Annotated in this window: 34 protein-coding genes and 2 pseudogenes (1 of these 36 running past the window's edge); 21 read left to right on the forward strand and 15 right to left on the reverse strand. The window is 46.7% G+C overall.

The genetic code is table 11. The features are described 5' to 3' along the window. The first annotated feature begins 124 nt into the window (after positions 1–124). On the forward strand, positions 125–1,252 hold the full coding sequence (locus tag H6F56_RS22040; RefSeq protein ID WP_309236612.1) for a CHAT domain-containing protein: 1,128 nt from the start codon (positions 125–127) through the stop codon (positions 1,250–1,252). Positions 1,253–1,403: 151 nt separating this feature from the next. Continuing rightward, the gene (locus H6F56_RS22045) at positions 1,404–6,008 is read left to right on the forward strand and encodes a Calx-beta domain-containing protein (protein WP_190672873.1); all 4,605 of its coding nucleotides are present in this window, start codon (positions 1,404–1,406) and stop codon (positions 6,006–6,008) included. 238 nt (positions 6,009–6,246) lie between these two features. On the opposite strand, the gene H6F56_RS22050 is transcribed toward H6F56_RS22045, so the two are convergent. Next, complete coding sequence (locus H6F56_RS22050) at positions 6,247–6,807, reverse strand: Fur family transcriptional regulator (RefSeq protein ID WP_190672876.1); 561 nt, start codon at positions 6,805–6,807, stop codon at positions 6,247–6,249. A gap of 1,043 nt (positions 6,808–7,850) precedes the next feature. On the opposite strand from H6F56_RS22050, the gene H6F56_RS22055 reads away from it, so the two are divergent. Continuing rightward, complete coding sequence (locus H6F56_RS22055) at positions 7,851–10,331, forward strand: WD40 repeat domain-containing protein (protein WP_190672879.1); 2,481 nt, start codon at positions 7,851–7,853, stop codon at positions 10,329–10,331. A gap of 23 nt (positions 10,332–10,354) precedes the next feature. On the opposite strand, the gene H6F56_RS22060 is transcribed toward H6F56_RS22055, so the two are convergent. The 3 genes from H6F56_RS22060 to H6F56_RS22070 all read right to left on the reverse strand — a co-directional run bounded on the left by H6F56_RS22060 (position 10,355) and on the right by H6F56_RS22070 (position 15,617). Beyond that, entirely contained in the window at positions 10,355–11,758 is a 1,404-nt protein-coding gene (locus H6F56_RS22060; protein WP_190673258.1) for a response regulator, read from the reverse strand. Positions 11,759–11,923: 165 nt separating this feature from the next. Next, positions 11,924–14,695 carry a response regulator gene (locus H6F56_RS22065; protein ID WP_190672883.1) on the reverse strand — a complete coding sequence of 924 codons (2,772 nt, stop codon included), beginning with the start codon at positions 14,693–14,695 and terminating at the stop codon, positions 11,924–11,926. Positions 14,696–14,708: 13 nt separating this feature from the next. Then, on the reverse strand, positions 14,709–15,617 hold the full coding sequence (locus H6F56_RS22070) for a phosphate/phosphite/phosphonate ABC transporter substrate-binding protein (RefSeq protein WP_190672886.1): 909 nt from the start codon (positions 15,615–15,617) through the stop codon (positions 14,709–14,711). A 1,850-nt stretch (positions 15,618–17,467) separates the two neighbouring features. On the opposite strand from H6F56_RS22070, the gene H6F56_RS22075 reads away from it, so the two are divergent. From H6F56_RS22075 to H6F56_RS22115, 9 genes are all read left to right on the forward strand, one after another. After that, positions 17,468–18,556, forward strand: coding sequence for an HMA2 domain-containing protein (locus H6F56_RS22075; RefSeq protein ID WP_190672889.1), 1,089 nt, complete (start codon positions 17,468–17,470; stop codon positions 18,554–18,556). Positions 18,557–18,753: 197 nt separating this feature from the next. Beyond that, positions 18,754–21,045 (forward strand): heavy metal translocating P-type ATPase, encoded by a 2,292-nt coding sequence (locus H6F56_RS22080; protein WP_242032123.1) that lies wholly within the window; start codon positions 18,754–18,756, stop codon positions 21,043–21,045. Positions 21,046–21,179: 134 nt separating this feature from the next. Beyond that, positions 21,180–21,473 (forward strand): DUF5132 domain-containing protein, encoded by a 294-nt coding sequence (locus tag H6F56_RS22085; protein ID WP_190672893.1) that lies wholly within the window; start codon positions 21,180–21,182, stop codon positions 21,471–21,473. A gap of 103 nt (positions 21,474–21,576) precedes the next feature. Continuing rightward, positions 21,577–21,900: a DUF5132 domain-containing protein gene (locus tag H6F56_RS22090; RefSeq protein ID WP_190672897.1), complete on the forward strand. Its 324-nt coding sequence runs from the start codon at positions 21,577–21,579 to the stop codon at positions 21,898–21,900. A gap of 169 nt (positions 21,901–22,069) precedes the next feature. Further along, on the forward strand, positions 22,070–22,621 hold the full coding sequence (locus H6F56_RS22095; RefSeq protein WP_190672899.1) for an HMA2 domain-containing protein: 552 nt from the start codon (positions 22,070–22,072) through the stop codon (positions 22,619–22,621). A 288-nt stretch (positions 22,622–22,909) separates the two neighbouring features. Then, positions 22,910–23,482: a hypothetical protein gene (locus H6F56_RS22100; RefSeq protein WP_190672904.1), complete on the forward strand. Its 573-nt coding sequence runs from the start codon at positions 22,910–22,912 to the stop codon at positions 23,480–23,482. 80 nt (positions 23,483–23,562) lie between these two features. Next, complete coding sequence (locus tag H6F56_RS22105; RefSeq protein WP_190672907.1) at positions 23,563–25,242, forward strand: HMA2 domain-containing protein; 1,680 nt, start codon at positions 23,563–23,565, stop codon at positions 25,240–25,242. A 44-nt stretch (positions 25,243–25,286) separates the two neighbouring features. Then, complete coding sequence (locus H6F56_RS22110; RefSeq protein WP_190672911.1) at positions 25,287–25,586, forward strand: DUF5132 domain-containing protein; 300 nt, start codon at positions 25,287–25,289, stop codon at positions 25,584–25,586. A 548-nt stretch (positions 25,587–26,134) separates the two neighbouring features. Further along, positions 26,135–26,863, forward strand: a complete 729-nt coding sequence (locus H6F56_RS22115; protein ID WP_190672914.1) for a hypothetical protein — start codon at positions 26,135–26,137, stop codon at positions 26,861–26,863. Positions 26,864–27,480: 617 nt separating this feature from the next. Here H6F56_RS22115 and H6F56_RS22120 read toward each other — a convergent pair. From H6F56_RS22120 to H6F56_RS22135, 4 genes are all read right to left on the reverse strand, one after another. Then, positions 27,481–28,248: an opioid growth factor receptor-related protein gene (locus H6F56_RS22120; RefSeq protein WP_190672917.1), complete on the reverse strand. Its 768-nt coding sequence runs from the start codon at positions 28,246–28,248 to the stop codon at positions 27,481–27,483. Between the two features lie 48 nt (positions 28,249–28,296). Next, positions 28,297–29,022 (reverse strand): queuosine precursor transporter, encoded by a 726-nt coding sequence (locus H6F56_RS22125; RefSeq protein ID WP_190672921.1) that lies wholly within the window; start codon positions 29,020–29,022, stop codon positions 28,297–28,299. A 24-nt stretch (positions 29,023–29,046) separates the two neighbouring features. Continuing rightward, entirely contained in the window at positions 29,047–33,171 is a 4,125-nt protein-coding gene (locus tag H6F56_RS22130; RefSeq protein WP_190672924.1) for a PAS domain S-box protein, read from the reverse strand. Between the two features lie 351 nt (positions 33,172–33,522). Further along, positions 33,523–34,539, reverse strand: a complete 1,017-nt coding sequence (locus H6F56_RS22135; RefSeq protein WP_190672927.1) for a sulfate/molybdate ABC transporter ATP-binding protein — start codon at positions 34,537–34,539, stop codon at positions 33,523–33,525. Between the two features lie 424 nt (positions 34,540–34,963). Here H6F56_RS22135 and chlP point away from each other — a divergent pair, with 424 nt between their 5' ends. Together chlP and H6F56_RS22145 are read left to right on the forward strand one after the other, a co-directional pair. After that, the gene (chlP, locus tag H6F56_RS22140) at positions 34,964–36,184 is read left to right on the forward strand and encodes a geranylgeranyl reductase (protein WP_190672930.1); all 1,221 of its coding nucleotides are present in this window, start codon (positions 34,964–34,966) and stop codon (positions 36,182–36,184) included. A 274-nt stretch (positions 36,185–36,458) separates the two neighbouring features. Further along, a complete protein-coding gene (locus H6F56_RS22145; protein ID WP_190673263.1) occupies positions 36,459–37,178 on the forward strand; it encodes a choice-of-anchor K domain-containing protein in 720 nt (239 codons plus the stop codon). A gap of 156 nt (positions 37,179–37,334) precedes the next feature. Here H6F56_RS22145 and H6F56_RS22150 read toward each other — a convergent pair whose 3' ends face one another. The 5 genes from H6F56_RS22150 to H6F56_RS22170 form a co-directional block, all read right to left on the reverse strand. Next, entirely contained in the window at positions 37,335–38,108 is a 774-nt protein-coding gene (locus H6F56_RS22150; RefSeq protein WP_242032130.1) for a response regulator transcription factor, read from the reverse strand. 273 nt (positions 38,109–38,381) lie between these two features. Further along, a complete protein-coding gene (gene trpA / locus H6F56_RS22155) occupies positions 38,382–39,182 on the reverse strand; it encodes a tryptophan synthase subunit alpha (RefSeq protein ID WP_190672933.1) in 801 nt (266 codons plus the stop codon). Between the two features lie 124 nt (positions 39,183–39,306). After that, complete coding sequence (locus H6F56_RS22160; RefSeq protein ID WP_190672939.1) at positions 39,307–39,615, reverse strand: DUF3007 family protein; 309 nt, start codon at positions 39,613–39,615, stop codon at positions 39,307–39,309. Positions 39,616–39,848: 233 nt separating this feature from the next. Next, on the reverse strand, positions 39,849–40,061 hold the full coding sequence (ndhL, locus tag H6F56_RS22165; protein WP_305076143.1) for an NAD(P)H-quinone oxidoreductase subunit L: 213 nt from the start codon (positions 40,059–40,061) through the stop codon (positions 39,849–39,851). An 840-nt stretch (positions 40,062–40,901) separates the two neighbouring features. Beyond that, the gene (locus H6F56_RS22170; protein WP_190672942.1) at positions 40,902–42,242 is read right to left on the reverse strand and encodes a pentapeptide repeat-containing protein; all 1,341 of its coding nucleotides are present in this window, start codon (positions 42,240–42,242) and stop codon (positions 40,902–40,904) included. Between the two features lie 811 nt (positions 42,243–43,053). Between H6F56_RS22170 and H6F56_RS27120 the strand changes: the two genes are divergently transcribed. Continuing rightward, complete coding sequence (locus H6F56_RS27120; protein ID WP_190672945.1) at positions 43,054–45,207, forward strand: PQQ-dependent sugar dehydrogenase; 2,154 nt, start codon at positions 43,054–43,056, stop codon at positions 45,205–45,207. A 132-nt stretch (positions 45,208–45,339) separates the two neighbouring features. After that, positions 45,340–46,401, forward strand: coding sequence for a TIGR03032 family protein (locus H6F56_RS22180; protein ID WP_190672948.1), 1,062 nt, complete (start codon positions 45,340–45,342; stop codon positions 46,399–46,401). Here the strand turns inward: H6F56_RS22180 and H6F56_RS22185 are convergent. Beyond that, positions 46,398–46,940, reverse strand: a complete 543-nt coding sequence (locus H6F56_RS22185) for a DUF4347 domain-containing protein (protein WP_190672951.1) — start codon at positions 46,938–46,940, stop codon at positions 46,398–46,400. The two genes, H6F56_RS22180 and H6F56_RS22185, sit on opposite strands and share 4 nt — an antisense overlap. Positions 46,941–47,172: 232 nt before the next feature. Next, positions 47,173–47,487 (reverse strand): annotated as a pseudogene (locus H6F56_RS22190) (late competence development ComFB family protein); the annotation flags it as partial. Positions 47,488–47,914: 427 nt separating this feature from the next. Here H6F56_RS22190 and H6F56_RS22195 point away from each other — a divergent pair. From H6F56_RS22195 to H6F56_RS22210, 5 genes and pseudogenes are all read left to right on the forward strand, one after another. Then, positions 47,915–49,186 (forward strand): NB-ARC domain-containing protein, encoded by a 1,272-nt coding sequence (locus H6F56_RS22195; protein ID WP_190672958.1) that lies wholly within the window; start codon positions 47,915–47,917, stop codon positions 49,184–49,186. 158 nt (positions 49,187–49,344) lie between these two features. Beyond that, positions 49,345–49,422 (forward strand): annotated as a pseudogene (locus H6F56_RS27230) (4-Cys prefix domain-containing protein); the annotation flags it as partial. Between the two features lie 12 nt (positions 49,423–49,434). Continuing rightward, positions 49,435–50,922, forward strand: coding sequence for a serine/threonine-protein kinase (locus tag H6F56_RS22200; RefSeq protein WP_199313181.1), 1,488 nt, complete (start codon positions 49,435–49,437; stop codon positions 50,920–50,922). After that, entirely contained in the window at positions 50,919–51,836 is a 918-nt protein-coding gene (locus H6F56_RS22205; protein ID WP_190672965.1) for a tetratricopeptide repeat protein, read from the forward strand. Before H6F56_RS22200 ends, H6F56_RS22205 begins: the two co-directional genes overlap by 4 nt. Then, positions 51,836–57,671, forward strand: the 5' portion of a protein-coding gene (locus H6F56_RS22210) for a CHAT domain-containing protein (protein ID WP_190672968.1). It continues 4,859 nt past the right edge of the window; the window shows 5,836 of its 10,695 coding nt (coding positions 1–5,836); its start codon is at positions 51,836–51,838; the stop codon falls past the right edge of the window. The genes H6F56_RS22205 and H6F56_RS22210 overlap by 1 nt, the downstream gene beginning before the upstream one ends.

The following is a 57,671-nucleotide window of genomic DNA, read 5'->3' on the forward strand; positions in this document are numbered from 1 at the left end:
CTTTCTCTCTACTGTTTTATTAACTTTTGAATGAAGCTTTTGGCTACACAAAATCGTTTCGCCAATTCCCGTTGCGATATTTCTTCATTCTCATACACTTGGATTATTTTTTCCCGCAAGTCCAGTGAGTAGGCTTTCATCTTTACACCCTCAACAGCTCCCCATTACTGTACCTCTGTTATTCGAGAAACGCTATATTTACACCTTTTCCCGCCCGGAACAGCTCGACTTGATTTTAGTGCCGCCGCAAGGTTTACCCATTCACAAAAGTGTGTCGGCTGCCAAAGGGGATATATTATTGCAGAAACTTAAAACTTTTCGAGAAGAAATCACTAATCCCCTGCTACGACGAAACCAGAACTATAAGCAATCGGCTATTCAACTTTATCAGTGGATTGTTGCTCCCTTAGAACACGATTTGCAAGCGCTGGAAATTGACACGCTTGTGTTTGCAATGGATGCGGGTTTACGCTCGTTGCCGTTGGCGGCTTTATATGATGGAGAGCAATTTTTGGTAGAGAAATATAATCTGGGATTGATTCCTTCGGTGAATTTAACCCATATGAATTATAGCAGCTTGAAAGAAGCACAAGTTTTGGCAATGGGAATCAGTGAATTTAAAGAATTCTCTGAACTGCCGGCAGTGCCGGTGGAAATCAAAACTGTGACTTCTCTGCGACAGGGCGAGATATTACTCAATCCCGACTTTACTTTTAACAATCTAAAATCACGCCGACAGGCAAAACTTTACCAGATATTGCATTTTGCAACTCACGCTGATTTTCAACCGGGTGAAGCAAAAAATTCCTACATTCAATTATGGGATAGCCAATTATCTTTTGATCAGTTGCGAGAATTGAAATGGAATGATCCGCTTGTTGAACTGTTAGTTTTAAGCGCCTGCCGCACAGCGCTGGGAGATGAACAGGTAGAGCTAGGATTTGCAGGTCTCGCTGTCCGAACCGGGGTTAAATCTGCGATAGCAAGTCTATGGTATGTCAGCGATGAAGGCACATTGGGGTTGATGAGTGAATTTTACAAACACCTCAATGAGTTTCCAACTAAAGCTGAAGCATTGCGGCGAGCGCAAATTGCCATGCTCAAAGGTGAGGTGCGGAGAGAACAGAACCGATTGTTGCTTAATTCTGGAGAAGAAATTGCCTTGCCTCCCCAACCAGGAAACTTTAAAGAGCCTATGTTTTCCCATCCGTTTTACTGGGCGGGATTCACTCTCGTAGGGAATCCCTGGTAAGAGAAAACACTGAATCTGTTAGTTAAAAATTTTCGGAGAAGGGGCGTACCCCTACTGACAGCAGAGCACGGTAGTTGTAAGATTGGCAAGATTAAGCGCCACTTCCAGGCGATTTGCCAAACTATTCCATCAGCACAGCATCAGCAAAGCCATGTCTAAAGCATTCTTCAACCTCTCTGACTTGCTCTCTGAGTTGAATGTGGATGGCAGTAAAGGCTTTGTGCTGAAGGGGAATGTGGGAGACAAAGCCGGCATTTCAGTCAGCAATGCCGGCGATATCAACGGTGATGGCATTGATGACGTGATTGTAGGAGCTTATCACGCTGACCCCAACGGCAACTTCGATGTCGGCAGCAGTTATGTGGTGTTTGGCAGCACAAACGGATTTGCAGCAACGCTGAACCTGTCAGACTTAGACGGCAGCAACGGCTTTGCGCTATACGGAGCTGCTGTAGAGGACTTTTCGGGCTACTCGGTCAGCAATGCCGGCGATATCAACGGCGATGGCATTGATGACTTAATTGTGGGAGCCAATAGAGCTGACCCTAATGGCAACTTCTATGCCGGCAGTAGTTATGTGGTATTTGGCAGCAGGAACGGATTTGCAGCGTCGCTGAACCTGTCAGACTTAGACGGCAGCAACGGCTTTGCCCTGCACGGAGCTGCTCAATCGGACCATTCGGGCATCTCGGTCAGCAATGCGGGGGATATCAACGGCGATGGCATTGCTGACTTGATTGTGGGTGCTAATCAAGCCGACATCAACGGTAACTACGATGTCGGCAGCAGTTATGTGGTGTTTGGCAGCAGAAACGGATTTGCAGCAACGCTGAACCTGTCAGACTTAGACGGCAGCAACGGCTTTGCGATATACGGCTCTGCTGCAGGGGACTATTCAGGCGAAAGTGTCAGCGCTGCGGGGGATATCAACGGCGACGGCATTGATGACTTAGTTGTGGGAGCCAAGAGAGCTGACTATAACGGCAACTTTGATGTCGGCAGCAGCTATGTGGTGTTTGGCAGCAGCAACGGATTTGCTGCAACGCTGAACCTGTCAGACTTAGACGGCAGCAACGGCTTTGCCCTGCACGGAGCTGATAACTATGACTTATTGGGCGAGAGTGTCAGTGCTGCGGGGGATATCAACGGCGATAGCATTGATGACTTAATTGTGGGGGCAACCGCCAACTCGAACCGCTCTGGCGGCAATTATGTAGTGTTTGGTAGCAGAAACAGATTTGCCCCGTCGCTGAACCTGTCAGACTTAGATGGTAGCAACGGCTTTGCATTATTCTCCGGAATTGGTGAATTTAATTATCCGGGCGAAAGTGTCAGCGCTGCGGGGGATATCAACGGCGATGGCATTGATGACGTAATTGTGGGTACAGGTGGAGCCAACCCCAACGGCCACTATGCTGCCGGCAGTAGTTATGTAGTGTTTGGCAGCAGAAACGGATTTGCCCCGTTGCTGAACCTGTCCGACTTAGATGGCAGCAACGGTTTTGCCCTTCACGGTGTGAAAGCCGGTGACGCTTCCGGTGGCAGTGTCAGTGCTGCGGGGGATATCAACGGCGATAGCATTGATGACTTGATTGTGGGTGCTACGGGTGCCGGCGACGGTACAGACAATAGCGCCGGCGGCAGTTATGTTATATTCGGCAACCAACGACCTACTCTCGACCTCAACGGGGTGGATGCCGGCATCGACTACACTACCAACTTCACTGCCGGTACTGCGGTTGCGATCGCTAACCTTGCCACCCTCACTGACAACAACCCTTCTCTGGTAGGGGCAAGTGTCACCCTTACTAACCCCCTCGACGGCATCGCCGAAACCCTTTCTGCCAATACTGCCGGTACTGGGATCACCGCAACCTATGACAGCGCCACCGGCATTCTCACCTTAGCCGGTAACGACACAATCGCTAATTACCAACAAGTTTTACGCTCCATAACCTACAACAACACCGCCGCTTTACGCAACACAACCCCGCGAACCATTCAATGTGTCGTCGATGACGGACAAGCGCACAGCAACACTAATATTGTCGCCACGACTACCCTCGCCGTCACCCCGGCTGCGGATCTTGCCCTCACGCAAACTGTGGATAAAGCCACCCCAGTTTCCGGTGAACTGATTACTTATATGTTGACGGTTTCTAATGCCGGCCCTAACACGCTCAACAGTCTCAGCCTGACTGATATTATCCCAGCCGGCCTACTCAACCCTAGCTATATCTCTAGTGCCGGTGTGTATGACTCTACAACCGGCGTTTGGACAGGATTGAATTTAGCTGCCGGAGAAAACCTGACTCTCAATGTTGTCGGGAGGGTAGATCCCAACACCGGCACTCTCACGAATACGGCTTCTGTTGCGCCTCCTGCCGGCTACGTCGATGGGAATGCCGGTAACAACACCGCCACGACTACCCTTAACGTCATTCCCACGCTCTCTATCAGCGACGTAACGCTCACCGAAGGAAATACCGACACTGTTAATGCCACCTTTACTGTCAACCTCTCCGCCGCCAGCAACCAAATTGTTACCGCCAACTGGACTACCGCCAACGGCACTGCCATTGCAGGAGAAGATTACACCGCCGCTTCTGGCAATGTAACTTTTGCACGCGGAGAAACGGAAAAAACGCTCACGGTTGCCGTCACCGACGACTTTGTCGTGGAAGCGAGTGAAACGTTTTTTGTTAACCTTTCCAACCCTAGCAACACTGCCATTGCCGATATTCAAGGCATTGCGACGATCACAGATAATGATGCTGCCGGCATCACGGTTTCTGCGATATCGGGCAATACATCTGAAGCCGGTGATGGTGCAACGTTTAGCGTTGTTCTCAATAGCCAACCCACTGCCGGTGTTACCTTCACTCTCACCAGTTTCGACGCCAGGGAAACCACTGTCTCCCCCACCACTCTCACTTTCACCTCTGAAAACTGGAACCTCCCCCAAATAGTAACAATAGCGGGAGTTGATGATGCTATTGCTGATGGAAATACCGTCTCTACAATTGTCACCGAGCCGGCAACCAGTGCTGATCCGAAATATAATGCGTTCAATCCTGAAGATATCTCTATCACCAACCTCGACAATGACAGCGCTCGTGTTTTAATTACAGAATCTGGAAGCAGCACCAATCTCACAGAAGGGGGAAGCTCTGATAGTTACACGGTCGTTTTAACGACTCAACCGACTACTATTGTTACCCTAAATTTATTTGCAGATTCTCAACTGAATATTTCTACAAATTCCCTAACGTTTACTCCTGAAAATTGGCAGGTTCCCCAAAGCATCAACCTTGAAGCGATAGACTATTTGGTGGAAGAAGGCAACCACACCGGCACCATCACTCACACTATCACCAGTGACGATCTCAACTACAGCAATTTAACGCTTCCTGATCTGGTTGCCACTATCACTGATAAGGACAGGCCGGCGATTTCTATTTTGCCAACCGGCAGCAGTCCGGATGTGACTGAAGGCGGCAATCTTAATAGTTATTCTGTAGTTTTAACAACTCCACCTAAAGCCGATGTTACGATTAATGTCGTTACAGATAATCAAACGACAGCGACGCCATCCTTAACCTTTACTCCTGACAATTGGAATGTGCCGCAAACCGTGAATGTTGCGGCAGTAGATGACGAACAACAAATAAAAGGAAGCCACACCAGTATCCTTCGCCACAATGTCAGTAGTAGCGATGTTGATTACAATGGCCTCACCATTTCAGATGTTACTGTAACTGTGACGGATAACGATTTTACCTCGCCTGCCGGCACTGCCGGGATTCGTATCATCCCGCCAGCAGGTAGTGTGGAGGTGCTTGAAGGGTTCGGCGAGGATGTCTATAAAGTCGTCTTAGAAAGCCGTCCTACTGCCGAGGTGACGCTGACTATTACTGCCGGCTCTCAAGTTAAACCTAACGTTCAAACCCTCACTTTTAACCCAGAAAATTGGAATATCGGGCAAACAGTGACGGTGGCTGCAGTTGAGGATGCTGTCGTAGAAAACTTTCACAACAGCATTCTTAAATACACTGCAAACAGTCTTGATAAAAATTATAATTTGTTGTCTCACAATCTTACTATTAATATTAGCGATAACGACAATCCTGGACTCGTTAAAAACCTCTTAGAAAGTGCAAAAGAAGCTGGGATGGAGAAGGACGATAACCTCACAGGGTCAACCAGAAAAGACGTACTATACGGACGCGCCGGCAACGATTTGCTCAAGGGCAATGAGGACGATGATATCATCTACGGCGGCAGTGGTAGTGACGGAATTGCCGGCACAGATGGAAATGATCGCCTGTTTGGTGGAGACGGTGTGGATATGATTGAGGGAGGTGCCGGTGACGATTTTGTCTATGCCGATTTAGGAAGTGATCGGGTGCGCGGTGGCAGCGGCAATGATTGGTTATCGGGGGAAGGGGGAAATGATTTTCTCAGTGGGGATGCCGGCGTGAATACGCTCACAGGTGGCCTAGGCAATGATGCGTTTGCTATCAGTTTAGAAGGTGGCGAGCCTACAATTGAGCGAGCAGATATTATCACTGATTTTATCAATGATCAAGATATAATTTTCTTAACCGGCCCTTTGACATTTCAACGGTTGCACATTTTTCAAGGCAGTGGCGATTATGCCTTTGATACTTTGGTTAAAGATATAGTGACCAATGAATATTTAGCAATTTTGCAAGGGGTAAGTGTCGGCAGTTTAAGTGCGGGTAATTTTGTTTGAGCTGAACGCTTGCCATCCTATTTAATATTTTTTCCCAACTTGCACTGCGAACATAGCCTCTCATCGCTACTTTTGCTACGTGAACGTGCATCTAATTCAGGTTGCCGGCAAACCCCTCAAAATCGGCAGATTTGTCCTCTCTCTCCATTGAAGAGGGCGCACACGCTATTGCGCCCCTACAACAGTCTCTCCCCCTCAATCCGCGCAGACAAACTTAATGGAGTGGCAGCTTAGCCGTTTAGTGGGCGACCTCTTCCGCGTGGAGTTCATGGGCGTGGAGTTCGCTTTCATCCCAGGGATGTGCTTCCATTTGAGAGCGTGGGCAGGACCAATTACTCGGCAGCAAAGAAGGCCATCCCTGGCGCAATGCTTCCGGACAAATGGTATGAATGGTTAGCTGACAGTCAATCATCTGCAAGCCGGATTTTTCTGCTTGTTTTAAGCCACTTTTTAAAATCGTGTCATTTTTGAATTCAATCGTTTTATTGCACTGAATGCACACCAAATGATGGTGGTGATGCGGATACGGCTGATTGAGTTCATAGTGTTTATGGCCTTCAGCAAGCTCCAGTTCCCGCAAAAGCCCCATCCGTGCCATCAACTTCAGCGTCCGGTAGATGGTGGACAGGCTAATTGCTTCCCCACGACGTTGCAGTAGATTGTAGAGATCCTCCGCACTCAGGTGGTTGCCCCTGGGAAGATTTTGAAAGACGTGCAAAATTGTCTCTCGCTGGGGCGTCAGACGCCAGCCCCTCGAATTGAGTTCGGATTTTAGTGAAGTTGCTGTGTAGAGAGCCATAACTATCTTCCCAAATAGGTCTCTTTATTGAAAATCATAGCGATTTTTACGTCTAATTTTCAAGAAAAGAGGCTAATTGATAATGCTTCGCATTACTTAGTTGGCTCAGCAACTTGTCATTGAGGGGGCCGGCGGGTGCTGTGTTGCTGGGTGATGGAAAGAGGCTGAAGTTTTAAGGGGACACAACTGGGGGCTGAGAAGCACTGCTGTGTGGAGATTCAGCAAAATGTCATGACGTACGCATATTGGCTTGTGTTCCATTCAGCTAGAGTTGATGCCACACAATGGAGTTCTTGGACTTGGTGAACCAGATCAGAGGGCTGCCGGCTGAGTTTAACAGGTGTTCAGCATTCAATTGAAACGGGTTGAACTCGAAACAGGGTTTTGCCCAGAGCATCTACAGAACCTAAATAACCCAAAATCATCAGTGTGGCTTCATCTGTCCATGTCACAGGAAAACACAGAGGTTGAAGCCTATTGATACTGACGCAAATATTTGTAATAATTGCTTGACTTATAGACAGTAATGCATTTCTTGTCTTTAATATAAAAATTGATCACTTAGGGAAACTAGCAATAAGTTCAGCGGATAGATTGTATTTAATTGCTAAATACTTGCAATAAATTGCCGAAAATGCCTAACTTTGTCAACAAAGCTTGCAGTGAAACCAAGCGGATAGGGGTGAAGAGGGTTTAGGTTAAAGGATGAGCCGGCTAAACGCTTCCTCAACTTTTCAGGGTGTCAACTTTTCGGTGAATGGTGCGTGAAATATTCTAAATACCCAATTGCGGCGACTTCAGAACAATTGACACAAGAAATTGTTTGCGATGAAGAGGGTACAAAATAATGTGTAACGAATTCGCAGACAACAGACTGCGGCAGCGTAATCTGGCTGACTGCGCTGTTTACACGTTTAGGATTAGTATATCTGTTTGGGCTGGCACTAAAATTACAGGGTAAGGTGCCGGCACCAACGCTTTAACCAAATCTTAAGGCAATTTAGCAACGCCACGAAAGCCGATTACTCATTATAAAGGTAGTTATGGAGCAATGGATTAAATTACTCATCGAATATGCGGTGCCTATTTTTAATACTTTAATGTATATGAGAAACGGACAACCGTTAAGCACTATCCATATTGAACTGGATGAGAAACACCGGCAAGCGCAGCTCATGCTGGAATATCTAGGAAATGATTCCCATACGGAAGACAAAAATGGGCAAATTTTTCAGAAAAATCTAGCGAAACTGGGGCTTGAATATAGTGGAGAAATTCAAGAATTTATCCAGAGTGTTAGCTGGGCAATTCAGCAAAACAGCCGGGAGTATCAGCAGTGGCGTTTCGCGCAAGAAAAAGCGTTTCAGCAGCAGCTAGCAACTTACAACCGCGAGACACAAATCCAACTGGCAAACGAAAGACGAGAGATTGCCCTCAGATTGCCTGAAGTTGAGAAAATTCTCGATAGCTGGCCTCTACGATTGCTGCCTTCGCAAATTCTCAAATCCCACACCGGCAGCGGCCCGATTCCGTTACGAATTATTGTCGCGCCTCCCAACTTAGAAAGACTAACGGCAACGTTTGAGGATCAATTGGGGCAAGGGCCGGTGATTCCCGATATTGAGCCAAATTTAGCCCAAGGACTGCGAGAATTTCTCAGCGAATATTATCCGCTACACAGCCAAATTAGACCGACAGAATTTTTAGGTGGTGCTTGGGACAGCCGGCGGTTTCAAGGTGAATCTAGCATCAAAGCAGTGTTTGGGATGCTTAAATCTGAACCAACTTTAATTCTGGAGTCAGATATTGAGGGAGATTCTTTAAATTTTCGCATGGCTTATTGGGGCTTATCGCAAGACAATTACTGTTATGAAACGATTGTTAAGCTTCCTTACCGGCATCTAATTTATGAGTCAGCAAAAACGCGTGCTTTGAAGTGGAAAGCAACGCACGATAAACTGCTGGCGATGGGAAAAACTTTTGCAGAGATCGAGCAATTGGGTGGAAATAATGCAATTAACTTAAAAATTCTAGAAGAGGAAGAACAATTAAAACAAGCGGGCATAGATGTGAGCGAACTATCGTTTGCTTATCAAATTAATAGAAAAGATTTTGAAGCGCTTAGTCAGCTATTAACCAGTTGTCACTGTTTAGTTGCCGGCTGGATGGCAGATGTTCACCATTTAGTTTATCATGACGTTTTCCCGCGATTGCCTGAACTGTTGCCCCATGTCTTTCAACAAGCCGCTAACCAACAACTGGTGAAACAGGTAATGCAATCTGCTGTTTCTAGCTATCAGGATGTCTTGAAAACGTTGGCGAACGAGCGCCCTTATTGGGTGCCAGAAATGGCGATGAAATTAGCGAAAAGTCTCACGCAATTGCCAGATAAATCTTGGGCGAAGGAGCAAGTGGAATATTCCTTAACGTCTTGGTTGGAACAGCGCCAGCTACCTCAGCCGGCAGGCGTGAAAGCCTTAGAGGCGATGAAGTCTGCTGTGGCGAAAGAAGATCGGGAGTATTTAGAGCAGCTGAAGGAATGTTTGCAGGCTTTGGGGGATGATCTGGCGGTTGCCCAAGTGGAGAGCCTGCTGAGCGGCATGGCAAGCTTAGGGGGGAAATTCAACCTGGAAAAACTTGTTCTGTCGCACAGCGTCAGCGGGGTTTCGGGCCGGCCCACCGGCGTCGCTATCAGTCCGGATGGTCAAGTGTTTAGCGGTGGGGTTGAGAAAAATGTAATTGGACTTTGGCATCTAAAAACCGGCCAGCAGACTTATCAGTTTACAAGTCATGCCGGCCAAGTGTTGGCCCTCAGCATCAGTCCAGACGGTAAAATTCTCGCCAGCAGTGATAAAACTGAGCAGAGAAGTCATATTTATATCTGGGATCTGCACTCCGGCAAATTGCTTCGCACTCTTTTCGGGCATAAAAAGTCAATTCACGCTCTCGCGCTTAGTCCGGATGGTCAAACTTTAGCCAGCGGCTCTCACAAAATCAAAATTTGGAACCTACAAACCGGGGAGCCGGTGCGAACTTTATTCGGCCATAAAGAATGGGTTTATTCTATAGCAATTAGTTCTGATGGCGAGACGCTGGTGAGTGCGAGCGCAGATAAAACGATTAAAATTTGGCACCCGAAAACTGAACAGTTGCGCCATACCCTTAGAGGTCATTCAGCGTCGGTTTATTCAGTGGTAATTGCACCAGATGGGGAGACGTTGGTGAGTGCCGGCGCAGATAAAACGATTAAGGTTTGGAATTTGCAAACCGGCAAGCTATTACGCACACTTAGCGGTCATTCGGGAGCGGTTTATTCGGTGGCGATTGCTCCTGATGGGGAGACGTTGGTGAGTGCCGGTGCGGATAAAACCATTAAAATTTGGAATTTACAAACCGGCCAAGAATGCCATACACTTAGCGGTCATTCGGGAGCGGTTTATTCGGTGGCGATTGCTCCTGATGGGGAAACACTGGTGAGTGCCGGTGCGGATAAAACCATTAAAATTTGGAGGACAATCGTTTAGTTAAAACGACTGAGTTGTAACAATTATTCTGACTGATGGATAGGAATTTCTAGCACAAATTGTGTTCCCTGTCCGGGTGATGAAATACATTTGAGCCGGCCTCCATGTTTTTCTTCGACAATTTCACGACTAATAGACAAACCCAAGCCGGTGCCTTTGCCAACAGGTTTGGTGGTAAACATTGGCTCAAATAGATGCTTTTGAGTTTCTTGATTGATGCCGGCAGCATTGTCTTTTACCCGAATATCGACATAGTTTCCTTCTAAAACTTCTGTGGAAATCCAAATCGTCGGGGTGTTCTTTGCAGTTCCTTCAATGACTGAAAGTTGGCCGTTAACTACTGCTTCTTCCAAGGCATCAATCGCATTGGCGAGAAGATTCATAAACACTTGATTGAGCTGGCCGGGGTAGCAGTTCACTGCCGGCAAGTTGCCATATTCTTTAATGACTTCAATCGCTGGGTGATTGCTGCTGGCTTTAAGCCGGTGTTGCAAAATTAACAGGGTACTGTCTAACCCTTCGTGAATATTTACCGGCACCTTAGATGAGGTATCCGTTCGGTAAAAGTTTCGTAAGGACACACTTAAACAACGGATACGCTCAGTCCCAAACTTCATTGAATTGAGGATTTGAGGAATGTCTTCTACTATATACTCTAACTCAATACTCTCTGCGTGTTCTTCAATTTTTGGCAATGAATTTGGGTAATGCTGCTGATAGAGTTGCAAGTGATTAATTAAGTCTGTACTCGCAGTTACCATGTGTGAGAGATTGCCAGAAATCGAGCTAACAGGGTTATTGATTTCATGAGCCACACCGGCTAACAACTGACCGAGTGTTGCAAGTTTCTCACTTTGAATGAGCTGGATTTGTGTTTTTTGAAGGTTTTGCAACGCATTTTTCAGTTCAAGCGTCCGTTCGTCTACCCGTTGTTCTAACTGCTGTGTCAGTTCAATTAGGGCAACTTCTGCTGCCGCACGCGCTTCTACTTCCCGAATGAGTTGTGCGTTTTGCGCGGCTAGTGTTTTGGTCATGTTTCGCAGTTTCAGGTGCAGCCTCACTCTGGCTAGCACTTCTTCCTGCTGAAGCGGCTTGGTGATGTAATCGACTGCCCCTAGAGAAAGCCCTTTGACCTTATCTACTGTATCTGAAAGAGCCGTCATAAAAATTACGGGGATGTCTTTAGTTGATGGAGAAGATTGCAGCCGGCGGCAGGTTTCAAATCCATCAATTCCCGGCATCATCACATCTAACAAGATGATATCGGGCGGATCATATTCTACTTTCCGAAGTGCGCTTTCGCCATCTCGCGCCACCCAGACTTCAAAGCCGGCTTCATCTAGAAAATCGGAAAGTACGCCTAAATTTGCTGGATTATCATCAACGATCAGTACAATTCCGGTTTCTTGGCTGGATTCATTGCTCATATCAGCTATAGAGGCAAAATTGCTAAGAATCATAGAACTATCTCTTTCATTTTTTGCCAGCTTTTGAAAGCAAAATTTTTAAGCGTGTGAGTTTATCTACTTTTTTACGTTAACCCTTACTTTAATTTAATCAGAGATTATTTGCAAGGAGAGGAAAGTTCCCAATTAGTTAGACACTTGTATCTTTTCATCTCTGTACTGACTGAGAAATTCACTTAGCTCTTGCTCCTGAAAATTTTTCGCATATAGGCGTACCTGAGCCAGAAAGGGGAGAAATTTTTCATCCGACTGTTCTAGCAAAGCGGCCTCCTTGAGAACCCCTTTCATATTACCTCGCACTGCTAGCTGAAACAAAGTTTCTATTTGCTCAGGTGAGGGGGAAATCAATTTAGTTTTTGTCAATACTTCTTTACAATTCGCATCAACCACCTGAGCGGGAACCCTTAATTCTTTATAAAACAATTCCTGTCCTAAATGGCGCTGTAACTTTTCTAACAAATCCTTTGCCTGTACCGGCTTTGCCAGAAAATCATTAGCGCCGGCTTCTAAACTTTGATGCTGGTCAGTTTTCAAGACGCTGGCAGATGAAACAATAATCACCGCATCCTTCAGATGTGAAACTCGGCGAATTTGCTGGGTTAATTCCAATCCATCCATCCCCGGCATCGCTAAATCGGTGATAATTACATCAGGCTGAAACTGAGCCGCTTTGTCTAACCCTTCTTGACCGTTACCGGCTTCTGCGATTTCAAACCCAATGGGTTCTAGCAAATTGGTAATAACCGAGCGATTTTTCCATTGATCATCTACGATGAGAATTTTTCGCTTGCTGCCGGTGATGCCGGTAATTTCTGCTTCAGGGACTGAGCAAACATTGGGTGTAAAGTTGTTGGAGGAAGTTATTTCTTGCTGTTGCGCCGGCTGTTTTTGGAAGGTCTCATAAATCCATTCAATTTGTAAATACTTTTGTAATTTCTGAAGTAACTGCTCCGCTTGAATTGGCTTGGGAATAAAATCATTGCCACCGGCTTCTAAACTTTTGTGCTGATCTTTAGCAAACACGCTTGCAGATGAAACAATCACAACCAAATCCTTAAGCTGTGGAGACACTCGCAGCCGGCGCATCATTTCAAACCCATCAAGTACCGGCATCACTAAGTCGGTAATGATCAAATCAGGCTGAAATTGCAGCGCTTTTTCTAATCCTTCCTCACCATTGCTTGCCTCTGCTACTTCAAACCCAATCGGTTCTAGCAAATTGACAATAACTGATCGATTTTCCCATTTATCATCCACTACCAGAATTTTTCGTTTTTTGCCGGCGAAGCTAATAATTTTTCCTTCTTCAGCTACTTTGGCTGTCTCTGTCCAGTTTGTAAGAGCCGGCAAATCTAAATCTATCCAAAAAACGCTTCCCTTCCCCAGCTCACTTTGGACTTGAATGCTACTGTCCATCATCTGAACAATCTTTTGGCTAATTGCTAAACCCAAGCCGGTGCCTTCTGCTTGCTTTTTGGTGTCCCCCACTTGTTCAAAAGGCAAAAATATATTTTCTAATTGCTCTGGACTCATGCCAAGGCCGGTGTCGGTAATTTGAAAACGAATTTTATAATTTGTTTTTTGTTTTTTATTATCTTCTAATAAATCAGGCGTTTTGTTTTCTGAATCGATAACTGAGGGGTAACGCTCAATAACACTAACTTGAAAATTCACTCCCCCTATATTTGTAAACTTGATAGCATTGCCCAGTAAGTTAATTAAAACTTGTCGTAACCGTTTTTCATCAGCGTGGATGGCAGTTGGCAGTGTGGTTGTAGGTTGATAAACAAAGGCAATCTCTTTTTGTTCAGCTCTGATCCGGCAAATTTCTTCCACTCCTTGTAAGAAGGACGGAAAATGGAAATCGCTGTTGTCCAGTTCCATTTTCCGCGCTTCAATTTTCGACAAGTCTAAAATGTCATTGATCAGGGTGAGTAAGTGTGAACCGCACTGATAAATAATATCTACGCCATCGCGTTGTTTGCCTGTTAAATTTTTACTGCGTTGGAGAATTTGAGCATAACCCAAAATGCCGTTGAGAGGCGTTCGCAATTCGTGGCTCATATTAGCCAAAAACTCACTTTTTGCTCGGTTTGCAGCATCCGCAGCTTCTTTTTTTAGTTCCAATGAGCCATAAGATTCCGTAAGCGTTACCGCCATTTGGTTGAAGGCATTCGCTAGCTGTTCAACCTCATCTTTTGTCTGAATATCTAAGCGATAATCTAAATTGCCGGTGCCAATTTGTGCTGCTCCTAGTTGAAGCTGTTGAATTGAACGAATAACCGGCAGTAATATCAATACTAGCTGAGCGATAAAAATTAAAAGAATAATTACAATAATAATTTGTCTTCGGGAGCGAGTTGTTTGCTTGAATTGGTCGAATTCTTCCTCTTCTAGAGCATCTTGTTCTAGAAGCTGATCAGCTAAGAAATCTAAATATAGGTTAATATCTTTTTCAAAAGAATTGATCGTTCTAAAGTCCTGCTGTGATTGAGTGAGGCCAAGCGGTTTTTCAGAAGGCGGTCTCTCGATAAGTCCGTTAGCTAAATCTAAGAGAAACTTGTGCCGGCGGCGAACCAGTTGCACTTCTGAAGCGGCCTGGGGCATTATATTTTCTAGTTTATCCAGTGCTTTTGTGAATTCAGACAAAGCTTGCTTGTATGCCCCCACGTTCGCAGCATCACGGCTCAAGAGAATCAGATCCTTGAGCGCCTTTACTTGGTCACTCAAAGATGCGTTGAGCTGAAGAATCGCATTTAAAGCTTGAGTGGTTCTTGCTCGGCTTGCTTGTGCGCTTTCTTCGGCTTGTCTAATGAAAATATCACCACCAATTAACAAAAAAGCAACCAGGCTGACTACAATTGCCGAAGAACCAATACACTTAGTTGTTATTTTCATCTTTCACTTAATTTCACTTCGTGTTAATGCGCTTTTGGAGCTTTCGGATAATGTCGTAGTCAGAATCCTCTACAGACGTGTATCCAGCACCCACAGCCCCGGTAGGATCTACAAGTCCATCTGGGGCGTCGATAAGTGCCTTTTTTAAAGTATTTTTTAATTCAGGTGAAAGCTTACTAGAAGCTACTATTGGCAAGCTAGGAATTGGGGTGGATTCCCAAATAATTTTGTACTTTTCAGGATCGAAGCTTCCTTCTTTTTGTTGTTCCGTGTATGACTGCCTATCCTCGGCAATCGCATCCACTTTCCCCTCTAGAAGCATCGCTTTTGCCTTGTCATGGCTACCCGCAAAAATGACTTCAGCAAACTCGCCTTCGGGATCAATACCATTGTCTAGGAAGTGAGCCATTGGTACAATATAGCCTGATGTTGATAATTTGTTCACAAAGGCAAATCGTTTGCCTTTCAAATCTGCAATAGTTTTAATTCCCTGAGCGCTGTTAGCAATAATTACGGCTGTGTACCAAGGTCGTCCTGTGTGTTTGTTAATAGGAGCGGCAAGTGGCTCAACATTGGGATCGCGAAGACGCGCCTCGATATATGTGCTTGCACCGAGGTAGGCGAGTTCAACTTTTCCCTCTACGAGTAAATCAACCGCTGTTTTGTAATTTGGCGCTATTTGAAATTTGAATGGCCGGTTAAGTTTTTGTGTGAGGTAGTCAGTCAAGGGCTTTAATTTCTCTTCCTGTTCTACGGAAACCTGCCAGGGAATGAGTGCCATATTGATGGTTGCCAGTTCATTCTCAGCCTGGATGGCTGTTTCCTGAACGCTGCTTTTTGAACGTTGGGTTTCGGCTAACTTGGATGTTGTGCATCCTGTGAGAAATAATAATGAGTAACTGACAAAATTACGTCGTTTCATTTATTTGTACAGCCTGTCTGTAATTGATGGTTTACACTTAATAAGGTTTTATGAAAAAGTCGTTAAAATTTATTAAGTTTTAGGTTGCATTTATAGAGTTTGAACAAGAGTTGGCCTGGTGCATCCCACATTTGCAAAAATATTAGGAGTGGGAGCATCTTGCTCCTTGAGATGACAGACAGCGGGCAAATTGACCAAAATGGGATGCACCTTGCGCTTGTAAAGTTTTGTTTCTCAAACGAACCTACGTTAGGGCTTTAGTTTAATTAGCTTGACTTGATGATCACAAAGGGCTACAGTTGATTAACTGCTAAAACTATTCAATTATAATAAATAACGCAGTCTCAATCAGCGGTAAATATACTTAGAATAATATCATTTACCCACCTCTTAATTCAAGCTTAAATAAAACTTAATACTATGACATAAGCTTAAATACTCTTTATGAAAAATAGAATTATTTAAACATCTACAACTTTTTCATCAATTCTTTTATCAGCATCGGCTTGAGAAAAAAAATTAGCAAAAAATGATTTAAAGTTATAGTAATGAGTCATTCGTAACAATTTAGCTTTAATCTAATAAGTTTTATCTGAGTAACTCTATCGAACCCTTGGCAAGTAAGATTGCCGAGAACAAAAGTTTAAACTACTCAGCGAGATTGCTTGGAAGTATCCCACTTTTGGAAAAAGATTAATTGTTTGTGGAGGTTTGTGGAGCCGGCGTCTTATCTGCTTGGTTTGCCGGCATAAGGGTGATAGCTCCTGTCGCCTATCCCACTGTCTTACAAGAAATCGATTTGCAAAATAGAGAAGCTACCGATTCCTTGTCAAGTTTTTCTATCTATAAAATATGAGAATTGATTTTAAAATTTCTCTACTTTTCAAAATGTTCACAGTGAGCCATTACTTGGGATTTTATCGTTTGTCATCTATTCCTGACAATCTTACCAAAGCGAGGCGCGACAAATGAATTAAAAGTTATTGCGACTTTTACCCCAGCATCTCTGCCGGCAAGGAGTTCAGGGCGTATAATGCGTGCCTAAGCAAGGAAAAATTTAGGCAATTGCATCGCAAGTAATCAGGGATTAGCACTGAGGTAAAACCCTATATTTTAAGTAACTCTAACAGATTTTCAGCAGATTCACTTAAAACATTTTGCTAAATTTCAGCGAAGGACCGCTCAGCTCGATCTCTCTTAATAACTCTTCAGTTTTGCCACTTGCGCTCAATAAATTCTCTATGTATAATCGAAGATCTGGTTTTAAAAGTCGCCAAAAAAGCTGTCAATCCTACCACAGCTAATCTTCAACCGAAGAGGCAGCTTTGAACGAGAGCGCGATTTAAAGGCAAGTAAAGAAAATTTTCTTAAATCCGTGTCTTAATCCAAAAATCGTGTTATGTTAACCTAGTATTAACCACAAGCTTAACCTGCTGTTTCCCTGAAATCCGTAGCCGGTGGCGTCGCACATAACAAGCGCCATGATTCGGATAGAGAGGGGGGGGTAAGCCGCCAGTCGAGGATGTCTCCTAGAACTTAGTACAGACAGACTTGCAACAACGGTAATTCCAGTATGGGGAGGCTGCTTTCATCTCTTAATCTCTAGCCTGGGGTAAGGGGGGGCAACTCTTAATGTCACACGTATCTGTGCTGGTGTCACACGCCACAAACACTTCAAAATATTTCGGTTACTTTTTGCGCCGCAGCATTGGGATAAGCGTTGTGCGTATGAAGCGTTGATGGGATAGGAGGCGCAAAAGCCCTCCCATAATGCAACGCTCGTGCTGAAAAGTTGTACAAACGCCAGAAATGGGCACGTTTGTATAGGGAACGAAATCGGAGACAATTGAATGACTGAATTAAATGTGCAATGCCCGCAAACGGGGCTACAAATTGTGCACGCAATTCCAGGGCGCTTGCGGCTTCGTGCTGTAGGTAGCGCATCGGAGTCGGCACTTGAAACGGTAGCGCAACGGCTGCGGCAACAAGAAGGAATATACAAAGTTAATATCAATCTGCAAACGGGGAGTTTACTCGCCACTTTTGACGAGAATCGGCTGCCGTTGCAACAATTGCTGGGGATGCTAAAGCAAAAAGGCGTTTCAGTGGCTCCTTCCCCATCGGAAGACTTGCCCCTGCCGGAACTCTGGGAGCCAGTCTCAGCCGCTCTTTCAGCCACACAACTGGATTCTGCGATCCCGTTAATCGTGGGGATGTTAATCACGCAACGCTTGGGAATCCAAGGTTTGCCGGCAATTCCTTTGTATCTGATCGCTGCCGGCACAACCCGTCAGGTGATTGATGAACAGGGGATCACAGGATTGATCCAGCAACCACTCATCGCTGAGTCTTCCACCCAAAATCCAACCTCAGAAATTCAACACCGGCTCGTTCATGCAGTTCCAGGACGGTTGCGCTTTCACGTTCCCCGGCTGGCGGATGATGCTGTTTACACTCGGCGGATCGAGCGCTTGATTGAATCGGCTGCCGGTGTCACCGGCGTGCGGGTGAATCAGACAACAGCATCACTGATTGTGAGCTACAAAGCCGGCTCGGTATCTCTTTTGCAAATGCAATCGCGTCTAGAAGCGCTGATTGAGCAAGCAAAGGTTGCGGGATTGCCGAAGATTCCCCAACCGGCAGAAGACAGCACCTCTGTCCCAGAGCCGGCATCGGAAATGGCGAATGCTGCTGTGCCTTATAACGGGCGAGTTCAGCACTCCCCCCAGCCGGCACCCGAACCGGCACTCGCAGTGTCAAACGGGCGAGTTCAAACATTACCGCCCCGCTCAATGGCAGTTAGTCCTGTCTCCGTGAAAATACTTAAAAAATTAGTATTAACGGATACATCAGCGACACGTAAAAAACCTAGTTTTTGGGATAGCTACAAGCCGCCGGCGCTCAAAGCCTCCCTTGCCTTCTTGGCTAATCTTTACTAAAAAAAAGATTACTCACTAGGAAATACGAGGCGCTTTCAAGTTTTAACCTTACGGAGGATTGAGGCTAGTAAGGTTAAAGCTAAATTAAAAAGCCTAAAGTATAAATTTTTACTCTTTATACGAAAGCTCTAAGATTCAGCGTCCAACCTTCACCCCCCAAACCGCACACCTTAGATGGAGTTGCATGAGATAGAGAAATGACACAAGCAATGGTAAAACTGGCACCGCAGGCAAACACAATATCCAGGGTGATATCTGCGGCTGAGAATGAGAAATCTGCTCTAGTGAACGGAAATAACCACGCAAAAATCGGCCATTCCGTAAAAACTAATGGCCATAAAAAATCTGAGCTACTTGGGGTAGCTTGCAGCGTGGTTCACGCGGTTCCGGGACGGTTGCGGTTTCGGGTGCCTCGGCTGATTAACGATCCCGAATACGCGCATCGTCTGGAAGTATTGGCTTCGTCTGCTGCCGGCGTCACCAGTGTCCGCATCAAGCCCTCAGCGGCTTCTGTTGCGATCTCATACAACCCGCAGGGGATTTCAGAAGCGAAGATGCGCTCTGCACTGGTCAACTTGATTCAGCAGGCTAGCACCGCGATTTTACCACAAGAATTATCAAAAACCTCGAAGCACGAACCAGAGAAAGCCGAGAGTAGCTCCTGGTCTGGACTGAAGCTGCCGGTGTTGGCAACCACCTTAGCGATATTGGGTGGCCCATTCGGCTTACCGATTCCCGCCGTGTTGGTGGGTAGCACGATCGCGATGACAAGTCTGCCGGTGGCGAAACGGGCTTGGGACAGCGTCCGCAACGACCGCAAACTGAATATTGACTTCCTCGATTTCTCAGCGATTGCGATCACTACGCTTCAGGGTCACTTCATGGCCCCGTCACTGATGTTGTGTCTGATTGAAGCGGGAGATGCGATTCGGGAACGCACCGCACGCTCATCTGAACGACAAACGCTGGATTTACTCGATTCCCTCGCTGATTTTGTCTGGGTTGAGCGCGATGGCGAAAAAGTGGAAGTTTCGATCCACGACGTGCAGCGCGGCGATACGGTAATCGTTTATCCCGGCGAACAAGTGCCGGTGGATGGACGGGTGCTGCGCGGCAAAGCCACGATTGACCAGCAAAAACTGACTGGCGAGTCGATGCCGGTGATTAAAGAACCGGGACAAGAAGTGTACGCGTCTACCCTGGTGCGCGAAGGACAAATTTACGTTGTCGCAGAACGAGTCGGAAGTGATACCCGTGCCGGCCAGAGCATTAAGTTAATGCAAGATGCGCCGGTGCACGATACCCGGATTGAAAACTACGCCGCCAAAATTGCAGATCGGGCAGTTTTGCCAACGATCCTGCTGGCCGGCATTGTGTTTGGCGCAACCCGCAACCTCGCACGCGCCGCCGCCGTTCTCACCCTCGACTTTGCTACCGGCATTCGCGTTTCGGTTCCCACAACCGTTCTCGCTGCACTCACCTCTGCAGCGCGGCGGGGCATCCTGATCCGCAGCGGACGCGCCTTGGAGCAATTCGCCAAAGTCGATACCTTTGTCTTCGACAAAACCGGCACCCTTACCCAAGGCGACATTGCTATCTGTGGCGTAAAAACCGTGAATGGCATGACTGCTGAGCGCGTGCTGGAACTCGCCGCCGCCGCCGAACAGCGCTTGACGCACCCCGTCGCCTCCGCTTTAGTCCGCTATGCCGAACAGCAAGGGGTTGCCCTGCTGCCGCGCGGTGAGTGGAGTTATGAAGTCGGTTTGGGTGTGCGGGCAGAAATTGACGGACAGACGGTTTTGGTGGGAAGCAAGCGCTACCTGCAGCAGGAAGGCATCTGCATGACTTGCCTGTATGAAGAACATCCAGACCTGCAAACCGGCTCACTGATTTATGTTGCCAGTGATGGCAAGTTACGCGGCGTCATTCAGTACACCGATCCCCTGCGTCCGGAAACCCTGGAAGTGATCGACGCACTCCAGAATCAAGCCGGTATGGAAATTCACTTGCTAACCGGCGATAACTGGAACCGCGCCAAGGCTGTGGCCGCTCAATTGGGCATTCCACATGAGTGCACTCATGCCGAAGCATTTCCCGAAATGAAGGCAACAGTTGTGCGCCAGTTGCACGAAGCCGGTCAGACGGTGGCGTTCATCGGCGATGGCATCAATGATTCTGCCGCCTTGGCGTATGCGGATCTGTCCATCTCCTTTGGCGATGGTTCGGATGTCGCCCGCGAAACCGCTGATGTGGTGCTGATGACGAATGATTTGCGAGGACTTGTAGAAGCGATCGCAATTGCGCGTCAAGCAATGGGGCTAATTCATCAAAACACCGGCATTGTAGCGATCCCCAACCTGGCTGGCTTACTGTTAGCCGGTACTGTGGGACTCAACCCAATGGCGGCAACAGTGGTGAACAACGGTTCCAGTGTGATTGCCGGCGTCAACGGTTTGCGCCCCCTGCTGAACTCAAAAGTCGGCAGTTGACTACGGACTAGGTACTAGGGAAGAGAGGGAGAAGGGGAGAAATGCCCATACCTTTAGGTTGGCGTAGCCTTGCCCCATGCCCCATCCCCCATTCCCAAATTAAGTTTTTCTACTTTCAATGGAGGAAATGAATCATGTTATTTGGTTTAGACGATTTGTTTGAAGATTTTGGTCTTCCTGCACTTGTTGTCGGTGTCGGTGCGGCAATTTTAGCACCTGTGTTGATTCCGGTTGGTAAGCCCTTAGCAAAATCAGCCATAAAAGGCAGTATTGCCCTTTATGAAAAAAGCAAGGGTGTATTTGCAGAAGTTGGAGAAGCTTTTGAGGATCTCGTCGCTGAATCTAAAGCAGAACTTGCTGACGCCCAAAATCAACAAGATTTGAAATCAGCCGCAATTCCAACTCAAGCCCGTCCCGTAACTGAATGAGCCTAGAAATCGGGAGAAGGAAGCAACTTTTTTCTCTAGTTCTCTAATCCTGATTTCCTAAATTTCTACTTTCAAAGTTTGCAGTAAATAGGAGAACAAAGACATGGCCATCGGAGAATTTTTTGAAGAACCGGGCGTTTTATTAGAAGAAGCTGGCGCACCTGGTTTGGCTGTTGGTTTGGGTGCTGTATTGCTTGCACCTGTTTTGATTCCTTTTGTTGCCGGTATTGGCAAACCCATCGCCAAAGCAGCGATTAAAGGCGGCATTGCTTTCTTTGAAAAAACCAAAGGTGCATTCGCCGAAGTCGGCGAATCCGTTGAGGATCTCGTCGCTGAAGCTAGAGCAGAAATGGCTGAAAAACAAGCGCAAAATATCGTAAACGGGGAAACCCATTCTGAGCCGACAACCGATTATCCCGGCAGCTAGAAAACTGGTTAGGGGAATGAGAAGAATAACACTTCCTAATTCCCCTAACCCACTTTTTCCAAGTTTAAAAGTTAGAACTTTTAAATGTTTTCACCGTTCAAGTTATGTAGGAGAAACTTGTAAAAATATGAATATAGCTGTTGGAAATCATACTAAATCTTTACCGACGATGAATAGCTCGAATTTTAAACCCCTGAATCAACTGATCCACACTCGCGTTGTGAGTCAAACACCAGGCCGACTAAGGTTGAAAATATCTGAACCACACCGGAAGCAGGGCGAAATGGCAGAAATTGTCAATGCTTTAAACGCACATCCCAATGTTTCCGAAGTGCGGATGAATCTCCAAACTGGCAGCATTGTTGTTCATCACGACAATTATCACGATACCGTTGAAAATGTCTTCGCAACTTTGCGAGATGTGGGCATGATCTTTGGCGATATCGTTCTCGGAAAATCGGTAGCCGCAAACGGAGTCACGGATGCCGTTAGTGATTTGAATCAACGAGTGTCATCTTTAACACATGGTGTGGTGGATTTGCGGTTCTTGTTGCCTGTGGGATTTGGAACACTCGCCGTGCGGCAGTTGATGGCAAAAGGGTTGCAATTTGATATTATTCCTTGGTATGTATTGGCTTGGTATTCGTTTGATAGTTTTATCAAATTGCACTACACTGCTGATCCGCACAAGAAGAATAGCTATCAGCCAACCGGACGTTAATAAGCTGTTTTTGACAACCCAGTTAGTGGGTGTCAGCTATGCCAGTTTGTGTTTGCAAAGTGGTGTAAATCACCCTTGAAAAGGCAGGGTTGATTCATTCTCCTTTCGCTCTCAGGCAGGTGATGAAGTCCCTGTCTGTCAGACTTTTCGAGTTGTCCGTTAAAATATTGAATCCTGTAGAAGTACGGTGGCGGCGTGATTCTGCGGGATTCTGTGCCGGCTGGCGATGGAAATTTTAAGGCTGTCGCCACTTAACTTGTCTTTGTAGTTTACAGGGGGTTAAATCAAATGGTAAGTGCATTTGAAATTCAAAAAAATTTGCAAAATGTTCTGGCCGAATACCCGATAACTGTTAAGACATATTTAACCAAAGATGAATTAATTATTGTGTTAAATCGGTCAAGGCGCAAGCCAATAAATTATGAAAACGTTACTCAAATTGTTGAAACTCAGTTAATCGGGTGGCAGTTAGAGGGAATTAAAAAGCTTAAAATTTTTGGGAGAAGCACTCACCAAAATTATCCCGAATGGCAGCAAGTGATTGAAATTAATGCAAATCATTTGACCAAGAAATCTAATCGAAATCAAATCCACATACCGGATACGGCAAAACTGATTCCAAAGTTTTTCAAAACATTAACATCAAAAAAAGTTACGGCACAAGCCGGCAACCGATTGTACAGAATCAAGCTAGCGCTACTGGTGCCTGGTTTTGGTACATTTCTTTACGGGATTTGGTTAATCTGCAATGCAGAAATGGCAGGATTTATACTATTTCTAATCACTGCAGTCTTGGCTACTGGCTTAGCAGTCGTTGAAGCGTTGGATGTCCTTTGCCAGGAAATGAACCGCAGAGACTAGCGAGAAAGCAAGGGTTTGCAGCAAAAAAGGAAAAACCCTTAAAAAACACAGGTGTCACCAAGTTGGAATGGAGAATGGTCATGGCTGAGCAGACAGCGCAAACCGAACAAAGCAAAATCCAAGTGGTACACGCGATTCCGGGTCGTGTGCGGCTGCGCGTCACCGGCAAGGATATTGAACCGGCATTGGATATCCTAGCGCAACAGCTACGGCAGGAAGACGGTGTTTATGAAGTGGGCACAAATGAGGCAACCGGCAGTGCAGTGATTGCCTTTGATGCCAACCGCCTACCCTTGCCACACTTGTTAGAAGGACTTCAGCATTGGGGAGTAAATGTCACTATGACAAACATCGAAAGTGGTAACGCAGTTACTGCAAGCAACACGCAACAACAGACGGCGAACCAGAAAGATCCGTTTGCGGCGTGGAAGTCACCCGCTTACTGGAAAAAGCAGGGCCGGTCATTCCTCCCCATTATTGCAGGACTAATGGTGACACGAGGGTTCGGGCTGTTAGGCTGGAGAGCGCTGTTTGCCTATATTATTACGGCCAATACCACTCGCCAGATTATTGACCAACTGGACACGGAAACGCCTGTTATGGTGCCGGCAGCCACTCCTAAAACCGCCGCTACCATTCCCACTCCAAAATCGAATGGAAAATCAGCACCGGCATCCGTAGAAACGCCCTCGGTTGCGTCTGCCTCAGCGAGCACCTATAAAATGATCCACGCAATCCCCGGACGAGTGCGGTTTGGGGTGCCTCGCATCGCCGAAGATCCCCAATATGCGCGGCGTCTGGAAAAATTAATAGAATCCACAAAGGGCGTCACCGGCATTCGTGTGAACTCCCAGGCAGCGTCTATTGCGATTACTTATGATAATCGTGCCGTTACCGATGCCGAAATGCGTTTGCATCTTGCGGAACTGATTCAATCTGCCGACGAGGCAAAAGATGTAAGCTACGTCGCTACAGCGTCGGCACCCACCCTCACAGTCGTTCCGCCTATCCCGCAACCGGAACCCTCAACACCACCCCCACCGCCGGAACCTACTCTGACAAGCGAGATGCCTGTGTCACAACCGGCACCCCCAGCAACCGTCGAAACAGATGAGCCGGCAGACTCTCCACCTGATGATTTAGAAGGATCGAGTCACGACACGCAAGAGGCAACCGATGAGCCGGCACAGGTTGAACCTGTTGTTTTAGAAGCTGATCAAGAAATAGAACTGGCAACTGATGAGCCGGTTGAACCCGTGGCTTTAGAAGCTGATCAAGAAATAGAACCGGCAACCAATGAGCCGGCACAGGTTAAACCCGTTTCTAAAGGAGGTGGCAGTAAAGCAAAAAAGGCAAGCCAGAAGCCGGCAAAATTTGAATCGGCGTTAGAAGTTGTTAGTGAAGAATTTCACGCAGTTGCTGCACCCGATGAGCCGGCACTTCCGCCACCTGCCTTAGAAACTGCAATACCAATGTCCGAGGTTGTGGATGAGCCGGCACTTCCGCCACCTGCCTTAGAAACCAATCTTAAAGAGACAAGCAATTCAATGCCGGTGCCTGAAGCATCAATTAAAGAAAAAGCAAGCTTGTTTTATTGCCTCAAGCAAACCGCTCGATCCACATTCCAGTTCTTAAACAAGGGACAACCGCTATACAATGCCTTAGCTTTAGGCTGGAGAGAGGCCGGCATGATTCGCTTAAAAGCGATCGCTTCGCTTCAGATAGACAACTCACCTGAGTTGGATCTCCGAGTTGAGTAAGCTATCCTAAATTGGATTCTGTAGATTACAGGAGGAAAGGTTTTATGGCAATAAAGATCGGCGATCTGTTTGAAGATTTTGGCCCAGCCGGCATTGCAGCAGGCATCGGTGCGGTGATTTTGCTTCCAGTCGTAGCCGGTTTTGGCAAACCACTCGCCAAAGCAGCGATCAAAGGCGGCCTTGCCGTTTATGAAAAGAGTAAAGGTGCTCTTGCCGAAGCCGGTGAAGTTTTTGAGGATTTAGTCGCAGAGGCAAAAGCTGAACTCGCTGACGAACAGACAAATGGCCACATAGCCGTCGTTGAAACCCCTCACGATAGCATCTCTACGATGCATCAAGGGTGAGCGAACAATTCCCAGCTTTCAGGGAAACAGCATCATAGAAATTATTTAAGAAGCCGGTTTTTCCAGAAGAAAGCCGACTTCTTAATTTTATTGGTTTCATATTTTATACATAAAAGACCAATTAGTAACCCTTTGGTGCAGAAATAGCAAATATCTGATCGCAAAGCCGATGACTAAACAAAGTAGCTCTATACCAAAAAGTATATTTGAGCTACCAACAACTATAGAACAATCAAAAACGCAGCTAACGAAATACAAGAAATCTCCACAGCCATAGCAACTAGAGGCCGTAAGCTCGCTTGAACTTGCCGCATTGATCTGAAGCATTTTTCCTTTGCCCAATGATAGGAAATTTTATAAATTTTTATGAAGATAATGATATCAAAAGGGGGTGTTCTGTTGAGCCGCAGATAACTTTGACTTTTAAACGTGACCTTGATGCGTTTGACTCTAACACGATGTTATCCCTCAACTGAAATGGTTGTAAATGAACTAGAAATTACATATTGTTGTTGCAACAGCTTTGAGTTCCTTAGACCCAGGAAAATATGCCTGACTCTTTCAACGATACTAAAAATAGCCTTGATAAGGTATGGAATACCGTTTGGGACTTTTGGGAGCCTGATAACTCTTGGAACAACGATCAAGGTAAGTGTATTGAGATTCAAAACAAACTTGCTTGCTTTAATGAGGAGCATCCAAACGATCCAACTCATATTGATAGTGTAGTTAAAGCAGTTCAGAGAGGGGTAGCCCTTGTGCAAGCGGCTATTGAATGGCAGGAACCTTCTATCGGTAAGAATAAACCTCGTAAACTTAGTGAGAAGCTTCGTGGACATCAGTGGCGGCTTGTTATTACCTATAGTGGATTTGAAATAACTGTCAAAGCATTAATGAACCATCAGCAAAGAGGTATTGATATTAAAGTAATCGAGAAGTTCTTACGGAAGTGCGATATTCCTGAGTATAAACATCTGAGTGAACCTCGTAAAACGTCAAGCATTAAAAAATGGCTTAGTAAAGAGGATGGCAAGCTTGCAGAATTTTTAGGTATTAGCAACGGTGATCGCAGAATTATCGAAAAATGGATAGTAGAATCTCAGCCTATTAATTCCTGGGATGAAGCTATAAAGTTGGCTAAAGCCATCAGAAATGCTTCTGCTCACGGCTTTCTGACTGCCACCAAGGTAGAGGAGTGGAAACTAAAACCAGCCTTATGCAAACTGACCCATGATCTTGCTTCAATTGTCGCGTACGGGTTACAAAAATTAACTTAAACATGAAAAATGCTATTGACAATCAAAACGTAAATGTTCATACTTAAAGATGAAAGCTTCCGGCAGGCGTAAACGGCAAAATTATAGTCTAGCCGGAAGAATTCAATTTTTTTACCAGATTTTATAAGAGCAACCCAAGTTTATCGCTAAACTACTTTTGTGTTTAGTTGACCACGATAAGCTGGCTGAGCATCGATTACTCATCGACAACATTAGATTTCTGTCTCACAGATATCGTTGTGGCTATTGTCCCCACAGATACGGAAGCATAGGGGAGAACGAGCGGAGCTTTAGAAGTCCAGGTGCTGCAACTTGTTCGACTGCTGTTGGTAAAACTTCTAACTCAGCGGATCTCGCTTAGCATAAGGTATGAATGAGAAGGGTATTAAAGAATTATAGGCGTATTAAAAGCTGCTCAATGGAATGATTGATTCGACAATAAGAAGCACGAAACTTTTCAACTTCGTCAGCAGGCATTTCGGAAGATATCAGGGATACATCCCAAACTTGCCAAAATATTGCCAGTAGGAGTATCTTGCTCCCTGACATAGCGGCAAGCAGGCAAGATGGCGGCATGACAAATTTACAAAAATGAGATGCTTCCTACCTAACTCCAATCATCTAATGGCATTTCTCCAGTAATTAAAAGTCTCACTTCCAATTCTTTTGCTCTCTTCTTCGTAAATTTTTTCTAAACAGTCAAAAAGAGCTTTCGCGTAGTTATCCAATCCCAGAAGTTTTAAACAAGTTAAAATTCGGGTTAAGCGAAGGTAGTTGTGATTCCCCGGATTAATCCATTCTTGTTTTCTTTCGCCGTAATTATGAGACTGCGTGATTTCTATATTCTTGCTTTCAGACTCAAGGCATTGTAAACCGTAGAAACCGAGCATAACTTTCAGCGATTTCAATAAATGAGTTTTCAAAATTGAATTAGTTCTGAATTCTTGAATAATTTCATCATTGAGTATCGGCGCTTTTCGGTTATACCGGCTTCTTTCTTGCAGCGGGAAAAGCCATTGAATATAATCATGTTTATTTTCAAGCTTTTGGTAATTCCATGACCAAATTTCTTGAATCGTTCGCCCTTCCGAGTCGGGTTGTTGCCCAAGATAAAACCCTACGAGAACTTCGGCAATCACCCGAATTGGTAACTCGACTTTATCCCCATCAAGGGTAATTTCCAGATTGTGATTGCCCGGTTGTAGGAAGGCGATCTCAATTTGCCAAGTTCCTGCGGATGTGATAACCGGCCCTGTGAGCTTAACTTGGCGATCAATGGTTAAAAAGACAGTCTTACCGGCATCACTGGCATCGGCAGTTCCAGAAACAGAAAAACTTTTTTGAGCAAGAATTGGTTCAGCCGGCGCTTCCAAGATTTTCAGCATTTTTTGAATTAGCTAGGTAAAAAGAATTGAGACGTTATTATTTAACGTTTATTCCGACAATGACAGTGGATTAAATCGCGTATTGTAATCGTAGGTATCTACCCGCTCTTGCTGCTTGAGAAAATTCACCACCCAGTAAGTTAAAGGCGTTGCAGCAGCTTCATAAAGCGATTTAGCAAGCCACTGGGTAACAATAGCTGAAACTAGCCCCAAAGGCGGAATCGTGCCGGCAAAAGCCAGCGTGACAAATACCAGCGAGTCTAACGCCTGCCCCACCAGCGTTGAGCCAATGGTTCGCGCCCACAAAAACCGCCCTCTGGTTGCTATTTTCATTTTGGCTAAGACAAAAGAATTGGCAAACTCACCAACTAAATAAGCCAAGAACGAGGCTAGCAGTAGTCGAGGCGTGTAACCTAGAATACGTGCATAGGCATCTTGTCCATCCCAAAACGATGCCGGTGGCAACAACAAAGTGATCCAAATCGTGCCGGTGGCGATCAGGTTGCATAAAAAGCCCAACCAAATCACCCGTCGCGCTTGCCGGTAGCCGTAAACTTCAGTTAAAACATCCCCGCAAATGTAGCTAATTGGGAAAATTACAATCCCTGCCGTTAGGACAAATCCAAACACATTAATCAGCTTAACAGCGATGATGTTGGAGGTAATTAAACAAGTTACAAAAACAGTAACAATTAATAAAAACCAAGGAGAATATTTAGCCCCAGATGGGGAAGTTTGCGGCAACTCACTGGGTTGTAAACCGGATGATGACATTTTGGTTAAAGTAAGGTTTCAATTTTATAAAGTTCGTCCGGTTAGCTGAGCGACAATTTCTACTAACTTAACCGGCTCAATCGGCTTAGCTAAGTGAATTTGGAAGCCGGCTGAAAGCGCTTGTTCCCGATCTTGTTCGCGGGCGTAGGCGGTGAGTGCCACAGCCGGCACCGATGCAATTTCCTCACCCTTCAAAGCGCGTTCTTCTTCAAGCGCCCTCACTTTTTGAATCAGCGCATAACCGTCCTGTCTCGGCATTGCAATATCACTGATCAGGATATCAGGCCACAACCGCTCAATCTCAACCAGCGCCTCACCGGCACTGGTAACTGCACTCACCTGAGCACCATACTGTTCCAACGCCGCCGTCAAAACCTCAAGGGCATCGGCTTCATCATCAACAACCAGTGCTCGCAAACCCTCTAGAGGCAGAGGCGCTTCAGAAGCAGGGGAAGCAGAGGAAGCAGTGAGTGGAACTTGGCACTCACTCTCGCCTTCACTGCCCCAATAGCCGGTTTTGCCAACTTCTGCTGCATCATAATTACCTATCAGTGGCAACTGCACCGTAAATGTTGCCCCCTGCCCCTCGCCGGCACTGTCTACGCTAACGGTTCCGCCATGCAGTTCCACCAAATTACGCACAATTGCTAAACCCAAACCCAAACCCCCGTGAAGCCGAATACTGGTGCTGTCTGCCTGTCTGAAGCGTTCAAAAACAAAAGGCAGAAACGCTGGGGGAATGCCCTTGCCGGTGTCACTGACTTGAATCTGGACGTAGGGGCGACCTGTTCGGGAGTCCACAACGCATTCAAGCGTCACCCTAACACGTCCGCCTTTGGGGGTAAACTTGATCGCATTAGACAGCAGATTCCAAATAACTTGCTGTAGCCGGTCTGGATCGCCAAAGAAAATCTCAACTGTAGGATCGACGACTGAGGAAAGTTCAATTCCTTTAGCCTCAGCCGCTAGCAGCACTGCGTCGTTGGCGGCTGCGATTACGGCAGTGAGATTCACCGGCTCAACATTCAGCTGAAGTTGACCGCGAATTATTCGCGACACATCCAGCAAATCCTCAATCAACTGGGTTTGCGCCCGTGCATTGCGCTCAATCGCCTCAAAAGCGCGAGCACTGGTTGCTGCGTCCAACTGGCCGCCTCGCAGCAGCCGTGCCCAGCCAAAAATCGCGCTTAGGGGTGTCCGCAACTCGTGGGAAAGTGTGGCTAGAAACTCATCTTTCATCCGGTTCGCTTCCTCTGCCTCGCGGTAAAGCCTTGCATTATCCACCGCAAAGGCAGCACGACGGCCCAACTCTTCAGCCAGCGTCAAGTCAGCCATACCGTATTGCCGGCCTGATTCTGCGGAAACAAAGCAGATCGCACCTAGGGTTCGCCCACGGGCCGTTAAGGGGACGCACATCGCAGATTTGATGTTCAATGGCGTGACTAAAACCCGGTCGCCCGCCTTGCCAATTTCTGGTTGACGCGCCCAGTCTGTCGCCTCCGCCCAAATCCGCGCCTTGCCGGTGCTTAATACTTGGGCAACACCGAGGGTTGCTTGCAACTCGCTGGCATAGTCTTGAAGCAACTGCTCCTTCTCTGGGTTCTGATGCACCACCGCCATGCGCCGCATCGACTGGTTTTCATCCAACAGATCGACGGTACACCAGTCGGCGAGATGAAGTAGCGCCAGACGGGCGACATTGGCGAGGCTGATTTCACAATCTAGAGAAGCAGCAAGAAGGGCACTGGCGTCAGACAAAAACGCGAGTCTTCTTTGGATTAGCACTGTCTCTGTGACTTCTTGAGCCAAAATCAGGACAGACTCGACTTGGCCCTCAAGCCCAAACAGGGGGACGTGATCGATGTTCCAGTAGGTTTGCCCGCCTTGGGAACCGGCACAAATTTGGTAATTACGGACGATCACGCTCTTGCCGGTGCGGTAAACGTCTTCGATGAACACCCCGGCGCTTCTGGCGGCAGACGCCGGGAAAACTTCAGCCACAGTCTGACCCACGACTGAGCGATCTAGCACGCGGGGAATGGCGTTATAGGTTGGGTTAGCCAAAATGTAACGATGGTCAGCACCTTGGACTGCCGCAATGCCAATGGGGGCGTTTTCTACCAAGGTTTCCAAAAATTCGCGCTGCCGGCGCTGTTCGCTCAGCAGCTTGGAGCGTTCTGCCTCTACTTGTTTTTGGGCGGTGATGTCTCGCACCGTCAAAATTGCCAAAATGCTCTCACCGGCATAATTCCGCACCTGTGTGCCTGCGTAGGAGCCGATCCAGACGCTGCCGGTGTCTCTGCGCTGCACTTGCACTTCTAGTTTGGAAAAAGTTTCTCCTCCTACAACTCGCGCTAAGGGCCACTCTTCCATTACCAGTGCTTTCCCATTCAGGTCAAACACATCAAAGATTGGGTACAACTCGTACAGGTGTCGCTGACACTCTTCTAAGTTCTCGAAGCCATGCAGGCGCAAGGCGGCGGGATTCATTTCTAAAACTTTCCCGTTGAGATCGGCGATGACTAACCCCTCTGTCATGCCGGCGAGGATGGCTTGGAGTTGAGCGAGGCTGGCTTCAGTTTGTGTGGCGAGTTCTTCCAGTTGTTTGCGGGCTGATACCTGCTCGGTAATTTCTATGGCCAATACCATCAGATCGGGAGTCTCTTGCCCTAGCGACAACAGGGGCAGCAGCGACCAGCGCCAATAGGTGATACCCCGCGCAAAGCCCTCCATTTCGTATTCTGGGTCGATGTGGGCTTCCCTTGTGGCAGCTGTGCGGCGGAAAATATCGGCCAAGCCATTTTCTTCGGCAGCGGGGAGGTAATCTTGCAGGCGGACGCCGGTGATATCTGTGTTGCAAAAAGGTTCTTCTAAAAATTGCCCGTAAGTCTGGTTAGCCCATTTGATTCGTAAATCCCTGCCATCAAGTACGGCGATGCCGGCAGGTACGTTATCGACGACCATTTGAAACAGTCGGCGCTGTTCATCAATTTCTTGTAGCAGTTGTTCCCGTTCTTCTGCCACCTGCCGGCGTTCGTTGATTTCCATTGCTGCGCCGGTGATTCCAACGAGCTTGCCATGATAATCGCGCAGGGGTTCAACGATTAAGTCATAGTAAAAAGCCTGTCCGTCGAGTAGAGATACACGGACTTCTTCTCGCAACCCGATGCCGGTTTCAAGGACTTTGCGCTTAATTTCGTGGAGGCGTTGGGCGTCGGGTGGTGCAAACAAATCGATATCCGTCTGTCCCAAAAATTCCCCGACAGAGTACCCCGTCTGCGGGTTTTGAATCCAGGTGTAGCGCAAGTTTTGGTCTTGATTGAAGACGGCAATGGGTGAGTGTTGGATGGCGAGGCGGAATCGCTGTTCACTGAATTTGAGGGCGTCTTGTGCTTGTACGCGTGAGGTCACATCCTCGATAGCTCCCTCATAGTAGAGGAGTTGATCTTGAGGATCTTTAACGGCTCGGACACTGTTTTTTATCCAAATCGCTGTGCCATCATACCGGCGCACTTGGGCTTCAAAATCCCGAACGATGCCCTCACGTTCCATCAAAACTTGCCAGCGCCCAAGGGTTTTGGAGTTGATCAGGAAATTGCCGGCATTGACGGCTAGCAGGGTTTCCCGGCTGGGATAGCCTAGCATTTGCACCAGTGCTGGGTTGGCATCGAGGATTTGCCCACAGGGGGCAGTGCGGTACAATCCCACCGGCACGCGCTCAAATAAGCTGCGATACACGCTTTCGGTTTCTTGTTGCGCCCGCTGCTGTTTTGAATCTTCTAACGCCGAGCGCACTGCGATTGTTAACCGGCTGTAGGAATTAGGCGATTTTGTAATATAATCATCCGCCCCGGCTTTGATGAACTCTACCGCAAGTTCTTCACTCCCGCTGCCGGTGAATACGATAATCGGACAGTTGGGGAAGCGATTTTTTACGGTTTTGAGAATTTGCCGGCCCTCGATCTCGCGCAGCCTACCCTCGGTAATTACCAAGTCAAAGTCAAATTCTTCCAGCACTTGGTAAAAGTCTTCGGCATTGCTAAGTTGTTTGACCTGAAGGTTCGCAAATTCCTTTTCCAGCAGGCATAGTGCTAAAACACCGTCATTTGGGTTCTCGTCAATCAGCAACAAGCGCGGAGATAAATTCATTTAGGTGCCATTGAGCAATCGCGGCCCAAGGTCTTTTTTTTGCCTTACCTACTATATATTAAGCGCTCGCGCTAGATTTACCAAGGTTTCATAATTTAAGATTTAAGCATTCTCAAATATTGTAGTTGATATGTCATTTATATTTTTGTGAAGGTCAGGAACCCTATAGCTCAGTTATTGGAGCAAGTTAAAATTCGATGCCACCAGGCTCAACAGTTTCATGAGCTAATAATTGCCGGCTAGATTAGAGAATGGAATTTACCTTTTTGTTGACACTTCTTCTACCGCTTGTTTGATTTTCTTTTTCTAATATCAAATTTTTGGTAGAAGAAGTGTAATTTTTAATTCTTTTTAAATCGAGTAGGAGAACGGAAAAGATTTCGCCTCCTTGGGTTTGACATAAACTCGCTGTTGCGGTTTTAGCTGTAGTTCGTCAAATTGTTCGCGGGTGAGATGGGCGATGACGACTTGGCCGTCCTCTAGGGCTAATTCTGCCTGAATTTCCCAGCCTAAATGAGTCAGGCGGTTAATTCTCGCCGGCGCGGTGTCGCCGTTAGGTGCGGTATGCACCAATACGTCGTGGGGACGCAGGAATATATTGGGTTGAGGCGATTCAATCCCACTGTTTTGAAACAGTCTGGAAGAGCTTGACAGAACATTCACCGGCCCGATAAAGCTCATGACAAAGGCAGTGGCTGGGTTATCATAAATTTCTGCCGGCGTGCCGACTTGCTCAATCCGACCTTTATTGGTCACAACAATTTCATCGGCCACCTCCATTGCTTCTTCTTGGTCGTGGGTGACAAAAACAGTTGTAACGTGAACTTCATCGTGAAGCCGGCGCAGCCAAGCTCGCAAGTCTTTGCGAACTTTAGCGTCTAACGCACCAAACGGTTCATCTAGTAATAAAACTTTCGGTTGCACTGCCAGCGCCCTCGCTAAGGCAACTCGTTGTCGCTGACCTCCAGAAAGTTGGGAAGGATAGCGATCTCCCAAACCTTTTAATTGAATCAGTTCGAGCAGTTCTTCGACTCGCGTTTTCACTTTGGCTTTGGCTATTTTTTGGATTTCTAAACCAAAGGCAATATTCTGTCGCACCGTGAGGTGTTTAAACAGTGCATAGTGCTGGAATACAAACCCAATGTTACGTTCTTGAACGCTTTGATGGGTGGCATCGGTGCCGGTGAGCCAAATTTTACCGGAATCGGGGCTTTCTAAACCGGCAATCAACCGCAGCAGCGTTGATTTTCCAGATCCCGATGGCCCTAGTAAGGCGACCAACGAGCCGGTTTTTATTTCTAAACTGACTTGGTTAACAGCTTGAAAGCTACCAAACTGTTTGGATACGTTTTCAACGACAATGCCCACTTGTTACCACCTTTGAATACGAGAAGTTGGATACGAAACGTGTAAAGTTTTCAATGCGGTCAGTTGCTAATATGCGAGATCGCTCTTAGTTTCTCCTTTGTCCGGGCGGGCGCGGGCGCATTTTCCGCACAGACAGGCGGATCGCTTTGAGTGTGGGCACTTAAATCTAATATCCAAAGAATGGCCCGAATCGCAATACTACGGTTTAACCATGTACTTACTGTAGATTTATATCATAAACGGACTGATCAGAGTAAAAAGACTATAACAACTCACCGGGTTAGCCGCGAGATATGAAGCTTTGTTGCCGGTGTTTGTTAAGCAGTGTTTCAAGTTGGCACAATTCTGGGGCAAGGTGGGTAATCGAACCAAAAGTCCGTGATACCATCACACCTTGTAATCGTAATAGATTGGGAGACGACCTTTGGTATTACGGGTTGCTATTGTTGGATCTGGGCCAGCGGGTTCCTCTGCCGCTGAAACGCTTGCAAAAGCTGGGATTGAAACTTATCTATTTGAGCGCAAGCTAGACAATGCCAAGCCCTGCGGCGGTGCGATTCCGCTGTGTATGGTGAGTGAGTTTGACCTGCCGCCGCATATCATTGACCGGCGGGTGAGAAAAATGAAGATGATCTCACCATCAAATATAGAGGTCGATATCAACATTGAAAAAGAAGAAGAATATATCGGGATGTGCCGGCGCGAAATCATGGATGGATTTATGCGCGATCGGGCTGCCACTTTAGGGGCAAAACTGATCAACGGTACGGTTCATAAACTTGATATCCCCACTAACAATACCGATCCCTATACCCTGCACTATGCCGATCACTCGGATGGTAGCTTGGAAGGGACAATGAAATCCCTGAAAGCGGATCTTGTCATCGGCGCTGATGGGGCAAATTCCCGTGTTGCCAAGGCCATCGATGCTGGAGATTATAACTATGCGATCGCGTTCCAAGAGCGCATTCGCCTTCCAGATCACATGATGGACTACTACCAAGATCGGGCGGAAATGTATGTGGGGAACGATGTCTCCCCCGACTTTTACGCTTGGGTGTTCCCCAAATACGACCACGTCGCCGTTGGCACCGGCACGATGAAAGTTAACCAAGCTCAAATTAAAAAGCTACAAGCCGGTATTCGCGCCCGCGCCGCCCATCGCCTTGTCGGTGGTGAAATCATCAAGGTGGAAGCTCACCCCATCCCTGAACATCCCCGTCCTCGTCGCGTCCGGGGTCGCGTAGCCCTCGTTGGCGATGCTGCCGGTACGGTGACCAAGTCTTCGGGCGAAGGCATTTATTTTGCCGCCAAGTCTGCCCGGATGTGTGCTGAAACCATTGTGGAAGCTTCCAACGGTGGCACTCGCATTCCGACGGAAGACGATCTCAAGCAGTACCTGAAGCGGTGGGATAAGAAGTACGGACTCACCTACAAGGTGCTCGACATTCTGCAAACCGTCTTTTATCGTTCTGACGCCACCCGCGAAGCATTCGTGGAAATGTGCGCTGATCGCGATGTGCAGAAGATGACGTTTGATAGCTATTTGTACAAAACGGTGGTGCCGGCTAACCCTCTGATTCAGATGAAAATTACTGCCAAGACCATTGGTAGCTTACTCCGGGGTAATGCTCTCGCTCCCTAGAAGAACCTGCTCGTTTACAATGCCGTTTTATTGGGCCAGCGCTTAGATATTTTCAGATATCTAAGGCTGGCTTTTTCAATAGAGGAAAAATTACTACTCCCTAGCGATAGAACTCGGGGTATCTCCTGAGCTTTCATTAAAAATTCTGTACAGATAGGGGAAAGATCAGTGTATTTGCTAATTAAAAAATTGTTTATAAATCTATAAATTGATAGCATTCTCTCAAGGATGCTTATTTGTGCGACAACTTAGCTGGCTAGATCACTTATCATCTATGGCGACTCTGGCCGCTACGGCACTCCTTGCCACAGCCAGTCCAGCCCAAGCTTTCAGCTTCACCGGCACCTCATGTGGTGAATGGGCGATGCCGGCCCTGCCATCTCAGAGTACGCTTCTTTCCAACCAAGATAGCGGGATCAGCAATCATCTGGAATGGGGCCAAACTGCTTACTGTACGAACTGCACCCCATTTAAAAATTATGTTCAGTATGACGGAGTCAGTTTTAATGTTAGTACAAATACCCTGTTTAATCTTGGGAATTTAACCTACCGAAATGGCTCAACTTGGGACGGTTTTAACGGCGACTTTCCGCTTCATGTTAGTTTGTCTCTAAGCTATCCGTTTACTCAAACCCAGACGTTTGACTTTGCATTTAACATTCTCAACACACCCAATGTGACCGGCGATTCCGTTGAGGATGGTGATAAGCTGCGTTTTGCGAGTGCCGGTTTATCGGGTCAAACCTTTAACTATGCCGGTGTGGATTACACGCTGAAACTGAGTGGCTTTTCTACCGATGGCGGCAAGACTATTTTAAGTGAATTCAACTCTCCTGAAGGCAGCGCAGCCAACGCATCTTTATACGGACAAATTACTGCTGTTCTACCGGCTGACACCACTTCTGTGCCAGAACCGGCAAGTGGAGTTGGGCTGACTCTGTTGGGGGTTTATTTGACTGTGCGCCGCCGCGCTAAAAATAAGTTGGCCGATTGAATTGATTCGCAAAAAAAGAAAACGGCAAGATAAAGTTATTTCCGCCGGCAAGACGATAGGGGCGGTTCTAAAAATTTAAATCCAAATAATATAAGCCGGCACTCTGTGGCTCGAAGTAACAAAGAATGCCGGCTAACAGATATTTTAAAGAGCGGTTTAAGACTCTTGTATAGGCTTAGCTTCTTGATCTACCACACTTGCCAGTTCGCCAAAGTCCATAGTCGGCCCATTGCTGGGCAACTCTAAACAGTAGCCGGCACCATAGACGGTTTTAATGTAACGGGGATGGCGCGGATCAGGTTCCAGTTTGGTTCTTAAGTGTCTCACGTGCACCCGGATAGTTTCGATATCATCGTCTGGATCGTAACCCCAGACTTCCTTAAGAATTTCGCTGGGCGAGACCGTTTGGCCATGACGCTGTAGTAAGCAGTGCAGGAGTTCAAACTCCAGATGAGTCAGCTTCACGGTTTGATCGAACCAGATCGCCTCAAAGCGTTCTGGTACAAGGGTTAAAGGGCCATAATTGAGGATTTCAGCGTGTTTGGCCGCTTGGGGAATGCGGTCTGTACGGCGCAGCAAAGCCCGCACTCGTGCCAGCATTTCCTCAACTTCAAAGGGTTTAGTCAGGTAATCGTCGGCACCGGCATTGAAGCCTTCCACCTTATCCTGAGTTTGACCTAAAGCCGTCAGCATTAGCACAGGAATGTCTGAAGTGCGTTCATCTCGACGGAGACGTTGGCATACCGTAAATCCATCTACCCTAGGCAGCATCAAATCCAGCATGATTAAATCTGGAATCAGTTGCAAGGCTAGGGCTTGACCTTTGATGCCATCTTCGGCTTGGCTGACTTCATAGCCGGCCATTTCCAGGTTGACAGCCACAAGTTCTGAGATTGCTGGGTCGTCGTCGATGACAAGTATCCGGGGCATCATTAAAAATTTTAACTACTGTGTTTCTTTTAAGGTTCAATAAGAACCGTTAAGAGGATACAAAGATTCCTGTACAGATTATAAGCAGATTCTTAAGTCTTTCCAAAAAATTCAAGGTTTTACTTGAAACTGAATTATAAGGCTCGGCAGGCAAATGGCACAAACCACTGCGGTTGTGCGCCGGCACAGTGATGCCTAGCTGGCAATGATTTGCACTTTTATTTTGACTTGGCTATCTTCAAGGGGACAATTTGCGCCGGCAGCGATTGCACTCTAGGCAGTTGTGATAGCGGTCTTGAGACTCTGACAAAATGCTTCTATGGCCTGCAATCCTTCGGCTGGCGGGCAATCTGCTAAGCGTTTAACAAAGGCACTGCCCACGATGACGGCATCTGCACCCCAATCTTTGACCTGACGGGCCTGTTCTGGCCCGGAGATGCCAAAACCGATGCCGATGGGTTTGTCGGTGACTTCCTGCATCTGGTGGAGTAAATCTTGAACACGAGATTGCAATTCAGTTCGCACGCCGGTAACGCCGGTGACACTAACCAGATAAATAAATCCTTGGGATTGACGGGCGATCGCTTCAATCCGCTCTTGTGGCGTGGTGGGCGCGACGAGTAAAATCAACTCGATAGAATATTTCGCTGCCGGTTTTAAGAGAATCTCAGCCTCTTCCAAGGGCAAATCCGGGACAACTAATCCCCGGACGCCGGCTTGACTAATTTGCTGCAAGAATTTATCAACACCCCGGTACAAAATTGGGTTGTAGTAGGCAAATAAAATAATTGGGGCTTGTAGGGTGGGGCTGACATGGGCAACCATTTCCAACACCTGTTCCAAGCGGGTTCCGCGTTGCAGGGCGCGGGTGGCGGCAGCTTGAATCACCGGCCCATCTGCGAGGGGATCTGAGTAGGGGACACCGAGTTCGATTAAATCAGCGCCGGCGCGATCTAAAATCCGCAAGGCTTCAGCTGTTGTTTCTAAGTCTGGATCGCCGGCTGTAATAAATGGAATTAAGGCACATTGGCCGCGTTCACGCAGAGATTTAAAGCAATCAGATACAGAAGTCATCTTTGTCAGTTGTCAGTTGTCAGGGCCGGCTTATATCGTAAACCCACCCGTGCAAGGATAAGTGACTGATGGATAATTATTTGCAGTTGAGCATTTGTCACACAAAACTGTGAACAGCACACGATTATCCATTGCTTTTTTCCTGTTCAATCTCAGCTTGGATCTGTGCGAGTTCTTCGGGTGTCATTTCTTCTAAGCGCTTTTGGAAGACTGCGTCTTCGTAATCTTTGACCTGTTGGTTATAGGTCAGATTTTTAGTAAGGGCGCGAAATAAATAGGTCAATAGCCAGCCGATTAATCCACCCACTAAAAAGACTTGACTCCAGATGCCGGCTTCCAGACTATTTAAACCGGCTGCCTGCAAAATGAGATAAGCTAAGCCGCCGGCGGCAAAGATGCCGAAGCCAATTCCGATGATATCAATTCGTCGCATTTAGCACTGTTTTCATTTGAAAAGTGAATCGTAAATATAAGGGGAGGAAGCAACTCACCGATTTTTAATACCTTTAAGCCGCATTTCTCGGCTGTAGTAGATTATCGTATTTTCGGCTTACGTCGGAAACTCAATTTCCTGTTACTCCCTTCCCGGAATCAGATTAACGATCGCCGTTGTTCTTTCTCCCTCTCTCCCCTTCATTTTTTAAGTTAGGAAGAAAGTCACACTTTTCAAACTTCTATCTGCCGGCGATGGGGCCGAAAGTTTAAAAATGGGCCGAGTAAGATTAACCCAGGGAAGAAAAAGAACACTAAGAAGTACATGAAAGCTCGCTCAAAGGAGCTTACCACGTGCCAGCGTTTTTGCAGGTAAATATAGAGACCAAAAGGAACTACCACCAGGTAAGCTCCTGCCAAAATCAGATACAGTAGCGCAATCATCATGCTTTTTTCCCCCAGCTAAAACAACTGTACCAGCGAGCTTGGCGATGGGCAGAGTCCACGCCATCGCTGTCAGACACGCCATTGATCCAACGCGTGCCGGTGTTGCAGACTTCCTTATTTTACCGCCTAGGCAGTTGTAGAGCTTGTTTTTTTGCGACAAGAATGAGTTGAAGTGCTTATCTCGGCACCCAAAAATTCTCAGGTTGAGGGGGTGCCGGTGCTATGCACTTAAATTAGTTAACGTCAACCCGTTGCATAGATCGCCCAACTCGTGTTCAAATAATGAAGCAAGTCAGGTTTGTACTTTAGATAACACAAATCTAGAAGAAGCCGACTAGGGGGCGTGGCGGAATGGTAGACGCTGCGGACTTAGAAAACTGAGCCTTGAAGGAGAAATCCCTCAAGTGACCGCTCTCAAATTCAGGGAAACCTAAAGCTGGCAACAGATAAGGCAATCCTGAGCCAAGCCAAAACGAGTAGCGATTTGGAAGGTGCAGAGACTCGACGGGAGCTACCCTAACGTAAAGCCGAGGGTAAAGGGAGAGTCCAATTCTCAAAGCCGATTGGCAGTAGCGAAAGCTGCAAGAGAATGAAAATCCGTTGACTATAAAAAGTCGTGTGGGTTCAAGTCCCTCCGCCCCCATTACCCAATTAAATATTCTTGTATAGCGACAAATTAAGAGTTTTCGCTAACATAATCTTGTCATTGAGTAAGTGGGACAAATTTATGTCCTCGGTGCGCTAGGGTTAAGGATGTTGTCGATGGCCCCATTAATGGCAGGTTGACGACATTTTTATTTTCCCCAAACACATTGCCCAGATTAAATTTGCTACAAAGCCTTACACATGGCGGTGCGAGAAAGAAGAATGGTTATCCACCGGCTTTAAATCTGCTTCGCTCAAAATCGCGCCATTGAACAGCGCGCCTTCCAAGTTTGCCCGCGTTAAATCTGCCTTTCTTAAATCAGCCCCTTTAAAATTAACGCCCCGTAAATCAGCTTTGGTTAAATCGGCTTCTCTCAAGTCAGCTTCACTCAAGTTTGCCTGATTTAAAAAAGCGCCGCTGAGATCCGCTTTTCTTAAATCCGCTCCCGTGAGATTGGCTCCTCTTAACTCTGCTCTCGTCATGTCTACTTCTCTAAGGTCAGCTTGCGTTAAATTAGCCCGATCTAAACAAGCTGAAACTAAATCGGCTCCTCTCATTTCTGCATCTTGCAAATTTGCTTTTTCTAAGTGGGCTTTCCTTAAGTTTGCTTTCGTGAAATCTACTCCCATCAAGTTAGCTTTACTGAAATTAGCCCCACTTAAATTAGCTCCACTCAAATCAGCACCGCTGAGATCAATTTCACTTAAATTAACTTCAGCCAGCGACACGTTAGGCGCAATCCAATAAGCACCCGCCTCGGTCAGGTCAATTTCTTCAGAAAACCGAGTTTTAATATCGTAGACAGCTTTTTGCAGGGTTGCGCCGGTTAAAACTGCGCCTCTGAGGTCGGCTCCACTTAGATTTGCTCTAAATAAATTGGCATTTTCTAGGTAAGCGCCCATCAATTTCGCCCCTCTCAGGTTCGCACCTCTAAGATCGGCTCGCTTTAGTGTTGATCCACTCAAATCTACGCCACTGAGATTGACTCCCGGTAAAGACACGTTGGCGTTAATGCAGTATGCGCCTCTTTCAACCGGATCGATATCTCTGGAAAAGCGAGTCCTGGCATCGTAAATTGCTCTTTCTAGGGTTGCGCCGGTTAAATCTGCCTCGCTGAGATCCGTTGCGCTCAAGTTTGCCCCGCTCAAGTTTGCCCCACTCAAGTTGGCTCCAATGATTTTGGCTTCTCTCAGGTTGGCCCCACTTAAGTCTGCTTTAGAAAAGTTGGTTCCGACTAAGGTACTGCCACTTAAGTTGACTCCTTTTAGGGTTGACTCATTAAGATTGGCCAAATTCAAGCAGGCTTTCATCAAGTTGGCTCCATTCAGGTTCGCCTTACTTAAATCTGCATCAACCAAGTCTGTGTAACTGAGGTTGGCTTCACTCAAGTCTGTCCCGCTCAGATCGCTGCTTCTGAGGTTTGAACCTTTTAGGTTGGCACCACTGAGGTTTTCTTCCTTCAGGTTTGCCGGCAAGAGGTTGGCGGTATATAAATCCTGGCTATTTAAATCTTTGTTATTCAATAACCCACTCATCTTTTAGTTAGTAGTTGTGAGAATAATTCCGGGTAATCTGGGACTCAGTAATGACAAATGTCTGGTGATAGAAAATACACGCCTTATGATATACAAATTCAACCTGTAAGTTTTTGGGAATAGGCCGGCATTAGGGGATTGGGGGATTTGGATCGGTTCGGTATGGAGTTCCATGTTGGACTGTTCGGTTGCCCCCTCTCTCCATTGTCACATCCCGAAAGATTTAGGAAGACTGCGTGCTTCTATTTTCATTCCCAACAGCCGTTTCTAGTGCCGGCGCTCCCAAGACTTTAAAAAAATAACGATTTAACCGTCAAATAAATGGGTATGTTTGCACAAAAGCCGGCAAATTTGGCTAACTAGATCGTAAAAAATATTGCGGAATATTTCTATCAATCTTAATCTAAGTTGATTTAGCAATTTTTACCAAGCTTACTATCAAATAACCCTGCGGCGAGGCTTGGCAATTGAGGCGCTCGATATAACTCTCTAGTCCGCGAGACAGAAAGCGAGTCAAGGCAAATAACAGATAGCCTGTCAGGTTGATAGACATTGGCAATTTTAAAGTAATAAAGCCGCTGAGTGGTTTAGTAATGAGTGTGTTGGGTGATGGATTGCCGATAATATCTCCTTTTAGGCGAGTTCGGCCAGTTTGACATCATCTACTAGGATGATTCCCTAACTAAATCCAAGATACAACACTGCCAGGATCGGCAGCTTGGAACTGTGCTGCCGGCTAGAAAGCTTCAAAGGCAGAATGCCGGCATTCTAGCGCTACAGTGTTAATGCGGCAATCATCAAAAACTCAATCGTGGTTTTTAATCTTGAATCCTCCCTATTCGTTGACCTCGACTTCTACCAGTCGAGCAATGCTGAGCTAGCCAACTTGGACAACCGGCAGCTTTTAGAACACTTAGGAAACTCTGGTTTGCCTCAAGGACGGGCGTTTTCGCCGTTGGTTGACTTAGAATTTTACCAATCTAGCAACAGTGACTTAACCGGCATGGATCACCGGCAACTGCTAGAGCACCTGGAAACCTACGGCGTATCTGAGGGACGGATGTTCTCTCCATTGATTGACCTAGAATTGTACCAATCTAGCAATCCAGACTTAACCGGCATGGATAGTCGGCAACTGCTAGAACACCTGAAAACTAACGGTTTGGCTGAGGGACGCAGCGCTTCTCAAGTCTTTGATGCCAATTTCTACCGCACCAACTCCCCAGACTTAGCTGCGGAAGGGATGGATAACCGGCAATTGTATGAACATTTCCAACTTCACGGTTTAGCAGAGGGACGCGCCGCCTCTGGATGGTTTGATGCCGGTGACTACCTGAATAATCATGCCGATTTAGCGGCACAAAGATTTAATTACCGGCAGGCGTTGCAACACTTTGTCCGCTACGGCTTGCTAGAGGGGCGTGCCGGCAGCAGTAGTGCGCCTTCAGATCCCGCAGGAAATACTCTTGACACTGCCCGAAATATCGCACTGGGCACCGATTCCGTGACTTACCGGGATGCCGTAGGGGGTGGGGACGCTGGCGACGTGTATCGCTTCACTTTGGGAACGCAGAGTAATTTCAACCTATCCTTAACCGGCATAAGTGGGGATGTCGATGTGCAACTGCTGGATGCGGGGGGTGCGGCGATTCGCTCATCTGACGCTGAATCGATTAAAACCCTGTTAAATGCCGGCACTTATTACCTCTCAGTTTACCCAGCAGAGGATGCCGGCGAGACTTTGTACAATCTCCGCCTCTCTGCGAATCCTGTTGCCATAGATTTGCTGCCGGTGCAGGACATTGTGCCCATGCAGACACGTATTACCCCGGAGGATCTTCCGGCACCCTTTGCCAGCAGCAGCGTTTCCAACCCCGCCGAAGTGCTGCCGGTGCCAGAAAATCCTCTGCTGAATGTGCCGACAGGCTTTAGTGTCAATGTGTTTGCCGAAGCCTTAGATCGCCCGCGCTGGTTGGCTGTCACACCCACAGGAGATGTACTCGTAACCGAAACCCCCCAAAATCGTATTCGCTTGCTGCGCGACACCAACGGCGATGGGGTGACGGATGTGCAGCAGACATTTGCAGGGGCAGAAAATGGGTTGAATATGCCATTTGGTATGGCATTCGCCGGCGGTTATTTTTATGTGGGTAACGCTGATGCGGTGCTGCGTTTCCCTTATACAAATGGTCAAGAACAGATTGCCGGTAGTGGGGAAAAAATTGCCGATCTGCCTGCCGGTGGACACTGGACACGCAACCTTGCTGTTTCACCCGACGGGCAGAAGCTTTATGTTGCCATCGGTTCAGCCTCGAATGCAGAACCTGAGGAACTACCACGGGCATCGGTGCAGGTGATGAACTTGGATGGTTCCAACGGGCAAACCTTCGCCTCCGGTTTGCGGAACCCCACAGGACTTGATTTCAACCCGGTAACAGGTCAGCTTTACACTACGGTGAATGAGCGGGATGGACTCGGCAACGACTTAGTGCCAGACTATCTTACAGGCTTGAGTCAGGATGATTTCTACGGATGGCCTTACGCTTATCTGACACCCGACCGGCTCGATCCTCGCCGCACACAAAATGGCCAAAGTGAGCGCCTAGACTTAGCCAGTCGCACGCAAACGCCTGATGTTCTGTTTCAAGCGCATTCCGCACCTTTAGGACTGCAATTTTACGACGGGCAAACCTTCCCGGAAGAATACCGCAATGGCGCATTTGTAGCATTTCGCGGCAGTTGGAACCGGGATCAGGGCACCGGCTATAAGTTGGTGTATGCTCCCTTCGATGCTGGTGGCAATGCCCAAGGTGACTATCAAGATTTTCTCACCGGCTTCTTACTCGATCCCGCAAAACCGGCAACTTGGGGACGCCCCACCGGCTTGCAAGTTCACCCAGATGGTAGTTTATTGTTTACTGAGGAAGAGAACGGTCGCATTTACCGCATTCAGTATATGGGTTAGGAAAGGGAGTGCTGAGTCCTGAGTCCTGAGTCCTGAGAGTGGGAGAAAGAGAGTAGGAGAATACTTAATATTCCCCATTCCCAATCCCCGATTCCCAATCCCCCATGCCCAATCCCCTATGCCCAATCCCCCATGCCCAATCCGCCAGAACAAGATACCCCTCAACTCGAACTCACAGGTTCCCGCCAGTTCCCGGAATGGCTGGCGGAACAAGGTATTAGTCTTGCTTTCACGACTTATCAAACCGGCAAACTTTTTTTAATTGGCTTACAGCCGAATGGGCGTCTTTCTATTTTTGAGCGCACATTTAACCGGGCGATGGGACTGTATGCCACCCCGGATCGCTTGTATATGAGTTCTTTATATCAACTGTGGCGGTTTGAAAATGCCCTTGATGCCGGCCAAATTCATCAAGGTTATGACCGACTTTATGTGCCCCAAATTGGTTACACAACCGGCGATATTGACACCCACGATATTGCCGTAGATGACTCAGCTCGCATTATTTTTGTCAATACTTTATTTAGCTGTTTGGCGACAGTAAGTGAACGATACAGTTTTGTCGCCTTATGGCAACCGCCGTTTATTTCCAAGCTGGCTGCTGAAGATCGATGCCACTTGAATGGATTGGCGATGGAAAACAACCAACCCCGTTATGTTACAGCCGTTTCCTCAACGGATGTGGCGGATGGCTGGCGAGATCGTCGGCACAACGGGGGTTGTGTGATCGATGTTGTCAGCAACGAAGTAATTTTAAGTGGTTTGTCGATGCCTCACAGTCCCCGTGTTTACCAAAATAAACTGTGGGTGCTCAATTCTGGGGCCGGTTATTTCGGGTATGTGGATTTGCAACGGGGAAGTTTTGAGCCGGTGACGTTTTGCCCCGGATATTTGCGAGGATTGGCGTTTATCAGGGATTTCGCAGTCGTGGGGTTGTCGAAACCCAGGCATAACAAAACGTTTACCGGCTTGCCGCTTGATGAAAATCTTGCGGCTAAAGATGCAGAAGCACGTTGCGGTTTGCAAGTTATTGACTTACGCACCGGCGATATTGTGCACTGGCTACGGATTGAGGGAATGATTGAGGAATTATACGACGTGGCGATTATTCCTGGTGTGCGGCGTCCGATGGCGCTAGGCTTTAAAACTGATGAAATTCGCCGCGTGATTACGTTTGATTTGGCATCCAGTTAATGCGCCAAGCTGGTTTTATTTGCTTCAGAAAAGATAAAACTGTAGGCTGCCAAAACTGCCGGCTCAAATGCTAAGTAAGTATTAAGGCTGCCGGTGGTATATTCTAATTCCCAATTCCCCCCCTTTTCCGCATTACCTGTTGGGCTAATCGATGCAGCAATAACAGCGCCGGTTAGCTGACTCAGTTTGTTCACGAAATCGGCACCCCTCTCGCCGGCTGCCACAGCGCAGCCGTAGAGGAGAATATTCCCCTCAGTTGTTAAAACACTTCCCCACTGCTGTAACTCATGGGTATAAATATCAACATTGGTCGAATTTAGGCTTGCCGATCCTAGCTGCAAACTTCCTGGCGTACCGTGGGAGACAATGTGAATGTGCGAGATGCCAGTGCGAGATGCTAGGAAATAAGTGATTTGTTTAACTCCATCAAGGTTAGAGTTTAAGATCACAACTTCTGTGCCGGCAGCCACTCCAGAAATCAAACTTTCTTTGTCTTCAATAGCGGCATCAATGAAGACGATACTCACTAAATTTTCCATTGTGGAAATTTCCTTTTTTTAAATTTGTGAGCTGCTGTAGATAGAAGTCCCTGATTAAAACGCGCATTCTCTCAGGAATGAATGAAAAGATATTAAATTCGAGATGATGAATTTGCTCAGTTGGCTTGCAAATATTCTTAACGGCTAACTGAAATAAAAATAATTGCAGTTGCTAGAGCAAAATCGAAAACAATTGATGAGTAGTAAACCCAGTTTTTTAGGGATGAATTTTTCAACGCTTAACCGAAGCTAACGATACTGTCCTCAATTCAGAGTCTTCGTCTTCTGAAAACATCAGCGGCGTTGACAGTTTTAAAGGATCTCGTTGCACCGCAGCCAAACCCTGACGGACTGCCACACAAATCTCACCGGCTAACTGATCTTTGGCTCGTTGCTGTTGCCAGTTCCATCCCTCTACACTGGTGGCATAGAGTGCCGGCAAACGATTGAGCGCGTAAGCAATCACTTGGTTCGGGTCAAGATATCTCACCAATTTGAGCGGTTTATTTTGCATTTGTCGGATGACTTCATCGGTTACCAACGGCTCAAGAACATTCCGAAAGGGTGAAAACTATTCGTTAAATAATGTCGTCATAAGACTTATCTCCGTTCCTACAAAAGTTGTTTGACTTGCTTCTTTCTGTGTATTTTTAGATGACTTAACTTGTTTACCCTGATTTGGCTGATTGCCGGCTCACTTTTTCAGCAAATGAGTTATTGATTACAAAAAAACTGCTATGTTGAAAAGAGTGAAGGAGGGTTAAGGTTTATAACCAGTTGTTACAAAAATGAGGCATATTTGAGAGGCAGTCTGCGAACTTACCGCGTCTTGCTTGGGCGATTAGGCAGCGCTGCCGGGTAAAAACCTCATATATTTAAAATCGTTGATTGGGTCGGATAACACCAGCTCAGCTTCAGATCAGAAAACAGCCAGCTTATAATTGATCTTGACAAACGGTTAGTTAGTGTGTTTTATGGCAACTCTCAAAGCATCTAGGCAAGGACTGGCAAAAATTAGGCAAAAAAGGAAAGAACTGGGCTGGCCAATCGGTGATCACAGATGGCTGGAGGAAGCCAGTTCAATTTTGGGCGTGAGCTGGGAAGAAAAAGGCTATTTAGCCGACGGCATTTCCGAAGGGACTTGGAGTCGCTTCTTAAAAGGCAAAGAAGGCATCAACACTCCTGCCTTCAAAGCCTACTGCCAGGTACTCACAATCAACTGGGAAGAAGTGGCCAACCCCCTAGAACGTCAAGATTGGGACAGTGCACCCGATGTCTCTGTTTTTTATGGTCGCACTGAAGAACTTGGCCGGCTAGAGGAATGGATTGTTAAAGATCACTGTCGCGTCGTCGCACTGCTGGGAATCGGGGGGATTGGCAAAACAACTTTATCAGTGAAGCTAGCAAAACAGATTCAGGATGATTTTAAATCCTTAATTTGGCGAAGTTTGAGGGGCGATCCCCCGCTTCAAGACCTTTTAGGCGAGCTGATCCTTTCTCTATCCAACCAACACAAAACTGATTTATCTCATACTTTAGAGGGAAGACTTTCTCAACTGATGGAGTGCTTGCGCTCTCAGAGGTGTTTGGTGGTATTAGATAATTGGGAGACAGTGCTCGACACCGGCTCACTAGCCGGTCACCCACGGCAGGGATACGAAGGGTATGGTGAACTCTTAAAAAGAGTGGGAGAATCTCAACACAATAGCTGCTTCGTCCTCACAAGCTGGGAGAAACCAAAAGAAATTGCCGCAATCGAAGGCCCAAACCTGCCGGTTCGCTCTTGGAAACTGAAGGGTTTAGGGTCAGATGCCAAAAATATTCTTAAGGAAAAAGGTTTGCAGGAAGAATCGCTTTGGGAAGAACTGATTCAACTTTACAAAGGAAATCCTTTTGCTTTAAAAATTGTTGCGACAACGATTAAAGATTTATTTGATGGCGGTGTTTCTGATTTTTTAAATGGAACTCTTTTTTTAGGAGATTTTGAATATTTATTATCGGAACAATTTGAGCGACTATCCCAATTGGAGAAAAAGTTTTTAGTCTATCTGGGAAATTATGCCGAACCCGTTTCGCGTTCTCAATTACAAGATTTTTTCTGTTCAGAGATATCTGTAACAGAATTACTCAAAGCTTTGGAATCCTTGAATCGAAGGTGTCTTGTCGAAAAAATAAATAATGAAAATGGAACGTTTTTTACCCTACAGCCGGCACTGGCGAAGTATGTTACGAGAAAATACAAGTAAATGGATAGAAGTAACGCTTTATACACAGTTTAGTTAAAGTGTACGGAACTGATCAACAACGAAAAGAGTCTATCGCTGAGAGTAGGGGCATCTCAAGGTTACAAACTAGATAAGTAAAAGTTGATAATCTTGCAGCCTGAATAAAGGGTGTGATTTTTGTGAGTTATTGTTTCAATCCCGACTGTCAAAATCCTGATGATCCATTAAACTTTAAGGAAAAGACCTGTCAAAATTGTGGGTCGGAGCTTTTGCTTCTTGGGCGCTATCGGGGGATTAGGCTGTTAGGAAAAGGTGGTTTCGGCAAGACCTTTGAAATTGATGATGCCGGCACGTCAAAAGTTTTGAAAGTGCTACTCACAAATTATCACAAGGCTGTGGAATTATTTCAGCGGGAAGCAGAGGTGCTGAGGCACTTAGATCATCCGGGAATTCCGAAAGTGGAGTCTGAGGGATATTTCACTTGGAAACCCAAAAATAGGTTAGATCCAGTGCACTGTTTAGTCATGGAAAAAATTGCCGGTGAGAACTTGGAAAAATGGCTGCGAGATCAGGGAAATCAACCGATTACAACTGAGCTGGCAATTAACTGGTTAAAACAATTACTAGAAATCTTGGCCCAAGTCCATCAAAAGCAATGTTTGCATCGGGATATCAAGCCGGCAAACATTATGCTCACCCCAACTGGGCAATTAGCATTAATCGATTTTGGGGCAGTTCGAGAAGTTACAGATACTTATTTGATCAAGGTAGAAGGACAGGATGTTACACAGTTAGTTTCACGCGGCTACACCCCACCCGAACAGTACGAAGGTGCAGCGGTATTTCAATCAGATTTCTACGCACTCGGTCGCACTTTCATCCATTTATTAACCGGCAAACATCCGTGCGATCCTGCGCTAAAAGACCCACAATCAGGTGAATTCAATTGGCGAAATCATGCGCCGGCAGTCTCCAAAGGGCTGGCAGACTTAATTGATCATCTAATAGCTCCCTCTCCACAGGAACGCCCTCAAAATACGCAAGTAATTTTGCAAGAGTTGAAAGCTTGTCAATCTCCCTGGCTGCGTTTTATTCACAAAGGAAAATACTTTAAATTTGCCGCTTTGCTCCTGCTGGGATTACTTGGCATTCGGTTGGGGCTGCAGAAAATTGCTTTTGAATACAACGAACTCGGAGTGCAACATTACTTTGACAATCAGCCGACTCAGGCGCTTGAAAAGTATAATTTTGCACTAAAACTTGATCCGAACTATGGAGAAGTTTATTACAATCGAGGGGGGATTTATGAAGATTTGCGAGATTTTGAGCGTGCTCGTATCGATTACCAGGCTGCGGCAAAAGCTGGGGTTCCTGAAGCTTACAATAATCTCGCTCGTCTCTATATTTTAAATAAAGACTATACAGCAGCCGTCGATCTCATTGGGCAAGGAATGAAGCTGCCAGATCTCACCCCAAACAATAAATATACTTTGCACAAAAACCTGGGTTGGGCGAGACTAGGACAACAACGTTACGCAGAGGCTCAAGAACAACTTCAGATCGCCATAGATTTAGCGCCCGAAAGCGCTGCTGCTCATTGCCTGTTGGCTCAGGTATTAGAAGCTCAGGGCGAGCAAAAAAAAGCGCTAGAGGAGTGGAAAAGCTGTCAGCGTTATGCTTTAGAGGGTAGCTCTGATGAGGATACCTGGAAAGGAATGGCAGAGCAACGTATTAAACAAGCAGGAAAGAAAAAATGACATATCCGTGGAAATTATATTTTATCCTCGTTGTCGGCTTAGTGCTGACACCGGCACTACGGGGAATCGCTAGCGTTGGCGCACCGTCTGGGAGCGAAAACCAATATTTGGCCCAAACCGCCATACCCGAACAACCGCAACGCCGGGGAGGTTCTACAATTCCTCCTCGCGGGGATACTAACACCTTAATTCCGTACATTATCAGCCCTCGCAATACGCTGTTGCTGACTGACAAGCCGGTGTTGCGCTGGAATGCCTCTCCCGGTGCGACAAGTTATTTGGTAAGCGTCAAGACTGATCAAGGTGAGCTGATTTGGGAGACACAGGTGGAGACAACTGAGGTTGTTTATCCTGGGGAACCGGCTTTGAAATCGGGTGTGAACTATTTAGTTACAGTGAGTGCCGATAACGATCGCTCCTCAGAGGAGGAAGAGGAAGAGGTCAGCGAATTGCAATTCAGGTTGCTAGATGAAGCGGAACGGCTGCCGGTGCAAACCGAGATCGAACAACTCGAAACTCAGGGGCTAGCCGGCACAGAAAAAGCCTTAGCTTTATCTAAAGTTTACATTAAACACAACCTGAAAGCTGAAGCAATTGATACGCTAGAAGAACTGCTAGCCGGTGGGACTCAACAAACAGACGTTTACCACTCGCTGGGTGAGCAATATATGGGAATCGGACTGCTTCTTAAAGCTGAGTCAAGTTTGCTAAAGGCGGTTGAATTGGCAACAGCATCGAGTGATCGTGAACAGGAAGCCGTCCTGAAAGCTGAGTTAGGAGGAATCAGTGCTGAACTAGGTAAAAATAAAGAGGCCGTCCGCTGGTTAACTGAGGCACACAATAGCTATAAAGCGATGGGAAATATGGAACGGGCGAAGGAACTTGAGGAACAGTTGAAAGCAATAAATTTGTGATGGAAAAAAGTATGCGGTTGCATCTAACAAGTCTGATTGAATTGGTGGTGGCGGGAAGTTTAATCGCCATCACCGGCAGCAGTCGGACACTCGCACAATCGATTGTTCCGGCAGCAGACGGGACGAATACGTTTGTTCTTCCCGAAGGCAACCGCTTCAACATCACCGGCGGATCTAAATCAAAAGATGGGGCCAATATTTTTCATAGTTTTGAGAAATTTGGCCTCACTCAAAATCAGATTGCCAACTTTCAATCAAGCCCAGCCATTCGTAATATTTTTAGCCGAATTAATGGGGGGGACGCCTCGTTTATTAACGGCTTAATTTCGGTTACAGGGGGTCAATCTAACCTTTTCCTAATGAACCCTGCCGGCATCGTCTTTGGCTCAAATGCCCGATTAGACGTGCCGGCTTCCTTTTTAGCGACAACCGCCAGTGGAATTGGGATTGGCTCAAATTGGTTTAATGCTGAGGGTTCTAATAATTATGCCGCCCTCGTTGGGACTCCCAGCACGTTTGCCTTCACCATGTCGCAACCCGGTGCAGTTCTCAACTTTGGCGATTTGGCGGTTCAACCCGGGCAAAATCTCACTTTGTTAGCCGGCACCACCCTCAGCACCGGCACGCTTTCTGCACCCGGCGGCAATATTACGGTTGCCGCAGTTCCCGGTGAAAGTTTAGTGCGAATCTCGGAAACCGGGATGCTGCTGGGTTTAGATGTGCAGCCGTTGAATGCAATAGGCAATCAACCGGGAAATTGGACGCTGCCGGTGGCATCTTTGCCGCAGCTACTGACAGGAGGCAGCGATATCAATCATGCCAACGATTTTGTCGTTAACAATGATGGAACCGTGCAGCTAGTCGGGTCGGGTATCCGGGTAGATAGTAATGATGTAGTAGCGCGGCAGGTAACAGCCGGCACCGCAACTTTAGCAGCCGGTCACAATTTAACGTTAGTCGAGAGCCGGCTTTCTACAACCGGCGACTTAAATTTACTGGCCGGTGATACATTGCGAGCACGCGATAGTGCATCAAATCCTTTTGTTGCTAGCGCTGGAGGCCGGCTGCTGGTTCAGGGCAATCAAAATGTTGATATTTTTGCATTAAATAATTCTGGCAGTGGTTTGTATGCCGGTGGCGATTTGGTGCTGCGTTCAAATCAAACCGTCGGAGGCGATGCTCACTACTCAGCCGGCGGCAATTTTAAAATTGAAACATTAGATGGAAAACTCGGAAACTTATTTAGTCCTTACGACCCTGTAATTCGAGCCGGTGGGGATGTCACTTTCGACGGTTATGAAGGTGCTTCCTTGCACATTTTTGCAGGGGGTAGTGTCACGATTACAGGAGATGTCACAATTACCGGCCCGGACACGGCGAACTCTATTAATGAGACGGTCACTCTATCAGATGGTACGACCGTTGCTATCAATGGCGCAGCTCAACCAACCCTTGATATTCGTGCAGGAACTACTAATTTCGGTACTGCTGGAATTAGTGGCGATACTGCCAGTTTCACGCCTAATCCACCTACTACTGGCGCTAATCCAACGAGTGCAGATATCACAATTGGTAGTATCACCAATTATAACGGAGTTGTCTTTTTAACTAATCAGTATAATCCCAACCTATCGTTGTCAAGTGGAACAATTACCACAGGTGAAATTGGTAGAAGTTTTATTGGAGAATCTGGGGTAAACGGTGATACTGATGTCATCATTAATGGACGTAACAACATTATTATTAACGGAAATATCTCGGTTTTTGGTGAGGTGGGTGGAAATATTACACTGATTAGCGACGGTGATGTTAGTACAAGTGGGCTATCTACTGGCAATCCCGGCTTTATTGATGATGAACCGGATATTGCTATCAGAGCTGTCGGCAATATTATCACTGGGGGAATAAATACAATTTCATGTTGTGACGGGTTGGGGAGTATGGGCAATATTACCCTCACTAGCACCGGCGGTACAATTAACACAACTGCCGGGACTCTAGATACCTCTTCTACAGGTGGGCAAGGTGGGGCGATTGCCCTTAGCGCCCCCAATGGAATTACGACAGGAAACCTCAACGCCAGTGGCACCGTTGGCGTCAATGGCACCGAAGGGGGTGGCAATATTAGCTTCACCGGCCCGGTAATTCTTCCTGCAACTGACGTAGAGATTACCACCGGCCCAGACATCGGCAATATCACCTTTAATAATACGGTTAATGGTAATTCAGCGCTGACACTCACTGCCGGCACAACAGGCACGGTTCAATTTAATGATTTTGCCGGCAACCTTACGCCCTTGGGCGGACTAAATATTCCCAGCGCACAGAATATTCGAGTGTCAGGTGGGATTATCACTGCCAACAGTAACCAAACGTTTAATAGTCCAGTTACTCTCACCGGCAATGCAATTTTTAATGCCGGCACCGGCACAATTGCATTCAACAATCCGTTGGCAGTCGGTACCAACGCATTAACCCTGAGAGCCAATGAAATTAACCTCTTAGGAGGCGCTAATTCAGTCACTGGCACCGGTACCGTTGCGCTACAGCCTTCCACACCAAATAGACCTATCGAAATTGCTGGCGATGGTCTAACGCTGAATACTTTGAATCTGACACTAGCCGATCTTGCCGCTTTGGAACCGGCTGCTTTGCAGCCCGGTTTTGAATCCATTACTATCGGAGGGACGACAGCCGGCCGTATTGATGTCATAAACAATGTTACATTCAACCACCCAGTAAAAATTCAAGCGCTAGCAGATTTGGGTTCAATTTCTTTTGGAATAGCAAATGGGGCAATTATCGGCACAAACGGCGCATCCATCGAGCTAGAAGCCACAAATGATATCATCACCCGCAACATTACCGGAACTACTCAAGGTATCACCCTTACTAGCAATCGTGGTGCAATTAATACAACTGGCGGTTTTATAAATGCCGGACTTGCCGGCGATAGCGGCTCAATTCAACTGTCTGCTGATAGGAATATTACAACCGGCAATATTACTGGACAAAGTATTACCTTCAATAGCATTAATGGCGCGATTGATACAACTGCTGGGCTTCTCAATACTGGGGTTGATGTTAACGCAGGCCCGATTGAACTAACTGCCGGTGGCAACATTACGACTGGGGATGTCAGGGCTAGTGCTTCAGTTGGCGGTTCTATTGCCATAACGAGCAGCACAGGAGAAATTAACACCAGTGCCGGCACTCTCGATTCTACAGGTTTGATTGGCGGTAATGTCACGCTCAATTCCCCTAATTCCTCTAAAATTACCCCCGGCAACATTGACGCGCAAGGAACAGCAAGTGGCGAGGGAGGAAATATCCTATTTAATGGCCCGGTGACGCTGCCGGCAACCGACATCAGCCTGACAACTGGCCCAACCGATGGTAATATCACCTTTAATCGCACAATTGATGGGAACATCAACGCAAATTCAGTTCTAACACTCACTGCCGGCACAACAGGAATCATTCAATTTAAGGATGTTGTCGGCGGCGTAAATCCTTTAGGTGGGTTGAACATTACCACCACTGGAACTGTTGAAGTGGCAGAGGATATCACGACTGCCAACAATGACATCATTTTTAACAGTCCTGTGAGTGTCACCAATAATGCGACACTCAACGCCGGCACCGCCAGAATTGCATTCAACAATACTTTAGCTGCCGGTGCAAATGCACTGACTTTAACAGCAGACGAAATTGACTTCTCAGGTGGCGCGAATTCAGTCACCGGCAGCAGTTCCATTTTGATGCAACCTTTCACAGCGGCGCGAAATATCGAAATCGCTGGGAATGGTTTAACCGCAAATACTTTGAATCTCACAGCCGACGAACTTGTCTCTCTAACGGATGGCTTTAACTCGATTACCATTGGAGGGGCAAATGGTGTCGGCATCTTGAGCATTGCTAACCCCATCTTATTTAATGACAGCGTAACCCTTCAGTCTCCGAATGGTTCAATCGCAGTCAATGGACTCCTTACAGGGGGGGCTAATGCAGCCGTCACACTCAATGGGCCAACGATTTTAAATGCCGGCATCACTACCGCCGACCAAAATATCACGATTAACGGAAATACCTCCGTTGGTAGCAATATCACACTCAGCACCGGCGCAGTTGGTGCCGGCAATATCCTCCTGAATGGAACCGTTGATGGCAACAACAACCTCACCCTAGAAGCCGGCACTGGTGATATTAATGTTAATGGCGCTGCCGGCAGCTTCACTCCTTTAGGAAATCTGACATTTAGCAACGCAAATAATGTTATTACACAAGCAATTACTGCCAATAGCATTACTCAAACTTCCGGCATCGGCACTACGAATTTCAACGGCACACTAAACACCAATACTGCTGCCGGCATTAACCTGACAGGCACCAACTTTACCTTTATCAGTCCCGTTAATACCACTAATGCCGGTGGCGTTAATATCACTAACAGCGGTTTGCTCAGTATTGCTCCCACTGCTGATATGAATTTAGCCGGCGCTTTCCTACAAAATGGTGCGGGAGCAGTTTCCACAGGTGGAGATATCACCGGCAGCAGCATTCAATTCACAAGTCCTTTGACGCTTACGGATAATGTTTCTCTCAACACCAGTGCCGGCAATGGCAGCATCCTCTTCAATAACACGGTAGATGGGACAAATCCAGGCGCTCAATCCCTGACTCTAGCAGCCGGCACGGGCAATATTACTTTTGATAGTGCTGCCGGGAATAACACTCCTCTGAGCAACTTAACAGTCAACAGCGCTAACAACGTTACTACCCAGGCAATTACTGCCAATAGCATTAGTCAAACTTCAGGCACCGGCACGACGAATTTCAACGGCGCACTCAACACGAATACTGCTGCCGGTATTAACCTGACAGGTAACAATTTTACTATTAACAGTCCTGTTACGACTGCTAATGGTGGTGGCTTGAGCATCAACAATAGTGGCACACTAAATATTTCTGCCGGTGCCAACTTAAACCTAGATGGTGCTTTCTCTCAAATCGGCACAGGAGCAGTTTCCACAGGCGGCAGCATTGCCACAAATAACAATAACATCAGCTTTACCGGCCCAATCAACTTAACAGGCGATCTCTCCCTTAACACGGGTGCCGGTAATGGTGATATTACCTTCAACAACACAGTCAACGGTAATCAAAACCTGACTTTAGCAGCCGGCACTGGTAACATCTTCTTTAACAATTCACTAGGAGAAACAGCCTCATTAAATAGTCTAAATATCAATAGTGCTAGCAATATTTTTCTGAGCAGTAACGTCAGAACATTAGGCGATATCTTGTTTAACGCCCCCGTGACTCTTCAGAATAGTCTCACTATTGACAGCAGTGCCGGCAACGGGAATATTTTGTTCAATAATACTGTAAATGCCACGACTGCTGGGATTCAACACCTAACTTTAGCAGCCGGCAACGGAAATATTACTTTCAATAATTCAGTCGGTAATATTAATCGCTTAGGCGATTTAACCGTCAATAACGCCGGCAATGTCCTAACACAGGCAATTACTGCGGATAGCATTACCCAATTAGCCGGCAGCACCACATTCAATGGAGTGTTAAATACTAACTCGGCTGCCGGCATTAACTTGACAGGTAACAACTTTACCATTAACAGTCCGATCACGACTGCTAATAGTGGCGGCTTTGGTATCAACAATAGTGGCACCCTGAATATTGCTCCTACTGCTGATATGACTTTAGCAGGCGCTTTTCTGCAAAATGGTGCGGGGGCAGTTTTCACAGGTGGAGATATCACCGGCAGCAGCATTCAATTCACAAGTCCTTTGACGCTTACCGATGATATTTCTC

Source organism: Microcoleus sp. FACHB-672, from assembly GCF_014695725.1.
Taxonomy (GTDB): Bacteria; Cyanobacteriota; Cyanobacteriia; order Cyanobacteriales; family Oscillatoriaceae; genus FACHB-68.

Excerpts from the sequence above, each read along its gene's own strand:
- H6F56_RS22060 (WP_190673258.1), bottom strand. The coding sequence starts at position 11,758 with ATGAGCAATGAATCCAGCCAAGAAACCGGAATTGTACTGATCGTTGAT.
- H6F56_RS22090 (WP_190672897.1), top strand. The coding sequence starts at position 21,577 with ATGGCCATCGGAGAATTTTTTGAAGAACCGGGCGTTTTATTAGAAGAA.
- H6F56_RS22075 (WP_190672889.1), top strand. The coding sequence starts at position 17,468 with ATGACTGAATTAAATGTGCAATGCCCGCAAACGGGGCTACAAATTGTG.
- H6F56_RS22095 (WP_190672899.1), top strand. The coding sequence starts at position 22,070 with ATGAATAGCTCGAATTTTAAACCCCTGAATCAACTGATCCACACTCGC.
- H6F56_RS22195 (WP_190672958.1), top strand. The coding sequence starts at position 47,915 with ATGGCAACTCTCAAAGCATCTAGGCAAGGACTGGCAAAAATTAGGCAA.
- H6F56_RS22065 (WP_190672883.1), bottom strand. The coding sequence starts at position 14,695 with ATGAAAATAACAACTAAGTGTATTGGTTCTTCGGCAATTGTAGTCAGC.
- H6F56_RS22105 (WP_190672907.1), top strand. The coding sequence starts at position 23,563 with ATGGCTGAGCAGACAGCGCAAACCGAACAAAGCAAAATCCAAGTGGTA.
- H6F56_RS22150 (WP_242032130.1), bottom strand. The coding sequence starts at position 38,108 with ATGCCCCGGATACTTGTCATCGACGACGACCCAGCAATCTCAGAACTT.
- H6F56_RS22130 (WP_190672924.1), bottom strand. The coding sequence starts at position 33,171 with ATGAATTTATCTCCGCGCTTGTTGCTGATTGACGAGAACCCAAATGAC.
- H6F56_RS22115 (WP_190672914.1), top strand. The coding sequence starts at position 26,135 with ATGCCTGACTCTTTCAACGATACTAAAAATAGCCTTGATAAGGTATGG.
- H6F56_RS22045 (WP_190672873.1), top strand. The coding sequence starts at position 1,404 with ATGTCTAAAGCATTCTTCAACCTCTCTGACTTGCTCTCTGAGTTGAAT.
- H6F56_RS22100 (WP_190672904.1), top strand. The coding sequence starts at position 22,910 with ATGGTAAGTGCATTTGAAATTCAAAAAAATTTGCAAAATGTTCTGGCC.
- H6F56_RS22125 (WP_190672921.1), bottom strand. The coding sequence starts at position 29,022 with ATGTCATCATCCGGTTTACAACCCAGTGAGTTGCCGCAAACTTCCCCA.
- ndhL (WP_305076143.1), bottom strand. The coding sequence starts at position 40,061 with ATGATGATTGCGCTACTGTATCTGATTTTGGCAGGAGCTTACCTGGTG.
- H6F56_RS22050 (WP_190672876.1), bottom strand. The coding sequence starts at position 6,807 with ATGGCTCTCTACACAGCAACTTCACTAAAATCCGAACTCAATTCGAGG.
- H6F56_RS22160 (WP_190672939.1), bottom strand. The coding sequence starts at position 39,615 with ATGCGACGAATTGATATCATCGGAATTGGCTTCGGCATCTTTGCCGCC.
- H6F56_RS22080 (WP_242032123.1), top strand. The coding sequence starts at position 18,754 with ATGACACAAGCAATGGTAAAACTGGCACCGCAGGCAAACACAATATCC.
- H6F56_RS22070 (WP_190672886.1), bottom strand. The coding sequence starts at position 15,617 with ATGAAACGACGTAATTTTGTCAGTTACTCATTATTATTTCTCACAGGA.
- H6F56_RS22055 (WP_190672879.1), top strand. The coding sequence starts at position 7,851 with ATGGAGCAATGGATTAAATTACTCATCGAATATGCGGTGCCTATTTTT.
- H6F56_RS22205 (WP_190672965.1), top strand. The coding sequence starts at position 50,919 with ATGACATATCCGTGGAAATTATATTTTATCCTCGTTGTCGGCTTAGTG.
- H6F56_RS22110 (WP_190672911.1), top strand. The coding sequence starts at position 25,287 with ATGGCAATAAAGATCGGCGATCTGTTTGAAGATTTTGGCCCAGCCGGC.
- H6F56_RS22170 (WP_190672942.1), bottom strand. The coding sequence starts at position 42,242 with ATGAGTGGGTTATTGAATAACAAAGATTTAAATAGCCAGGATTTATAT.
- H6F56_RS22180 (WP_190672948.1), top strand. The coding sequence starts at position 45,340 with ATGCCCAATCCGCCAGAACAAGATACCCCTCAACTCGAACTCACAGGT.
- H6F56_RS22120 (WP_190672917.1), bottom strand. The coding sequence starts at position 28,248 with ATGCTGAAAATCTTGGAAGCGCCGGCTGAACCAATTCTTGCTCAAAAA.
- trpA (WP_190672933.1), bottom strand. The coding sequence starts at position 39,182 with ATGACTTCTGTATCTGATTGCTTTAAATCTCTGCGTGAACGCGGCCAA.
- H6F56_RS22185 (WP_190672951.1), bottom strand. The coding sequence starts at position 46,940 with ATGGAAAATTTAGTGAGTATCGTCTTCATTGATGCCGCTATTGAAGAC.
- H6F56_RS22085 (WP_190672893.1), top strand. The coding sequence starts at position 21,180 with ATGTTATTTGGTTTAGACGATTTGTTTGAAGATTTTGGTCTTCCTGCA.
- H6F56_RS22145 (WP_190673263.1), top strand. The coding sequence starts at position 36,459 with ATGGCGACTCTGGCCGCTACGGCACTCCTTGCCACAGCCAGTCCAGCC.